This window comes from Tateyamaria sp. LSS28 (assembly GCF_059611725.1).
The window spans coordinates 55,321-109,947 of record NZ_JCAPFI010000001.1; the positions used below are offsets into that span (position 1 = coordinate 55,321).

The window sequence follows — 54,627 nt, forward strand, 5'->3', positions numbered from 1 at the left end:
GGGTAAAGAGCAACGAAAAGTTCGAATTCACCTGCTCAAAGGCGGTCAGCAACCGCTCGCGCCCCTCGCGGTTCAGGCTGGCAATGCCGCTGCGCAGGGTCTTGATGGCCTCTTCCAAATCGGCCTTTTCACTGACAAGCGTATCATGCTCTTCCTGCACCTCCTTGGCGTCTTCCTCGGCCCGCAGGTTCACCGCACCCAGCGCATCGCGCTGACGCTTCAGGCGCCCCACCTCGGTCTCCAACGCCTCCGCACCCGGCATCTGGTCCGGTGTCACATCCAGCGCGGTCAGCAACTGGTTCGGCGTCATCTGCTGCTCTTCGGCAATCCGCTCGGCAGCATAGGACACGGTCTCGCGCGCCGCCTCTGCCCGCGCCTCGGACCGCGCCCGCGCCTCGCGCGCCTCAGAGGCCAAACGCTCGGCTTCACGCTCTGCCAAGGTCGCATCGCGCAACACGCCCTCACCCTCGGACAACGCGTTGGCGGCCTCTGCCTTGCGGGCCTCGGCCCGCGCAATCTCTTCGCTCAGCGCCTCGCGCTTGGCGGCCAACTCGGCAGGCGCCGCCTGCGCCGTCTTCAGATCGGCCTCCGACGTGACCTTGCGGTCCACCAGCTCCGCCGTGCGCCGCTCCGCCGTCTCCAAGCGATGCTTCCAGCCGCTCACTTCCTTGGTGATCTCTTGCGCGCGCTTCACACGCGCCTCACCCGTGCGGCGCAGATCATCATGGGCCGACCGGCGCGACATCATGGTGATGCGGGCCGCCTCGACGGTCATACGCAGGTCCTCGACCTCGGCCCGCGCCACCTCCAGATCAGGCAAGTCGGCCAGCGCCGTCTCCGCCTCGGACACGCGGGCCCGGGCGGCCATCGCATCCTCTTCATGGCGGGTCACCGCAAGACCAAGAGACTCCAACCGCCCCTCCGCCAGATTGCGATCCGCCTCGGCCCGGCTCAACGCGCGGGCGGCATCCGCCACCATCCGGTCCGCCTCGCGCCGGGCATGGCGGGCCTGCTTGTCGGCCTCGGTCAGCTCTGCCATGCGGGCGGTCAGCGCCTCATGCGCCTGCCGCGCCCCATCCGCGCGGGACGTGGCACGCTCCAGCGACTGCTTCAACTCTTCCAGACGGTTCAACTGCTGCAAGCGCAGGGCCGCCGCACTCGGCGCATCCTCGGCCCAGGCACGGAACCCATCCCAACGCCACACATCGCCTTCCTGCGACACAAGCCGCTGACCGGGCTTCAATAAGGGTTGCAAACGGGCCGCATCGTCCGCCTCAACCAGCCCGATCTGCGACATCCGACGGACCAGCACATCCGGCACCGACACGTGCTGGGTCAGGGCCGTCACACCGTCGGGCAACGGCTGATCCGCATCATAGGGGGGCAACACGGCCCACCCCGACGGGCCATCCGCATCGACCTCGGGCGCACGCAGATCATCCGCCAAAGCCGCGCCAAGCGCCTTTTCGAACCCCTGCTGCACCTGCAAGCGGTCCAGAATCTGACCACCTTCGGCCGTGTCCCGCTCGACCAGCTTGGCCAAAGCACCCGCTTCGGCGCGCAAGGCATTCATCTCGCCCTCGGCCTCGGACCGCTCGGCCCGTGCATCCGCCTCGCGCGACTGTGTTTCGGCCCTTGCTTCCTCGGCTGAAATCAAAGCTGCATCGGCACGCTTGGCCGTGGCCTCGGCCTCGGTCGCAGCACCCTGCGCCGACTCGAAATCCACACCAGCCTTGTCCAGCGCCGCCCGGCTGGTCGCCACGGCGGCACGCGCCTTCTCGGCCTCAGCCTCTGACTTGGCCTCAACCTTACGGCTGTCCTCCAGCAAACGCTGGGCAGACCCGTGGCGGGCCGCCAAACGCGCCACATCCTCAGTCTTGTCAGACTGATCGCCCTCGCGGGCTTGCAGCACCTGCCCGGCCTCGCGCGCAGCCTCAGCAGCCGCCGCCAGCAAGCCGTCGTGACCCTCGCTCGCCTTGGCAATCTCGGCTGCTTCCCACTCAAGGCGTTCGATGGTCTCGCCTGCGTCCTTGTTCAACCCACCTTCGCGTTCGATGTCTCGGGCCAGTTGGGCAATGCGCCCCTCAAGGGTCTCAATCGCCTGCTCCGCCTGATGCTCCTGATCGGACAGCGTGTCGCGCTGGACGGCCAGACGCTGCAACACGGCAGCCGCAATCGCGTCTTCCTCGCGCAAGGGGGGCAAGGCATCCTCAGCAGTCTGCCGCGCCTTGGTCGACACCTGCACAGCCCCCTGGGCTTGCGCCGCCGCAGTTGTCCGGCCCTTCAACTCCTCATCCGCAGCCGCGCGCGCATCATCCGCTTCGCGCCAGCGACGATACAGCAACTGCCCCTCGGCCTTGCGCAGACTGTCACCAATCTCGCGATAGCGCGCCGCCTGACGTGCCTGCCGCGCCAGTTGGGACAACTGCGCCGCCAACTGTTCAATCACATCATCCACGCGGGCCAGGTTCTGTTCAGCGCCCTTCAGCTTCAACTCGGCCTCGTGCCGCCGTTGATAGAGGCCCGAAATGCCCGCTGCCTCTTCCAGAATCCGGCGCCGGTTCTTGGGCTTGGCGTTGATCAACTCGGCAATCTGCCCCTGCCGCACCAGCGCTGGCGAATGCGCGCCCGTAGAGGCATCGGCAAACAACATCTGCACATCGCGCGCCCGCACATCCTTGCCGTTGGTCTTGTAGGCGCTGCCCACGTCCCGCGTGATCCGGCGCACGATCTCAAGCACATCCTGATCGTTGAATCCCGCCGGGGCCAGACGCTCGGAGTTGTCGATATGAAGGCTGACCTCGGCAAAGTTGCGGGCAGGCCTCGTGGCCGCACCGGCAAAGATCACGTCTTCCATGCCGCCACCGCGCATCGCGGTGGGACGGTTTTCACCCATCACCCAGCGCAACGCCTCCAGCAGGTTCGACTTGCCGCACCCATTCGGACCCACAACACCGGTCAGCCCATCCGCGATGATCAGATCGGTGGGATCCACAAAGGACTTAAAGCCCGTCAGTCTGAGTTTCGAAAAGCGCAAGCGCGCACCTCTGGCCTGAGTCTCACTGGAGTGGCATCGTGGACGGTGTTCCGCAGCCCTGTCAACGCCAACACCCCAGAATGTGCGGGATGCCGCGGGTTATCCACAAGATATTGCGGTTTGTGACTTCAGATGACGGTGCAATCCACGTCCAAAACGAGTTCATGCGTCGCTGGGCTGACATAGCTGTCCAGCGTGTAACAGCTGTATTCGCCTTGTGGCTTCAGCCGATCAATCGGTGGGCCACCCTTGCCGCAATCCAGGATGCCAGTGGCCAGCGCCTGATCGCCCCGCACTTCCTTGACCTTACAGCCGCTCACCAACTCCATGGCCTTGGCCGCGCGGTGACGGATCGGGCCAAAGCGGGGGGCGTACTCCATATTCGTGCGCAACGCCTCGGCCAGACGCCCCCGGACACGCACATCAAAGGTTGATCCGTCAACAGTGACCGTCGTGGCGGGCAGGCCGCGAAAATGGGGACCGGGCGTGTTGCAGGCGGCCAACGCCATCAGAAAGGGCAGTATCCAACGCATTTGCGTACATGAGCAGGCCTACGGTTAAGAATAGATTAACGCATGCAGCGTGCGTTGCGTTAACCTTCGTTCCTCCGTCCGTTGGGGGTGTACAGGGGGTGTACGGATGCTGCACGGGGGGTGACACCCTGTTTTGGGCGGTAATCTCCATGAAAACAGGGTAAATGCGGGCACCGACTCAGGGCACATTCACGCAATTGCACCCCCGGGCCATTGGTCATATGATTTTACCAATTCGACCGGAGTCCTCATGCCCTTTCGCCCTGTCCAACCCGACAAACTCTCCGCCGCCGTAATCCGGCAGATCGAGCAATTGATCCTGCGCGGCATCCTGCGGCCCGGCGAACGCCTGCCCCCCGAACGCGAGCTGGCCGAGCGCATGGGCGTCTCTCGCCCCTCCCTGCGCGACGCCATCGGAACCTTGCAAGAGACGGGCCTGCTGGTGGCAAAACCGGGCGCAGGCGTCTATGTGGCCGACGTTCTGGGATCGGCCTTTGCCCCTGCCTTGACCGAACTTTTCGCCCGCCATGACGAGGCGGTCTTCGACTACCTCAGCTTCCGCAGGGACATGGAAGGGCTGGCGGCAGAACGCGCGGCGCGGCTTGCATCAGACACCGATCTGGCCGTTGTGCAGAAGGTGTTCGAAAAGATGGAAGCCGCCCATCCCAAGCGAAATGGCGAGGAAGAGGCGCAGCTTGATGCGCAGTTCCACATGGCGATCATCGAAGCCAGCCACAACGTCATCATGCTCCACATGATGCGGTCGATGTACCAGCTGCTTAGGGACGGTGTGTTCTACAACCGGCAGGTCATGTTCAAGCAACGCACGACACGGCAGGCGCTGCTGGACCAGCACCGCCAGATCAACGAGGCCCTACAGGGCCGCGACCCGGACGCCGCGCGGGCAACTGTGCACGCGCATCTGGACTATGTGGAGCGGGCGCTCCGCGATCAGCAAAAGGCGGAACACAACGAAGAGATCGCCAGACAAAGGTTGGATCACGAAACCGGAACGTAATCCAAAGGACGCGCTGCGCGCGACGATATTTTTTAGGGGCTCTGCCCCGCCGCTCACGCGCCTCCCCGCCGTATTTCCAGACAGAAGAAACAAAAAACCCCGGTGCATTTGCCCGGGGTTTTCAATTGGTTGCGGTGTCGACCCGTCAGTGCAGACGTGCGTCTACCTCGGCAATGGCGTCGTCGATCAGCTTGTTGCCGTCCGTTGCCGTCATCTGCTTGGCGATCACGTCACGTGCGGCTTGCACAGCCACCACAGCAGCGGTGTCACGCACCTCTTTGACGGCACCAGCTTCGGCAGAAGCAATCTGATCCGTCGCTGCAGCAAGGCGGCGCTCGATGGACACTTTCAGGTCCGCACGCGCTTGTTCGGCAGCGGCTTCCGCGTCCTTCTTTGCCTGCTCGACAATCTTGTCCGCCTGCCCCTGCACTTCCTTTTGCTTGCGCTCGTATGACGCCAGCAAAGTCTGTGCTTCTTCACGCAGGGCGCGGGCTTCATTGATCTCGGACTGGATGCCGCTTGCGCGGTCGTCCAGCATTTTCGAGATCATGCCGGGCACCTTGAAATAGAACAGGACAGCGATGAACAGGATGAAGGCAACCAGAACGATAAAGTCCGTGTTGCTCAGCTTCCAGAAATCCGCCGAGAACGGGTTTTTCGATGCGGCCATGGCTGGACCAGCAGCCAAAACAGCCAGCGATGTCAGGGTGAGATAACGCATGATCTTAACCTTTCATCCGGGCTGTCACAGCCGCCGTGATGGACTTGGCATCGGCCTTGCCACCCATGAGGGCCACGATGTCCTTGGCGGCGTCCTTGGCCACCACTTTGACAGCTTCCTGAGCTCCGGCGCGAATGTCGGCAATCGCCTTTTCGCTCTCGGCCGCCTTGGCAGCAATCTCTGCGTCCGCCTTTTCGATGGCGACGTCGAGATCGGCCTGGATGGCCGCCTTGGTCTCGCCCGCGATGCGTTGCGCTTCGGCACGTGCGTCGGCCAGTGCCTTGTCATAGGCCGCCTCGGCAGCCTCCGCCTTGGCCTTCAGATCTTCGGCCGCGGCGATGTCATTCGTAATGGTCCCCTGCCGTTCGGCAAGGATGGCCGCGATCCGCGGCAGGGCCACGCGCGACAGCACGAAATAGATAACGACGAGGGTCACAAGCAACCAGAACACCTGGTTGTCGAAGGTTCCCACGTTCAGCTGCGGCATACCTGGAGGTGCGCCAAGAGCCACCTCACCTGCAGCGTTTGTATTTTCTGCCATAACAGTCGTTCCCCTGAGGTAGCCCTGCGATCAGGGCCGAATTGCGAGCCATACATCGGGCAGCGTGACTGTATCACGCCGCCCGACCGTAAGGAATGTCGCCAGAGAAGCTTAGACGGCGAACATCAGCAGCAGAGCGACGAGGAACGAGAAGATCCCCAGGGCTTCTGCAAAGGCGATGCCGATGAACAGGGTCGCGGTCTGACCGGCGGCTGCCGATGGGTTGCGCAGGGCGCCAGCGAGGAAGTTGCCAGCGACGTGGCCCACACCGATAGCGGCTGCGCCGGAACCGATTGCTGCCAGGCCTGCGCCGATGTGTGCGAGTTCACCTTCCATGAGAATTCTCCTTACGATTGGAAGTTAGTAGATGTGTCCGGCGGGATCAGCCCCGCCATTCATTAGTGATGCGGGTGCAATGCGTCCTTGAGATACACGCATGTGAGGATTGTGAAGACGTAGGCCTGGATGGCCGACACCAGCACTTCGAGCCCGTAGATCGCCATAACGCCAATGATGGCGACAGGCGCGATAGCTGCGACTTGGGCAAAGCCAGCGAACACTTTCAGAACTGCGTGGCCCGCCATCATGTTGCCAGCAAGACGAATGGAGTGGCTGACGGGGCGCACGAAGTACGAAATGATCTCGATGATTGCGAGGACCGGGCGCAGCGGCAGCGGAGCGCTCGACACCCAGAACAAGCCCAGGAATGACGCGCCGTTCTTGACAAAGCCCAGAATGGTCACCGCAAAGAAGACGCCAAAGCCCAGAATGGCCGTTACGGCGATATGCGACGTGGTGGTGAACGACATCGGGATCAACCCGAGGAAGTTGGCGCATAGGATGAACATGAAGAGCGTCATGATGTAGGGAAAATACTTGATCCCGTCCTTGCCGGTCACATCCTCGACCATCTTGTAGACAAAGCCGTACATCAGCTCGGCAATGGATTGGCCACGGCCCGGTACGGTGGCGCGCTTGGACGTGGTCAGAACCATCAGGCCGATGATTGCAAGGATCGCAAGGGCCAGCCACAGTGTCACGTTGGTGATGGTGTACCAATGCACGTCATAGCCACCGCCGAACAACGGTTTGACTTCGAACTGATCCATCGGGTGGAATGAAAGGCCACCACCTTCACCGTGTGCTTCGTCTGCCATCCGGCTTTCTCCGTCTTAGCCCCGCGGGGCGTCATCCTCGTCGGCCTCTTCGGCCTCTCGCATGCTCTGAACCTCTTTCGCGCTGCGCATCATTGTTTTGACACCGGCCGCGAAGCCCAGAAAAATAAATATGATCATGAGAAACGGAGAGGTGCCAAACAGTGCGTCCAACCCGTATCCCATGCCAAACCCGATCCCCAGACCGGCCACCAGCTCAATCACCATGCGCCAGGCCAGCTGAGCCTGAGAGTGATGATCCGGTGTGCGAGGTTTCGGGGCGTGCTCTTCCTTAACAGCGTCGATTTTGGCGCTCAGGGCCTTCAGTCGGTCTGCGTCTTCGGGGTCGGTCACGCGCCTTTCATCCCGTCATTTGGTTCGAGGTTTGGATATGGCGCGGGGCGACGCGAGTCAACGCAGGGCGAACGCGCCGAAAATACTACATTACCCTTTGTTTTAATTGTATATTCTGCGAATCTCTTCGACGCAGGACAACCCGCCGCACCTTCCGAAACCAGCAAATTGAGCCGATTCCGTCATTCAACCATCTGGTTGATTTTCATCCGAACGCAGTGCCCGTGTATGATCCAGCAGCCATGTGCGCACGGATCGGACGGCCTTGCGCCGCCCCGCTTGTCCACTGGTCAGCAGATGGAACGCCCCCAGCCGAAATCCGACATCCGACAGGCGCACCAAACGCCCGGATACAACCTCCACAGCCGCACAATCCGCCGACCCCATATAAAGACCGGCACCGTGTATCGCCGCTTCGAACGCAAGCGGCATGCGCGCACGCCACTCCCCCTCGTTGACAAGGGCGGGATCAAACCCGGCAATCGCGCACCATTTCGTCCAGACAAGTTCGTGCCGATCTCTGAACAGTTGATACTGACCCAAATGTTCGACGCGGATGCGATTGTCGGGAACTAGCCCCGGGGCGGCGTAGGGAAACAGCTTTGCATCGCTGATCAAGTCCGATGGCACATCCAGGACGCCCTTGTGGGCAAAGCGGATGGCCATATCCGCCTCGAACCTATCCAAATCCGCCAATTGATCCGAAGCGATCAGACGCAACTCGATCTCCGGCAGATCGTTTTGAAGCTTTCGGAGCAGCGGCGCGATCACCTTGGTTGCGAAAAGCGGTTCACTGTTGACCACCACGCGCCCCGCTGGCGTGTCTGCCAAGCCCTCGGTCGCTTCCGCGATCACATCAAAGGCCGGGCGGATCCGCTGCATGTAATGGCCGCCCTCGGCGGTCAGCGCGACACCGCGGGACACATCCCGGAACAACTGGACCCCCAGCCGCGCCTCCAGACCCCGCACATGGCGGCTGATGGCCGAATGGCTCACGCCCAATTCTTCTGCCGCACGGCTGAAACTTTCGTGACGGGCGGCCGCTTCAAAGGCGCGCAGCGCGTTTAGCGGAGGCAATGTGCGGGCCATATCGCTCACCTGTGCAAAAACTGCACAAGTGATGTCAGGGAACTCTGTTTGTGGCAATGCCGAAGTTCGGGCAAACTGCAAGCATTCCTCAACAGACGAGGCTTCTCATGCTTACCATCCGTCAAAACGCGCTTTTGCGCGCCCTCTCCACTTGTGCGAATTTCATGCAGTCCAAGCGCAAGATCAAACCACCCAAGGGCACCGCGTTGCCCCCGATGACCGACCAAATCGCGCGTGACATCGGGCTCACACCGCATCAACGCGCGCTCATGTCACACCGCTGGCCGTCGCGTGAAAGCAGACACCCATACCTCTGATCGCTTTCCCTTGGCTCCGGTGCCCGGTATGACAGGCCATGGCCGATCCGCTCGACACCGTCTTTTCCGCACTCGCCGACCCCACGCGGCGGGCGATCCTGACGATGTTGCTCGAGGATGACATGGCCGTCACGGACGTGGCCGAACCGTTCGAGATGTCGCTTGCTGCGATCTCCAAGCACCTGACGATCCTGACACGCGCCGGGCTGATCCAACAGGAAAAGCGCGGGCGCGTGAAATGGTGCAAACTGGACCCCGACGCGATGCGCGGGGCCTCGGTCTGGATGCAGGGATTTGGCCAGTTCGAACCTGTGAACATGGATGCGTTCGAACGGTTTCTGGCCGCAGAGTTATCAGAGGGTGACCCGCTCTGATCGATGTCGCGACCCAGCTGCCGGATGCACTTCCACCCGCGCGCCTTCGCATGGTGCGGGGCGCGCTTGTCATGCCCAACATGATCGAAGGTGACGATACCCCGCACGGTGTGTTCGACAGACGCGGGTCATTCCTGCCCCTGTCACAGGCCCGCCTGTCCCGAGGACGGGTGAGCGCCGCCCCACATCCGGAGCCCGCGGAAGACCATTTGCCAGGCACATATCTTTACGCCGGGTTTGGACATACGCATTTTGGCCACTTCATGCTGGAAAGCCTCGTGCGCCTATGGGCGCTCGACCACCTTGAGACCCCACCGGATGGTTTGGTCGTTCCAACGCGTGCCCACATGCATATGGAACCCGTTCTGAGCGGTATTCTGGCCCCCGTTGTTGACCGGTTCTGCGATGGCATCCCGTTGCGCGTCATAAGAACACCGACCCGGGTCGGCAGGCTGGTCTTGCCGACACCAGGGTTCGGCCATGGCCCCTGGCTGACCGGTACGCCGGAATTCCGCGCATACACGCAGAAGCGATTTGCGCAGATCAAAGTGGACGGCCCCGAGAAACTCTATGTGTCACGCACAGGTTTGAAGCGCGACCACCAGCGTGTTGATCGCGAGGACGAGATCGAGGCAATGATGGAAAAGGCCGGGTATTTTGTCTTCCATCCGCAGAAGCACCCGCTCGAAACACAGCTTGGTGTTATCCGCGCCGCACGCAGCATCGTCGGATCGGACGGATCGGCATTCCACCTCGCGCCATTTGCAATGCGATCAGACGCACGTGCAGCGATCTTCATGCGCCGCAACCGGCGCGAGATGCTGTCTTATCTCTCCACCCAAATGCAAAGCTTTGCAGGCCCGAAACCGGTTGTCATCGACCCGCGTCAACGCCCCCTGACCGGTGAAACACCTGCACCACTCTGCGTGGATACGCTGCGGACCGCCTTGTCCGAGAACGGGTTTCTCTAGGCGGGCTCTTCATCCCTCAACAACAGGGACAAGGCGACGATGGTCAGCCCCACGCCAACCCAAACGACGCCCGGCGGCACGCCATTGCCCAGCGCAACCTCCCACAGGATCACCCAACTGGGCGTGAGGTACGTATAGGCCATGACCTTGGCCGACGGCAGACGCAGCGTCGCAAATTGCAGCAGCACGAAGGTCGCCGCTGACGCAAAGATCGACACATAGACAAGGGTCACCCACACAATGCCGGGCAAGTCCGCCCATGGCGTCGCCACCAGATCGCGCCACCCCCACAGCGTCAGCAAAACGGCCCCCGCAATCAGCATGCCAAAGGTGAACACGACCGCGGGCTCCCCCCGGTTCATCTTGCGCACCATCGGCGTATAGATCGCGTGACTGACGCAGCCGAAGAAATAGATGATCTCGCCGCGCCCAACCTCGAACGCCAACAACGCCAACAGGTCTGCCCGAAAAATCACCCAAAGCGCGCCCGCCGCCCCGACAGCAAGGGCAAACGCCATGCGGGGTGTCGTGATCTGGCGCAGCAAGACATAGCCAAAGACGCCTGACATGACCGGGGTAAGTGTAAAGACAGCCGCCGCACTGACGGGTGCTGCCGTTTTCAGCCCCTCGAACATCAGCACGAAGTATATGGCAAAAAGCCCGCCCAGCAGCGCGTAGCGCCAAGGTGCCTGCAAGGCCGAACGTGGCACGCCACCCCGCATCACCACGGCCACGCCAATCACCAGGGCCGCGATCCAGAAGCGCGCCGCATTCAGGGCGGCGGGCGCGATTTCATTGGCCGCCATGGCGCCCAGCGAAAAGGATCCGGCAACCAGCGCCGAAAACAGCAACATGGCCGCATGGCCGCGCAGTCCCGCGTTCACAGGACGTGCCAATCCTTGGATTTTTCCTTGAGGAAGGTCAGGAACGCCTGAACCTTGTTGGTGCGGTGGAGATCAACATGGGTCACCAGCCACAGCGGTGACGACCAATCCTCGCGCGGGGGAATGATCTCGACCAGATTGGGATTGGCCCGCGCCTCAAGCACGGACAGGAACCCGATGCCTGCCCCGGCCAGCACCGCCTGTTCAAGCGCACGCACATCGGTTGAGCGAAAGGTGATATCGTCCTCTGACACCTGGCTGCGCAACCACTTGTGGAACGGCGCGCGGTTGTCGGCAGAGTCGTGACTGACAAAACGGTGCCCCTTGGCCTTCCCAATATCTTCGGGATGCCCGTGTTCCGCGACATAGGCCTTGGTTGCATATATCCCCATCGATTGACGCACAAAGGGCTGAACGACATTGTCCGGCTGATCCGGCGCATTACCTGCACGGATCGCGACATGCGCCTCACCATATTCAAGGCGGAACAGGCGCTCTCCCGTCAGGTAACGCACAACAACGTCGGGATGCTTGTGCTGGAATTCTGTCAATACAGGCGCCATGCGGGGCGCCATGTTCACCAGCGACGTGACAACCAGCTCACCGGACACTTCGGTCCCGCGCCCCTTGATACGCCCGACAAGCTGACTGAACTGGTCATCGGTGGCCTGCGCCACGCGAAACAGATCATCGCCCGCCTCGGTCGGGGTGTAGCCGCGGGCATGGCGCTGAAACAGTTTGACGCCCAGCCGCCCCTCAAGCGCATCGATGTGACGGATGACGGTGGCATGGTGAACGCCCAGAACCTCGGCCGCCCCGCTGACCGTGCCCATGCGGGCCACTTGATAGGCGGTCTTGATCTCGTCCCAATTGTCCATCGGCCAAAAACTCTTTGTGCAAATCCTAACAGATGCTGTTGAGTTTCAGGAATTGCGTTCGAATTTGCAAGAGCCAATTCTACCGGCAGACGACATGCACTCCCATACAGAGGACCCGACCATGACCATTCTGCACATTGACAGCTCCGCCCGCACCAAAGGCTCCGTGACCCGTGAACTAACAGCCGGCATTGTCTCGAAACTGGGCGGCAAGGTGATCCGCCGCGACCTGAGCGAAGCCCTGCCGCAAATCAGCGAAAGCTGGGTGAACGCCAACTTCACCCCAGCCGATGACCGGGACGCAGCACAGCGCGATACCCTGGCCCTGTCGGATAGCCTGGTGGACGAATTGAAGGCTGCTGACACCATCGTCATCGGCGCCCCTGTCTACAACTTCGGTGTCCCCGCCGCGCTGAAGGCGTGGATCGATTTGATTGCCCGGGCCGGAGTGACCTTCAGGTACAGCGAAACCGGACCTGTCGGCCTGCTCGAGGGCAAACGCGCGATCATCGCCCTGGCGACTGGTGGCACGCCCGTCGGCAGCGAGGTCGACTTCGCCTCCGGTCATCTAAAGCAGGTCATGAGCTTTGTCGGCATCCATGATGTCGAAGTGATCGCCGCAGACCGAGTCGTGGCCAATGGCGACGCAGCAGTCAAAGACGCCAAGGCCGAGATCGAGAAACTCGCAGCCTGACAAACAGGCATCTGTTTGCAATCACCCCGCCCCCAAGCATCACTTGCGGGGCGGGCTTGCCATTGCGGGCCGCGCTACAGTGCGGATAGCGTCAAGACATGACTGTTCTACGCAACATGCCGACGCAATTGATCTTGGCACATGCGCCATGGCTGCTTGGCGGTGCGTTGATCATCTGCATCGTCGCCTGCGCGGCGGCAGGCCTTGTTCTGATGGCGGCCGGGGAAACCAGCGGCTTGCTGACTGTGCTGCTGGGCGCAGGTGTGCCGCTGGGGATCTTCGCAATGGCCATCAAGCGCGATCAGGTCATCTTTGACGCGCATGCGGGAACCGCGACCGTCCAGCGCCGCACACTCTTCAAATACAAAAACGCCGTCTACAGACTCGAGGCCGTGCGCCGCGCCGAGGTTGACGATTTCTCGGACACAGCCCGCCCGATCCTGACCTTCCACGATGCCAGCGCCCCCTATCCGCTGGTCGAGGCCTACATGTCCGGCAATGGCCCGCGCCGGTCGGCCACTGCAATCAACGACTGGCTGAAAGCTTATCGGCGCGCTGCTTAACGTCCGCCCCAAATGTCAGCGTCGCTGAGGCCCATATCGGTCAAATCCGGCGCGCGGCGCTGCGCGTCGTTGTCCCAAGCCATGTAAAACTCGTCCAGCTGCGGCGGTGGAACCGGGGTCATACTCAAAAGCGCATGGACCTGACCACGGTGATGAATCTGATGCTGGATCAAGTGTAGAAATGTGCGATCGAACCGCTCTTCCTGAACGCCGCGGTCGCGTGCCATCTGAACAAGGCGCGCAGGGTCCGACAAGGTCGCGTCCTCGGTGACCGCAATCAGGCGGCGATCCACATCACGCTGCGCCGCGCGCAAGATGGACATATCGGGATGCGGCACCTCCTCGACAAAGGCGGCCGGACCAACACAGGCACCTTCCAGCGCCGACACATAGAACAGGTCGACAATCAGGATGTGATTGAGCGTGGCAATGATTGACCCGAAGAAAGAAGGAAGGGGCGCCGTCAGCTCATCCGGGTCCAGTGCCGCGCATGCGCGATGCAGACGATAGTTCGACCACGCATTGTTGTAGGCTTGCGGTGCAAAGAGGGGTGTCATCGTGAAATACCCTTTCCAGTTTCGCCTAAGCAGAATCCGTCAAAAATTGATCAAGATCACAGCGCGCTGTCCGTCAGCCCTTATCTTGCGATGCGTACCAGACAGGAGACGGACCATGAAGCAGCTCATCGCCACCTTCGCCCTGATATGCACCGCACCGCTGACCGCACTGGCTCAGGACATAAGCACGGGTGCCACGCTCTACCAGCGCCATTGTGCGACCTGCCACGGAGTCGAAGCAGATGGCAAAGGGCCTATGCGTCCGGCCCTCCTGCTCCAACCGCCGAGCCTGCTTGACCTTGCGGCCCGCAACGATGGCACCTTCCCCATCATACGCGTGGTGTCGCGGATCGACGGGCGCGACCCGCTGGTCAGCCACGGCTCACCCATGCCGGTCTATGGCTGGTACTTCGAAGGCGAGGATACAGCCATCAAAGCCGAGACCGGCCAACCGATCCTGACCAGTCAACCGATCGTTGACCTGATGGCCTATTTGGAAAGCATCCAGGAGTAAGGCAGGTGGCTCGTATCAATGGGCGTGCGGTCTGGGTCCGGTGAGGGCCCAACCCTTATTAATGCGACTTCGAGTCCCAATGTCCGATTTGCGCTTTTGTCGGACCAACAGCAAAGCGTGTGTGGTCGGCTTGAAACCTCAGTGATCAAAGTCATTGCCTTGTAAACGCCGCGCGCCCCCGAGACTCCTCGGGTGATGCCTAAGTGCCGTCCAACAGCTTTTTCCGACACAACGCCCCAATCGCCGAAATTGTGTGCCGGCGCTCCGGGAACCGTGTGGCAATCGCGATATGGCGCGCCAGAGAAATCCAGCGAAACGAACCAATGCGGCGTGGATCCGGTAATAGCGCAGAGAGGCGATACCCGCTCAGAAAGGCATCCTCGAGCGCATCAAAATGTCCCGCGTCGTTGCCGCGCCGCAGGGCAAGCTCATCGAGGTGAGCCAGGAAATTCCCAAGGTCGATTGCGGCATCGCCCTGTGCATAAAGATCCAGATCCACCAACCAGACCGTGTCTGGTCCGACAAGGACCTGGTCGAAGTAGAAATCACGGTGCAACCCGACGTCCGGCGCCGGTGGAAGTCGGGCAAGTCGCGCTTTGGCAAGAGACAGAATATCTTTGTAACCTGTTTCTGACAGAGCCTTCTCCAAAACAGCCAATTCATCTGCGTGCGTCCATCGCCGTTCCGTTTGAGCCGGTGTGAGATGCAGCCGGGCGAGCGCACGCCCGGTCCCTCGCATCGCGTCCAAACAATCGCAGTTTGGGTCATCCAACATATCGCCAAGCGAGCGGCCGGGAACGACCTGCTGCAGCCACAGCGCCAGGCTGTCCGCTGTGCCTGCCACCGGCGGGACACCGACCCCGTCGCTTCCGTCCAGCCCTGCCGAGCGCAGTTTTGCCTGAATGCGGGGCGCGTAAAGATCGATGCCCTTGGCGCGCACCTTGCCCAACAAGACATTACCGTCCGGCATGTCATATCGGACCAAGGCGCGGCGCCCGGGTTTGAGCCTTGCCAGTGCAACCTCCACGGGCCTTGCGCCCAGAGCAGCGTGCACATGCTCAGGGTCAAGCGCGCTGGACAAACTGGGCAGTGCGCTTGGTGCTTTCGGCATCTGAGACGTCTGACAGAGCTGCTCAACGCGGTCGAGGACACCGCCAAGGTAGCGGTCCCAATCGGGCCTCCGGTCACGGAACGCTTCGACAGCAAGTGCGAACAGAGCATGCACGCGATGTGCAATTATACTCTCGCCCTTGGGAAGTGGTCGGACAGCGGCATAGCCTTCAATCAAAGCCCTACGCGCGTCCTCAGTCAGCGGGCCCTCGATCTCGTCGAAGTCAAGCCTTGCCAATGCACTTCCCAGATCGCGCGCCGCGGGACCATACGCGGCGCGGTCCCAATCAAGGATCACGGTGCCGAACGTCTCCCGCACCACCTGATCCGCGGAAAAATCGCCGTGAATCGCCACCATGTCGTCTGCCACCAACGCAGGCAGCCGTTCGGCAAGGTGCTGCGCCCGCGCCTTTAGATTCGGTTGAAGATTGCTTATGGCCCGGACCGTTCGGTGCGGCTTGGGGGCGCCCAACCCAGGCAGATTTTTTGGATCACCCGCCGCGTGATGTCTCGCCAGCATTGCCCCCGACAGGACGAAATCACGGGGTTCGGACAGTGGCGAAAGCACATGACCTTGTGTCCATGCAGTCGCGATTGCCAGGTCGGTCGGCGAGGTTGCGATCATCGCTGGTCCGCACATGGTCTCGGCATAAACAGCGCCGGCAACAGCGCGGTCGAAGTCTGCCTGCCTTGCGTGCAGCTTCAACACTGCGCGTGACCCCTTTGGTCCATCGGCGCGCAACACGATCCGGCGTCCGGGCTTGTACCTGAGGATCTTGAGCGTGTGGTGGGAAAGCCCAAGACTGTGCAGTAGTTCTGCACGGGACTTTTCGGCGGATAATTTGCGGGCGTTTGGCAGACGTCTTTCCAGGGCCAGCGGAACAAACACTGTAAATGCGTCATCGAAATAAATCACCTTCTGGGCTTTCTTGTTCCACTTTGGGCGGCTTCGGATATCCGGCCAGCGGACAGGCGGGTACGTCATCGCCGCCCAAGCCCCAAGACTGCCGTCCCTAGGGACAAGCCCTGCGACGCAATTCGTCCCCGGTTTGTACTTGAGGTAGCTATGGCGCAGCTCACCCAGTCCGAGTGTTTTGGCGAGGGGCGCGGCGTTCAGAACCGCACCAAGGCCGGGCAAATCTGGATCCTGCGCACACAGGGCTGCATCGGCGGGCGACAAGTCAACTGTCCACGGCATACTTTGTCACTCCGGACTAGCTAGCTTCGGCAGCGGCCAGCCAACCGCCCGCCGCGCGCAACGCGGATGCATCCCCGGTTTCCGCCACTCCACCGCCCGAGATCGTTGCGATACGGTCAAACCGCGATGCAAGTATGAGGTCGTGGGTGATCAACAGCGTCGTACGCTCTTCAGATACAGCATCAATCGCTGCGATCACCGACGCTGCGCTTTCACGGTCCAGCCCTGTGGTCGGTTCATCAAGGATCAGAACCGGTGTGCGGCGCAAGAAGGCCCGCGCGAGCGAAAGACGCTGGCGCTGGCCGCCCGAAAAGGTCGCTCCGCGTTCGGCCAGCATCGTGTCATAACCATCGGGCAACGACATGATGAAGTCATGCAGCACAGCGCGACGTGCGGCATCTTCAAGCTCTTGGTCACTTGGGTCGCAATCAAGGCCAAGGGCAAGGTTGTCCCGGACTGTCCCTGACATGATCAGGGGGTCCTGCGGCACAAACGCAACCTTGGATCGCAATGATTGCAGCGTGAGATCACGAATGTCTGTGTCATCAAGCGTGATACGCCCGTCCTGCACGTCGTGAAGACGCAAGGCGAGCGCTGCAAGCGTCGACTTGCCCGCGCCCGATGGCCCGATCACCGCGACGCGCTCTCCTTCGTTGACGGTCAGGTTAAGCCCATCAAAAACTTTTGCGCCGTCTTGGTGAGCAAAGTGCACGTTTTCGAAACCGAGTTTGCCGCCCAGATCGGACGGGGCGGGGCGCGCATCGGGCCTGTCGCGCACAGCGTCTTCGCGATCCAGCAGATCGACAACCCGCTCGGCGGCGGCCAGAGCTTTCGCCAGGCGCGCGGCGTATTTTGCGTAGCCGCGGACGGGCCGAAATGTGTGCTTGAGGTAACTGACAAAGATCAACAGATCCCCGGGCGTGATCCGCGCATCAAGAACCTGCAAAGTTCCGTAGTAAAGCACTGCGACAAGGCCCAACCCCGCCAGCACATCGACCGACCGCTCCAACCGAGCGGTCAGACGCGCGCCCTTGACGCCCTCGCGCATTTCCTTGTCGTTCGCGCCCGAAAACGCCTTGTTCATGTGCTCTTCCAATCCAAGCGTCTGCACAGAAGCGATTCCGGCCAGCGCCTCGGACGACGTGGCAGCCAGGGCCCCCTGCCGCTTGCGTTGCGTCCGGCTGACCTTGCGGATGCGGACCGTCAGCAGTCGCGACAAGAGCCACAGCAGAGGCAACGGAGCCAGTGCAACAAGGGCCAGTCGCCAGTCGAGCCAGAGCATGACGCCAACCATACCGCCAAAGATCAGGACATTGGCCAGAAGCGGCATAGCCGCTGTGACCAGAGCGTCCTTCAGCATGCCCACATCACTCACCAACCGGATGGTCAGATCGCCGGTGCGCGACTTGGCGTGAAATCCGATGGACAACGACTGAAGGTGCCGGAACAGGTCCGCACGCAGGCGCGTTAGCATTCGATTGCCCACGACCGCGAAGACAATCGTCGCGAGATAATGAAAGCCCGCACGCAGAAGAACAGCGAGCAACAGCCCTCCGGCGCACAGCGCAAGCAGCAGCATCGGATCGATCAATGTCGCCGCCGGTGCGTTCGCACCCGGCACGGGGACGACTGCATCAATAACAAATTTGAGCGGCCAAGGTTCGGCCAACCGCATCAAGGTCGACAGGACAAGCGCACAAACCGCGCCACACAAAGCCAACACATGACCGCGCATATACGGGCGAAACCGCCGCAATACGGCGCCAAGCCCGAGGCCCGCTTCTGAGGTTTCAGATGCTTCGCTCATGCCGCCCGCGCTTTGCCATCCAGCGCGCGGGTCAGGACATGATCCGCGGTGGCATCCCATGTGTGATGCGCCAGAACATGGGCACGCGCAGCCTTGCCCATGGCTTGCGCCCAGGGCAAATCAGCCGCCAGCTGGGCCAGAGCTTGGGTCAACCCATAGGCATCCCCGGGTGGCGTTATCAGACCGGTTTCATTGTCGGTCACAAGCAGTGCCAGATCGCCCGTGTGAGTGGTGACAACCGGCAACGCGGCAGCCATGTATTCGTAGATTTTGAGAGGCGAGAAATAGAAATCCTCCATCGCGTGATAGGGTGCAGTCCCGACGTCCATCCGCGCCAGCGCCGAGGGCACATCCGCGGCAGGCAACAGCCCCGTGATCTCTGTGGCACCTGACAGACCATACTCCCTGACTTGCACCTCGATCTGCGCCCTCTCCGGACCATCCCCGACAATCAGCAGCCTTGCATCCGGCACGACGTGCCGAAGCTGGGCAAAGGCCTGAACCAGAGTGTTCAAGCCGTGCCAAGGTTTCATCGACCCGAGGAAACCCACCGTAAACGGTCGTTCTGGCCGGGGCTTTGGTGCGGGAAAGCGTGCAGGGTTCACTGCGTTCGGCACCACGATTACGTCTGTACCGCCCATGTCCCGCACATATTGCGCGACAGGTTCCGTGACCGCACACGACAGTCGGGCCGCCTGTGTGGACCGCCGGGCAGCAGTTTCCGCTTGCTCTGGCAGGGCCAATTGCCGATGCATCGCTTGTTCAGCGATGAGAGGTGCGTTTACCTCCAACACCCCGGGCCGGTCATTTCGCGCGGACCACTCCATGGCCGCGCAGGACATCAACGCATGCCGTTCGTACACGAGGTCGGGCTGCAGCATGTCCAGCCCGTTGGCCAACGTGTCGTTTGTAGCCAGAAGAGCACGCGCCCGGCTTTCGGCATCGCCTTTTGGCGCGGGTGGCAGAGGATGCAGCTCAACGCCAGCCAGATCGGACGGCGGCGCGCCCTCGCCCCGTGGCGTCAAAAGCGTGACCTTGGCGTCCCGTTTCAAGAATGCGCGCAGCATTTCCTGAACGTGGATCGACGCGCCCTTGGCCCCCCAGACCGGAATGCCGGGATCGGTGCAGACATAGGCAATGTGCATCAGGCCACCTTCTTGCGGTTCCGCCGTGCGATCGACTTGGCAAAGATCGCGCGCAGGGCACCGGCGCTGTTGGCGATGTCGAAATCGCGTTCAATCAAAACGCGGGCTTGCTGCGACACGCTCTGGCGCAAGCTGACATCGTCGAGCATCCGCGCAAGCGCCGCTGCAAGTGCTTCGGGATCACCCTCGGCAACCAGCAATCCGGTTTCCCCATCGCGGACGAGTTCAGGGATGCCTACGACGTCGGTCGAGACAACGGGCAGACCGACGGCCATCGCCTCTAGCAGAACTGTCGGCAAGCCATCGCGATTGCCATCCGAGCCAACGACGCAGGGGCAGGCCAGAACGGCTGCGTTTCGCATCAGGCTGATCACCCCGGCTTGTGGACGCGGCCCCTCAAGCTGCACGCAATGGGCCAAATCGGACTCTGCGATCTGGGCACGCAAGTGGTCTTCTTCATCACCCGCGCCCACGATGCGGCAGGTTACGTTCCGACCCTCACTGCGCATCATGCGCAGTGCCTCGACCAGAACATGGAACCCCTTTTTCTCAACCAACCGGCCAACGGCAAGGATTTCCTGCGCCTGCGGTTCAGGCGCTGTCCAGGAAAACCGATCAAGATCCAAGCCGTTATAGACCCGCACGGCACGGGGCGCGGCAAAGGTGTCCCTCAGATATCTAAGGTTGTAGTCGGATACGGTGACAGCCATGTCCGCATCCCTGAACTTGAGGTCGAGATGCTGAGGAGCGTTGTAGTCGTGGTATATGTCCTTTGCATGGGCCGTGAAGGAATACCCGATCCCGGCCATCGCAGCGGCCAGCCGCGCAACCGAGGTGGCCACGGTTCCGAAATGGGCGTGCAGATGGGTGACGCCGCGCTGTTGAACCTCAACCGCCAGATCAAGCGCCTGCGCAACATCCTGACCCGATACAATCCCGTCGATCTCGGACAATACATTCAACGCGGCTGGCCGCTCCTCACATGCCGCAGACAGACGCTGCCAGAACGGCTCGGGTCCGGAAAACTTGTCACGCAAGCGGGTCACCGGCGCGCGCACCTGACCGAGTTGATCCTGAAAATGTGTTTCCTCAACAGGGCGTAAAGCGAAGATTTCGATTTCTTGCCCCACAGCTTCATGCGCCAGAATTTCATTCACGATGAATGTTTCAGAGTACCGCGGATAGCGTTTCAGCACATATCCGACGCGTGATGTGGGCGGATAGTTCGATGTCGATGACATGGCATTGATCCTTTCTCCGAGGTTGTGGCTTCAGGCAGCCGAGACAAACCGCTCTGGTCCGGGTTTGTGGTTGCGCTGGATGGCTGCATCCGTTGGTTCATCGGTCAATATCGCTCGGACCATTTCCTGGGCCCTGATCAGTCCGTTCATGTCTGGCGCTGCTCCGCGATGTGGCGCAGGATGAACGAGCCAATCGCCAAGGGATGTTGGAGACAGGTCCTCGGGCAAAAGCATCGAAACCAGACCGCGCGCTGCCAGCCGTGTGGTGCGCATCACCTGCTCTCGCCGTGGGGTGCAACGCGGGACGATCAGGGATGGCGCATCGAGTGTCAGAAATTCCATTGTGGTGTTGTAACCACCCATGCCGACCAGGCGGGCCGCTCCTGCCATCGCTGCGATGGGCTCGCGCACGAAGGGCAGCACGGTCATGTCATCGCGCGCCGCCGCATGTTGCAAAACGCCGTTCCGAAGTGTCTCTGGCATCTGTGTCCCGGTCACGAGGACACCGCGATGCCCGGGCGGCATCGGCGCTCGGACAAACGCTTCGCACAGATCCGCACCATCGCGACCACCACCCACCGCGCAGAACACGTAAGGACGCGGGTCGCTGCCGGCGATGGTGTCTCGATCAATTGCCGCCTGCTTGGTTTCGCGGCGCCCAGAAGGATCAAGAAGGCCCAGATAGCGCGCACGCCCCGCGAACCTCTCGCCCATGCCACAATCGTTCAGAATGTCGTAGAGTTGTGGATCGCCATAGATCCAGACCTGGTCATAGAACTTGCGCACAGTCTCGAAATTGCGCTGCCGCAACCACTGGCGCCGCACCACCCGACTATCGTCAATCACATCGCGCAGGCCCAGCACAATGCGGCAGCGCCCCTCACGCGACAAGGCCGCAAGGGTGCTGTCCAGTTCAAACTGCGCACCGCGCGGCACATTGTCGACAATCATCAGATCGGGGTCAAAACCCGCGGCAACGCTCTTGATGATACGACTGCGCATCCGGGCCAGCCGCCCAACATCATCTCCCAGCTCTCGTGGCCTGTAGCTGCCATCGCTCTGTTTGGCGTAGGCGGGAAGCGTCACGCAATCGGTGCGCGGCGGAAGGGCAAAGGCACCCGCCTCTCGCATGCCACCAATCAACAGGATCTCGGGTTCCAGATCCAGTTCCGACAGAGCACTTGCAATCAACAAGTTGCGGCGGAGATGTCCGTAGCCCAACGTATCATGCGAATAGAGCATGATCCGCGGCGCACGCTTGGCCGAAGATGTGATTGTTCGCGGCATGCCAAAATCCTTCCAAAAAACCATGGGGTTACGCCCCGTTTGCAGCCAAAGATAAAGGTGCGCAAATACCCTTCAAAGCGCGATCCTCGCTGCATCTCCTGTCACAAAACTTTCATAGAGATAGCTAGGCGCGCTCCGCCGCCTGGTAAAATTAGAATTCACTAAGAGAACCCGGAAGGCGGTGGTTTTGGCGGCTTTTGGCCGTATTTAGGGGTATGTTGACCAAAACCAGCACATCGCACGCCGCATCCGGTGAATTTCTGACCAACCGTGAACGCCCATTGAACATGAGGTTCGGGACAAAGATCGTTCTGAGCCTCGCATTGGTCGTTCTGTTGACCGGAATCGTGGCGCTCAGCCTTCTTGTCTTTTTGCGCATCAACGACGCAGCCTTGCGAGAGATGCGCGCGTCGTACGATCAGACCTTGGCGGTCAAAACAATGGAGAGTGCGGCAAACGATTATTCGGAGCAGATTGCCGAACTTCTGACCCTTGGCCCCGAACCGTCGGAGGTTGAAGCCGCGCACGATGTCCTGCTTGGAGCGATCCAGACCATGGAAGCCTCCATCCATGCAGAGATCGAAGCGCTTGTGCGCATTCGGGACTTTGAAGAGTTGGTCGACGAGGAGGCCGAACTGAAGGTCATGGCCGAGCTGCGCACAATTGTCGAAAAAATCGAAGAAAAGCGCATTCAGATCGGTACCGCTCTGGTCAATCGGGACGAGGAAACGGCCCGAAGGATCTATCGTGAAGATGTCGAGAAACGCCTGGATGACGCGCTCGATCACCTTTTGGCGACAATCGTCACGCGAGAAATCCGGGAGGTCGGCGGCGCGATAGCCTCCATGGACGTCCTGATCGAACGCATGCGCGCCGCCGCCTATGGCCTCGTTGCAGTGATGGCCCTACTTGTCATTATTCTCGGCGTTTTCTTCTTTCGAAGTGTTCTGCGGCCGGTTGATGCCCTGTCGAAGGGCACGGATGCGGTGGCAAATGGTGACCTCAGCTACCGCGTTGAAATCACGCAAAGGGACGAGCTTGGTCGCCTGGCCGATCAATTCAACGCCATGACGGACAAGATCGCGCAGCAGCGGAATGCCCTGCTGTCCGCAAAATCTGGTCTGGAGGCAGAGGTGGCGGCCCGTACAATCGAACTGGAAGACGCCGCGGCGCGGCAAAAAGACCTTGCGGAAGGGCGCGCGCGTGTCCTTGCAGATCTGAGCCACGAACTACGCACGCCTCTGACGGTCGTGCGTGGCAAGGCCGAGATAGCGCTGAGCGACCCGGACGCGACAGCCGCAGACATGCGTGCGGCATTGGAACGCGTCCGGGTCAAGGCCGAGCAGATGAGCCGCTTGGTCGAAGATATGTTGTTCGTGGCCCGCAGCGAAGCCGGAGCCATCCCCATAGAAAGGCAGCGCATCAATATGCAGGACGTTCTGGCCGACACTCTGCTGGACAGCCAGGAACTGTCCCGTCGTAAGGACATCGCCATACGACCACACCAACCAACCGAACCGGTCGTTGTTCAGGGCGATGCCGAGAGGTTGCGGCAAGCCATCCTTATTCCGTTGGACAACGCTGTTCGTATCGCACCTCCAGGAAGTGTGGTGCACGTGGATCTGACCTGCGAAAAAGATCGGGCCGTGGTCAGGGTATCTGATCGTGGACCTGGGTTTGTCGTTGAAGAAACCGAACACGCGTTCAGCCGTTTCTGGCGTGGGCCCGTGCGCAGCGGCAAGTCAGCGCGCGGCAGCGGGCTGGGTCTGGCCATCGCCCGTTGGATCATGGAACAGCATGACGGTACCATCAGCATCGAAAACCACAGCGAGGGTGGCGCGACGGTGCGATTGGACATGCCATTTGATGCGGAAGGTATGATTGCAGCAGGGACAACGCCGTGAGCACCGCGCGCATTCTGGTCGTCGAGGACGATCCCGAGATCAGCGAGATGATTGCCGACACTCTGCGTCGGCGCGGGCACGTTGTTGATGTAACACACTCCGGCGCGGAATTTGTGCAGCGACTAAAAGACGGGGATTACTCTCTTGTCATACTCGACCGGCTATTGCCCGACGCCGAGGGGGCTGAATTGTGTCGTTCATTGCGCCAGGCGGGCGATGATGTCCTGGTATTCATGATCACGGCGCAGGACGCGCTGGAGGACAAGCTCGAAGGCCTTGAAGCGGGTGCTGATGATTATCTGACCAAGCCCTTTGCATTCGCGGAAATGGCCATGCGTGTCGAAACCCTGTTGCGGCGGGCGGACCGCACTGCTGGCGCTCAAGACGAAGAACTCCGCATTGGGCCGCTGTGTCTTGACCGTGCGCGCAAAAAAGTGACGGTCGACGATGCGCCGATCGAGCTTACAGCGACAGAGTTTTCATTGCTGGCGCATCTGATGCAGCACACGGATCGTCCTGTCGACCGGATGGAACTCCTCAACGCGGTGTGGGGGTATGATTTTGATCCCCAAACCAACGTTGTCGAGGTCTATATTTTGTATCTGCGCCGCAAGTTGTTGCGTGCAACAAAAGATGTGGTTCTGCGGAACGTCCGCGGGTTCGGGTATGTCTTGGAGATTGAGAGCGACGCGCTGGAGCAAAGTTCGCAATAGGTGAACAGCCATCTCTCAAATCGACGCAACAACAGAAGCGGTCGTCCTGATGGGCAACTCCTATGGCGGCTGTGTACCGCGAAGCAGGCCTTCTACCCATATCCGGCCACAACTCTTGACTCACGTTCGACAGTGACATAGGCCCGCCAGCAACCCGGAAGCGTAGAACTTCCGGTCCCTTGGGATGTCCCGGGATCGCCCTCCGTCAGCGCGTTGCGCCCACGGGGGTGCTTTTCGTTTGGATCATTTCCTTGGGGTCTGCACCGCCTGCACTTACCTGTCAGGCAAATGTCAACGGTCGAAAGGATGAAGGCCCATGTTTGAAAATCTCTCCGAACGCCTCTCCGGTGTCTTCGACCGGCTGACCAAACAGGGTGCACTGTCCGAGGAAGACGTCAAAACCGCCCTGCGCGAGGTGCGCGTGGCCCTGCTGGAAGCCGACGTGTCGCTGCCCGTCGCCCGTGACTTCGTCAAGGCCGTGCAGGAACAGGCAACAGGCCAGGCCGTTACCAAATCCGTCACCCCCGGCCAACAGGTCGTCAAGATCGTGCATGACGCGCTGATCGACACCCTCAAGGGCGAAGGTGACCCCGGCGCGCTCAAGATCGACAGCCCCCCGGCCCCGATCCTGATGGTCGGCCTGCAAGGCGGCGGTAAGACCACGACGACCGCCAAGCTGGCAAAACGCTTGACCGAACGCGACGGCAAGCGCGTGCTCATGGCGTCGCTCGACGTGAACCGCCCCGCGGCCATGGAACAGCTGGCAATCCTCGGCGCGCAGATCGGCGTCGACACCCTGCCCATCGTGAAGGGTGAGAACCCCGTCCAGATCGCCAAACGGGCCAAGACCCAGGCCAGCATGGGCGGCTACGACGTCTATATGCTCGACACTGCCGGTCGCCTGTCAATCGACGAAGAGTTGATGACGCAAGTCGAACAGGTCCGAGACGTTGCCACCCCACGTGAAACGATCCTGGTGGTCGATGGTCTGACGGGCCAGGACGCCGTCAACACCGCCCAGAACTTTGATGACCGCATCGGCATCTCGGGCGTGGTCCTGACCCGGATGGACGGCGATGGCCGCGGCGGTGCTGCCCTGTCGATGCGTGCCGTCACCGGCAAACCGATCAAGTTCGTGGGCCTCGGCGAAAAGATGGACGCGCTCGAAACCTTCGAGCCGGAACGCATCGCGGGCCGCATCCTCGGCATGGGCGACATCGTGTCCCTCGTCGAAAAAGCGCAGGAAACCATCGAGGCTGAACAAGCCGAAAAGATGATGAAGCGCATGGCCAAGGGTCAGTTCAACATGAACGACCTGAAGATGCAGCTTGAACAGATGATCAAGATGGGCGGCATGGAAGGCATGATGGGCATGATGCCCGGCATGGGCAAAATGGCCAAACAGGTGCAGGACGCGGGCTTTGACGACAAGATACTCAAGCAGCAGATCGCCATGATCCAGTCCATGACCAAGAAAGAGCGCGCCGCGCCGCAGATCCTGCAAGCGTCCCGCAAGAAACGCATCGCTGCAGGCTCAGGCATGCAGGTCAGCGACCTCAACAAGCTGCTCAAGATGCACCGCCAGATGTCGGACATGATGAAAAAGCTCGGCAAGGGCAAAGGCGGCATGATGAAAAAAGCCATGCAGGCCATGATGGGCAAAGGCGGCGGCATGCCCGACATGGGCAACATGGATCAAGCCCAGCTTGAAGCAGCAGCCAAACAGCTTGGCGGCAAGATGCCCGGCGGTCTGCCGGGCCTTGGCGGCGGTATGCCCCTGCCCCCGGGTCTCAGCGGGTTCGGGAAGAAGAAATGATCTCCTGCACCGTCCGATACGAAATTGACCCCGACAAGCTCGACGCCTTCGAGATCTATGCGCGGTTCTGGCTGAAGAAGATCCCGGAAATGGGCGGCACCCATCACGGCTATCACATGCCCTATGAGGGCCCGAACGACATCGCCTATTGCCACTTTTCCTTTGCCTCGCTTGCCGACTACGAAGCCTACCGCGCGGCCATGTGGGACGATCCCGATTGTCTCAAGGCCTACAAGTTCGCGACAGAAGCCAAGTGCATCCGCCGCTACGACCGCTCCTTCACCAAGCCCCTGCTCAAAGGCGCAACGGTCGAGGAACTGGGCCTATGATCCCGACCGTCACCACAGACCGGCTGATCCTGCGCGGCGCGCGGCGCGACGATTTCGACGCGTTCGCTGACATGCTCGCCTCGGACCGCGCCGTGTTCATGGGTGGCCCCTTTGACCGCGCCGCCGCGTGGCGACTCTTTGCCATGAACCTTGCCGGCTGGCCGCTGGACGGCTTTGGCGTGTGGATGATCACCGACCGCACAACCGGCGCATTCATGGGCGACGTCGGCATCTCGCACCCTGACCGCTTCCCTGAACCGGAACTGGGCTGGACCCTGACGGCAGCAGCAGAAGGCAAAGGGTTCGCCACCGAAGCCGCCCGCGCCGCCCTGAACTGGTACTGGGCCAACACCGACGCGCAAAGCGTCGTCAGCTACATCACGCCCGGCAACACCCGGTCCGAGGCCCTCGCCGCCAAGCTCGGTGCAACGCACGACCCAGACGCCCCCCTACCCGACGGCGAAACGCCCGCAGAAACGGCGGTCTTCCGTCACCGGAGGGGCGCATGATCACCCTCACCGGCACCCCAACCCTTACAACTGAACGGCTGACCCTGCGCGCGCCACAACCGCAGGACGCGCAAACCTTCATCGACTTCTACAAAACCGACCGCGCCAAATACGTGGGTGGCCCGAAAGACGACCGCCGAGGGTGGGATTTCTTCTGCACCGAAATCGGCCATTGGGTGATGAACGGCTTTGGAATGTTCGTGGTGACATACCACAACGACGACACGCCCCTTGGCATCGTCGGCCATTGGTATCCGAACACGTGGCCCGAAAAAGAAGTCGGCTGGGTCCTGTTCGACGCCAAGCACGAAGGCAAAGGCATTGCATTAGAAGCGGCCACAGCCTGTATCGACCATGCATGGACCACCCTGAACTGGGACACGATCGTCAGCTACATCGCCCACGGCAACGACGCCTCCGTCGCCCTTGCAGAACGTTTGGGTGCTGTACGCGATGACACCGCCGAAGAGCCGGGCAAAGAGGCCTATGTCTACCGCCACCCGAGGCCCGCGGCATGACCGTTACGTTCTCCGCCCCCACGCTCGAGACCGAGCGCCTGATCCTGCGTGCGCCCGAGCTGTCGGACTTTGATGCGCTGGCCGCATTCTATGCCTCGCCTCGTTCCAGTTTCGTCGGCGGACCGCAAAGCCGCGAGCTTAGCTGGCGCGCACTGGCGCTGGAAGCAGGGCATTGGGTGCTGCGCGGCTTTGGCCGTTGGACCCTGATCGAAAAAACAACAAACACCCCCGTGGGCATCGTTGGTCTCTGGCACCCCGAAGGCTTCCCCGAGCGTGAACTGGGTTGGGACCTGTTTGATGGCGCAACGGGCAAAGGCTATGCGACCGAAGCCGCAATCGCAGCCCGCAGCTACGCCTACAACACGCTGGGATGGACGACACTCACAAGCCTGATCGCAATTGACAACGAAGGGTCGCGCCGCGTGGCTGAACGCCTGGGCGCCACGTATGACAGCGATTTCACCCACGAACGCCACGGCCCCATGCAGCTGTGGCGCCACCCGGGACCGGAGGGGCGGGTATGACCCTTCCCTGCGAAACACCGCGCAACGGGCCAGCAGCCCTGTTTGCCATCGCGCTGCAAGGCCATCTGCCCACGCTGTCGACCGACCGGCTGCTGCTGCGCGCGCCCCGCGTGACCGATTTCGACACATATGCGCAGATCGCCTGCTCGGGCCGTGGCGAGCACATCGGCGGCCCGATGAGCCGCGAAGACGCATGGACCGACTTCTCCCAGATGACCTCCACGTGGCTCTTGCACGGACACGGTCTCTGGACCATCGGCCATACCGGCGACATTTCCGGCTTTGTCTTGCTGGGGTTTGAAGCGGGCGATCAGGAACCCGAACTGGGCTTCATGCTGACCGAAAAAGCCGAAGGCATGGGCATCGGTTTTGAAGCTGCCCAAGCTGCCCTCACCCACGCCTTCGATACACTCGGTTGGTCCACACTGGTCAGCTACATCGACCCCGCCAACGCACGCTCGATCAAGCTGGCGCAACGCCTCGGCGGCCTGCCCGACGGGGAAATCACCGAAGACGGCGAAACAAGCCTGATCTACCGTTACGTGCGAGAGGTGATGTGATGCCCCACACCGCCATCCCCACCATCGAAACCCGGCGCCTTGTCCTGCGCGGCCCGCAGCCCGAGGACTACCCGAACTTCAAGGCGACCTTCGCCTCCTACCGCTCCCGTTTCATGGGCGGGCCGCTGAACCCCTACGAGGCATGGATGCTCTATGCCGCCGAAATCGGACACTGGGACATCCGCGGCTTCGGCATGTGGATGATCCACGACAAGGATACGGATGACACCTATGGCATGGCCGGAGGCTGGCAGCCCGCAGGCTGGCCCGAACGGGAAATCGCCTGGATCATCTGGCCCGACAAGGCGGGCAAGGGCTATGCGCTTGAAGCCACACATGCCGTACGCGCGCATTACTATGCGGGCGGCTGGGACGGCGCGGTCAGCTATATCGACCCGATGAACCTCGACAGCATCCGGTTGGCCGAACGGTTGGGCGCCGTCAAAGACCAGGACGCGCAAACCATCGACGGCTCTGACGCCGTCTACCGCCACCCCACACCCGCAGCGCTTGATGGCAGCCAACTGGCGCACGGGATCGAAATGGAAATCGGCCACTATGCCGACCCGATGTTCAAACCGAAAGGATGGGCGCTTGACTGATGCCATTTCCAAGGCCGCCGAGGTGCTGGCCGACCACCGCGCCAGTATCGACAGGCTCGATGCCATCCTCGTCTACACCCTGGGCGAGCGGTTCAAACACACGCAGGCCGTGGGGAAACTCAAGGCCACACACGACCTTCCGCCCTCCGATCCCACGCGCGAAGCCGCGCAGATCGCTCGGCTCGAAGATTTGGCAAACCGGGCCGATCTGGACCCCGAATTCGCCAAGAAGTTCCTGAACTTCATCATCGCTGAAGTCATTCAGCACCACAAGAAACACCAAGAATAACAGGCTGGTAGCCTGAAACGCCATTCAAAGGAGAAACAACAATGGCCATGAAAATCCGTCTTGCCCGTGGTGGCTCGAAAAAGCGTCCCTTCTACCGCATCGTGGCAGCCGACAGCCGCATGCCACGCGACGGGCGCTACATCGAAAAGCTGGGCACATATAACCCCCTGCTGCCCAAAGACAGCGAAGAGCGCGTGAAAATGAACATGGAACGCATTCAGTACTGGCTGGGTGAGGGCGCACAGCCCACCGACCGCATCAGCCGTATGCTGGAAGCCGCAGGCGTGCTCGAGAAAAAAGAGCGCAGCAACCCCAACAAGGGTGAGCCCGGCGCCAAGGCCAAAGAGCGCGCGGAAGAGAAAGCCGCCAAGGCTGCTGAAGCTGCCGCAGCACCTGCTGATGAAGCGCCTGCCGAAGAAGCACCGGCCGAAGAAACAGCAGAGTAATCAGGGGTTGGCGCTGTGGACACATTTCCAGATGAGTTTCGCAGCCAGCTTCTGAACTTGATGGCGTGGCGGCGCGATGTGCGCCGCTTCCGCACCGATCCCGTGGACGAGGCAGTGCTGATGCGCTGCCTCAACACATTTCGGCTGGCCCCTTCCGTGGGCCTGTCCGAACCCTGGCGCATCATCCGCGTGCAAAGCGAAACGGCCCGCGCCGCAGCGCTTGAGAACTACAAAGCCGCCAACGCGCAAGCGCTTGCCGGGTACGATGGCGAACAGGCCGCCAGCTACAGCCAACTCAAACTGTCCGGCATGGCCGAAGCGCCTGAACATCTTGCTATTTTCTGCGACGACAGCACGGAACAAGGCCACGGCCTTGGCGCAGGCACCATGCCCGAAATGCGACGCTATTCCGTGGTGGGGGCCGTCACACTCATGTGGCTCGCGGCCCGATCAGAAGGCTTGGGAATGGGCTGGGTGTCGATCCTTGATCCCGTCCAATTGTGCCACGACCTCAACGTACCCACGGACTGGTCTTTGGTCGCCTACATGTGCGTCGGCTGGCCCGAGGACCAATCCGACACGCCCGAACTCGAACGCGTCGGATGGGAACACCGGCACGACCTGATCATCGAAACACGTTAACCCGCCGAAATCTTCAGCCCCGCAACCCCGGCCACAATGGCAAGGGCAGAGATCACTTTGAGCGGCGTCAGCGCCTCGCCCAGAAACGTATACCCCAAGGCGACGGTTCCAAGCGTCCCAACAGCGGTCCAGATCGGATAGGCCACGCTGACGGGCAGATCGCGCAGGGCAAGCGTCAGAAATCCGATCCCCGCGATCACGGCCACCACAGTCACCACGGTGGCCCGGGCATTTGTGAACCCATCCGCGTATTTCATGCTCATCGCAAAGGTCACTTCGAAAATGGCCGCCAGACCAAGGTAGAACCACGCCATTCTGAAAATCCTGATTTTGGAACCGATTGGTCCCAAAATCTAAACCGTCACATTCGGGATGCAAGGGAAAAAGTGAATTGGCATGGGCAGACAGTGCCGCCCACGCCATGCCAACCGTCAGGCCAGCATCTTGGTAAATGTGACCTTGTCCTCATCCGGCCCAAAGAAGGCCGGAATGGTTGCCACATGATCGTATCCACGCGCACCGTAGAAGCGGCGCGCACGGTCCTGATCTGGCGTCTGGGTGGTGTCGATCACCAGCAAACGCGCATCGGCCAGGGCCGCTTCAACGGCGTGGATCAACACCGTTCCCGCACCCGCGCCATGCAGATCGGGGGATGTCGCAATCGCGCGCAGGTTCCACGTACGGTCCGTCAGTGCCTCGCTTTGCACAAAGGCAAAGCCGACCGGCACGCCATCCTGTTCGACCACAAGCCAAAGATCATCGCTGTCGCCGCTCAAGCCGGGGGCCATTATGTCGGGCAACATGTCACCCGGAAACAGCGTGGCCTCGGCAATAGGGGCAAGAAACGGGATGTCGGTGTCACGCGCAGCGCGCGTCTGAAAGAGGTCTGGCATAGCCATCCTTTCGTCAAGAATTGAATGATTTAAGAGGGTTCACATCACGTGAACGCAAAAAGCAGGGCACGCACCAACAGCGCCGCGACAGCGACGGATTTGTTTCTGCTTGCATCGTTTGCACGACGCCATGGGCATGTGCCCGTCTATACCGACATAAAATCTCCATTTCCGCACCACCGGGCGCGGATGTCCTGCACGTAGCCGCCCCAGCGCCGCCAAAGCAAGCACGGACTGGACAAAACACGGTAACGTGTCGCAAATGCCCCGGATGGCCCAGCGCCCTGCAGAGAGTGAGCCCTATGTTCGGATTGATCCGCACACCTATCCTGATCCTGATCGCCTTCGTGGCGGGCCTGATGTTCGAGCGCAGCAAGGCGGCAGAGGCGTGCACGGACCAAGGCGGTGTGATGCGTGACGGAGTGTGCTGGAATGAGTGATGATGTGATCTGTGTCGGCGTGATCAGCGGCGCCTACGGTGTGCATGGCGAGGTGCGGTTAAAGTCGTTCTGCGCCCTGCCCGAGGACATCGAAACCTATAGCCCGCTCACGACCGAAGACGGCAAGCGTTCGTTCTCCCTTGCGCTCATACGTCCCATGAAAAACGGCTTCGTCGCCCGCATCGCCGAGGTTGCGACCAAGGAAGAAGCTGACGCGCTCAAGGGAACGCAACTTTTTGCCCGCCGCGATCAGCTGCCTCACCTGCCGGATGACGAATTCTACTACACGGATCTTGTGGGGCTGGAGGTTTTCGACACCGGTGGCACGTCTTTGGGTCATGTGAAGTCCGTACAGAACCACGGCGCCAGCGACCTGCTTGAGGTGCACATGCCCGGGGCCACGGCGACGGTCCTCTTGCCCTTTACCAAGGCCGCCGTGCCGACCGTGGATCTGGCTGCGGGACGCATCGTGGCCGACCCACCCGAAGGGCTGTTCTGATACCGGGCATTTCCCTCGGCCTTCGGATCGCATAACAGACGCCTATGTCCACGCCCTCCAAATCCCATGGCCGCAAGGCCATCCGACCGACACTGAAACCATCCTCCCTGATGGACGAAGCCCCCGATCTTGTCGGTGTCTGGCAGGCCCGGATCGTCACCCTGTTTCCCGAAACCTTTCCCGGCGTGCTGGGCGCATCCCTGACGGGCAAGGCTCTGCAGGACGGCAAGTGGCAACTGCACACCCACGACCTGCGCGCGCATGGAGTTGGCAAGCACCGCAATGTCGATGACACCCCGGCGGGTGGCGGAGCCGGCATGGTGCTGCGCGCCGACGTGGTCAGCGCGGCACTGACCGAGGCACAGGCCCACGCCCGCGGGCGATGGCCCATCCTCTACTTGTCCCCGCGGGGACAACGCTTTGATCAGGCCATGGCCCGCGATCTGGCGCGCTGCGACGGCGTCACAATGCTCTGTGGCCGGTTCGAAGGCGTCGACGAACGGGTGCTTGAGCACTGGGGCATCACCGAGGTGTCTCTCGGCGATTTCGTCATGACCGGAGGCGAGATCGCCGCGCAGGCCATGCTCGACGCCACCGTGCGGCTCTTGCCGGGTGTTCTGGGCAACGCCGACAGCTCAGTCGAGGAAAGCCATTCAAACGGCCTTCTGGAACACCCGCAATACACCCGCCCCGCCACATGGGAAGGGCGCGACATTCCCGATATCCTAATGTCCGGTCATCACGGCAAGGTGGCAGAATGGCGACGGGAGATGTCAGAGAAGCTGACACGCGAACGGCGGCCCGACCTATGGGAAAAGCACCGCAACTCACGCTAAACTCAACCAGTGCGCAGAAAATTGATTTAAGTTCGGCTCAATTTCGCCGCAAAATCGCGAAAAAATAGAATATCGGCGCAACAGGGCAGACATATGCTGAAATTCTTAGCAAAACCGACCTTCGGGGCAAACGCAGAACCTGAAAAGCCATACACGCGGTTTGGTGGCGAGACCCGCAAGCGGGTCAACACCCTGCGCCTGACACGGTTTGAGCAACATGGCACGGTCCCGGACAACCGCGTTGGGGTGACACCTCAAAACCCCCTTGATCTCGCGACGGACATCCAGGGGGCCAGGGCGACACCCTCAGAGCTGATCAACGACGCAGCCCACCTGCATTCCACCGATCAGATTCCGCTTTGGGTCCTTAAAAAGGCGCTCCCTGCCCGCTTCGCCGGAACTCAACCGCCCCTCGAAGCAACAGATCCGTCATCATTCGACGAGTTCTCTGCCGCTGACCGCGCACCCTCTTGATCGCCGTCAAACCTGCGCCTATACACCGCTCAGCCTGACTCGGTTTTTCCGAATTGGGTTGCTTGTGCTGTGGCGCCTTCTTCGGCGCTTTCCAGCAGCACCAGCATCTGAACAAAAGGAATGATGACCTGACCTCTGGCGGGCGCAATGGCGGACCCGGTGAAGACACAGAGCTCTGAGGCGCGACAAACCTTCGTGGGCAAACCACGAGCATGATAGGAGTGATGGTCAATGGACCTGATCGCACAGCTAGAGGCGGAACAGATTGCCGCCCTGGGGAAAGACATCCCCGACTTCAAAGCCGGTGACACCATCCGCGTCGGCTACAAGGTGACCGAAGGCACGCGCACCCGTGTGCAGAACTACGAAGGCGTCTGCATCGCCCGCAACAACGGCTCGGGCATCGCCGGTTCGTTCACCGTTCGCAAGATTTCGTTTGGCGAAGGCGTGGAACGTGTGTTCCCGCTGTTTTCGACCAACATCGACAGCATCACCGTGGTCCGCCGCGGTCGTGTGCGTCGCGCCAAACTGTACTACCTCCGCACCCGCCGCGGCAAATCGGCCCGGATCGCGGAAGTCTCCAACTACAAACCCAAGAAGTCCGAAGGAGCCGAGGCATGAAGGCCGATACGCATCCCGACTACCACATCATCGACGTCAAGATGACGGACGGCACTGTGGTTCAAATGAAATCCACATGGGGCAAGGAAGGCGACCAACTGTCGCTCGACATCGACCCCTCCGTGCACCCCGCATGGACCGGCGGTTCGTCCCGCCTGATGGACACCGGTGGCCGCGTGTCGAAGTTCAAGAACAAATACGCCGGTCTGGGCTTCTAAAGCATCCACGCCACGTAAAAGACAAAGCCGCTCCAACGGGGGCGGCTTTTTTCGTTCAGGGCCAAAGCATCTTGCCGCGCGGCCCCGCCGTCGCGATAGTATCCCGATCCATCTGGGGGACGGCGATGCGCACCGCACTACTCATCTTGGCACTCTTGATCGCGGCCACACCAGCCGCGGCCCAGGCGGACATCCAAACTGCCACCAAACGCGCCAAGTCCGGTCAATTCGATGCACAAGGCCAAGTGCGCTGCGCACAAGAGGTCGGACAGGATCTTGGCACCTGTGACGCCTCGGTCGCCCGCGCGACAGGATCGGCAGCGGTGGTTGTGACCTTTCCCAACGGCTTTGCGCGCATGCTGACATTCTCGGACGGCGCATTCCTGCGCGGCAATGCGACAATGTCAGGGGTCGGAACGGATACCGACTGGCAGCTGACCAATGGCACCTACCATATCCGGGTGGATGACCAGCGCTTCGACATCCCCGAAACGCTGGTCACTGCAGATTAGCCGCCGGGCGTCAGCTTATAGATCGTACCTTCGTCGATGGACGTGTACAGGCTGCCATCCGGCCCCATGACCACAGACCGGAACCGGCCCGACTCCATCGGCAGGGTCATCTCGGTCACGTCCTCCACATCCGCAACATCTTCGTTGAATTGGATCACGTCGAGGCGTTGCCCAATGGGCGTGCCGCCAAATCCGATCCCCATGATGCCGACAACCATCGCGCCGTTCCACTCGCCCCAGGCATCACCCTCCAGGAACGCGGCCGAGGACATCCCCTGCGACCAGCCGTTGTTGTTCCAGACCGGTGGCATGGCATCAGGATAGGTGTCGAAATCGGTCATCGGCATGAACGCCGCACGCTCGTACCGGTTCATGCCCTCTTCCTGGTTGGGGCTGTAGCCACAGTAGTTGTCCGGGCAATCGCCACGCCCAGCCACGTTCGGGCGCGGGTCCCACCCGGCATTGCCACCGTTTTCCAGAATGGTGATTTCATCCGAATGCCATGGCCCGTGTTCTGCCGTGATGGCCTGCCCCGTCTCGGGGTGGAACGCGATACCCTGCACGTTGCGGTGCCCATAAGTGTACGTCCGCGCGTCAAAGCCTTCGGGCGGGCTGTTGTCGGCATGGGCATTGCCGTCAGTATCGATCCGGATCACTTTCGATCCCATCATCGTCGGGCTCTGCGGCACCTCGCCATTATGGGTGTCACCGGTTGTCAGCCACAACGCGCCATCCGCGCTGAACCGCACGCGACCGCCATTATGGGCACCGGGTCCCCCAAACGGGTGATCAGACGCCGCCATTTTGTAAGGCACATCGTCGATGATGTCCGTCCGATCCGACACGTTTGTGAAATCATCGCTGACCGTAAATCGCATCAGCCGGTTGGTGTGCGGGTCCGACATGTTCGATGTGGAATAGACATAGATGCGCCGGTTGTTGCCAAAGTCGGGGTCAAAGGCGACGCCCATCATGCCCGCCTGCCCTTCACAGAACAGGTCAGCGCCATTGGCCGCATATCCGGCCGTGTCGGCAACGCCGTAAAGCGCAGTCACAGTTCCATCCGGCATCCGCACGGACAGCCCCTTGCACTTTTCCGTAAACAGCATCGTGCCATCGTCGAGGAACGCCATGTCCCAAGGGTTTTCGAGGCCATCAAGCACGACCTCGTGCGTCAGACTGGTGGTGTTCATGCCGCTCTGGGCCAGCAGCGGCGATGATGAAATAGCCGTCGCCGCAAGCAGTGATGCAATGACCGATAGTTTGGAATGCGTGGTATAACCGGACATAGTTTCCTCCCTTAAATGGTGTCATTCGCCATCCGGAGGGTGCTCTTTGTTTTTATGTCCGGACAAGCCAGACTTTCACGGTATGGTGGTGCCATACGCTGGTCAATGTTTAGTTTACCCTAGGGCAACTTTACGCCGGTACGTCCATACGGATACGAATGCCTAGTCGAATGCCGTCGCCACGTAGACCGAAATATTGACAATATCCTCGTCCGACAGCCGCTTGGCATGAGAGATCATCAGGATCGAATTGGGCCCAATCTTTTCACCGGCACGATACCTTTCAAGCTGCGTGGCGATATAGGCAGGGTCCAGGTCAGCAAGTGCAGGATAGCTTGAGGCCCCTTGTGCCTTGTTGCCATGGCAAGCCCTGCACGATTTTCGAAAGATGTCCTGCGCCGCGTCCACGTCGATCACTTGGTCTTCGGATATCGCGGCGGCGCTAGCGCTGCTTTCGGTCGTGGTGTCCGCCCAAGTGGCGCACGCCCAAACGCTGATCGCGACGGTCAAAAGGCAGCGTATTAGCATCGACACGGGTCTCCTCTGCTTGCACAATCCCTCAGTAGTAGAAGGTCCAGCGCAATTCGTCCAATGCCCGTCCGCGTCGGGAACGCGATCGGATGGTCTGTATCCTGCTAGGACAGGCGGAGATTTAGCACCAAAGACACGTCACTGATCCCGCCTGTCTCCAGAACAGACGAGCCCACATCCAATGCCAGCTACTGCGGTGAAAACCCTAACAGTTCCTTAATTCGCCGCTGTAACCCATTGAAATTTCAAAGGCTGGAATATGTCCCACGCCGGGACACCCCTACCGCGACAGGGCCGCAGCCTCCTTCGCCAAGGCCTCGATCCCGGCCCAATCCCCGGCTGCAACCAAGTCCTTGGGGGCCACCCAGGACCCCCCGGCACAGACCACATTCGGCAGGCTCAGATAGCTATTCGCATTGCCCATGCTCACCCCACCCGTCGGGCAGAACGATATCTGCGGCAAGGGCGCACCAATCGCCTTCAAAGCAGGGGCACCACCCGAAGCCTCAGCCGGAAAAAACTTGAGCATGTCATATCCACGCTCGAACAAACACATCGCTTCAGACGCAGTGGCGGCACCCGGCAGTAGGGGCAATTCCTCGGCCTCGCAGGCGGCAATCAGCGCCTCGGTTGCACCCGGGGATACCCCGAACTGCGCGCCAGCCTCCTTGGCCGCCTTCACGTCATCCGGTGTCACCAAAGTCCCGGCACCAACAACCCCACCGGGCACCTTGGACATCGCAGCAATCACATCCAATGCGGCTGGCGTGCGCAGGGTCACCTCAAGCGCGGGCAGTCCACCTGCCACCAGCGCCTCGGCCAAAGGTTGGGCATGGGCGACATCGTCCACCACCAGCACCGGCACAATTGGCGCAAGGTCACAGATTTCACGGGCACGCACGGCAGCGGCTTTGGCAGTCAGCATTCAAAAGTCTCCAAATACGGTTGCGCCAGTATTGGCGGACCCGACGGTATTACGGAAGGCGTGGAACATGTCGCGCCCCGCCCCCCAGTGATTGCCCGAAAGATCGGCTGTGGCATGCGGACGGTCAAGCACACCTTCAGTCAGAACTTCAAGCTGCCCGGCCTCGGCATCGACACGGATCAGGTCGCCATCCCGCACTTGCGCGATCACGCCACCATCCAGCGCCTCGGGGCAGACATGGATGGCGGATGGGACTTTGCCGGATGCGCCGGACATGCGGCCATCCGTGACCAGCGCGACCTTCTGCCCACGGCCCTGCATGATACCCAGTATCGGTGTCAGGCTGTGCAATTCCGGCATCCCATTGGCCTTGGGTCCCTGGAACCGAACCACGATAACAAAATCACCCTCGCCGAATTCGCCGGCCTTGAACGCGGCCTTCACGTCGTCTTGTTCATGGAACACGCGCGCTGGGGCTTCGACGATCCGGTGTTCCGGTGCCACGGCCGAGATTTTCATGACCCCTGTTCCCAAGTTACCGGCAAGGCGGCTCAGCCCACCGGTTGCCTGAAACGGATCAGCCGCAGGGCGCACGATCTTGTCGTTCAGGCTTTTGCCCGCACCCGCTTGCCAAGTCAGTGCACCGTCGATCAGCTTGGGTTCCTGCGTGTAATTCTCCAACCCCTCACCCGCGACGGTTTGCGTGTCATCGTGCAGCAAGCCTGCGCCCAAAAGCTCGCCAATCATGAAGCCAAGACCGCCCGCCGCATGGAAGTGGTTCACGTCCGCCAGACCGTTGGGATAGACGCGCGCGATCAGCGGTGTCACCTCGGACAGGTCGCAGAAGTCTTCCCAATCCAGCACAATGCCCCCGGCCCGCGCCATGGCGATCAAGTGGATCAAAAGGTTGGTCGACCCGCCCGTCGCATTCAGGCCAACAATCCCGTTCACAAACGCCTTTTCGTCCAGGATATTGCAGACCGGCGTGTAGTTGTTGCCCAAGGCCGACAAGGACAGCGCGCGCTTGGCCCCTTCAACCGTCAGCGCATCGCGCAGCGGCGTATTCGGGTTGACGAAGGACGAGCCCGGCAAATGCAGGCCCATGAATTCCATCAGCATCTGGTTGGTGTTGGCCGTGCCATAGAAGGTACAGGTGCCCGGACCATGGTAGGCAGCCATTTCCGACGCGAGCAATTCCTCACGCGTCGCTTCGCCCGCCGCGAACCTCTGGCGGACCTTGGCCTTTTCATCATTGGACAAGCCGCTGGTCATCGGACCTGCAGGGAGGAAGACAGCTGGCATGTGACCAAAGGATTGGGCCGCGATGATCAAACCCGGCACGATCTTGTCGCAGACGCCCAGAAAGACGGCGGCATCGAAGACATTGTGGGACAGCGCCACACCGGTCGCCATGGCAATGACATCGCGCGAAAACAGGCTTAGTTCCATGCCCGCCTCGCCTTGGGTCACACCGTCGCACATGGCGGGCACACCGCCCGCCACTTGCGCAGTTCCGCCCTCCGCCCGGATCGCGTCGCGGATCAGGGTCGGGTAGGTCTCGAACGGCTGATGTGCCGACAGCATGTCATTGTAGGCCGTGACAATCCCAAGATTGCCAACGCTTGCTTCGGCCAGCCGGGACTGGTCAGGACCCGCAGCGGCAAACGCATGGGCCTGGCCGCTACAGGACAGGTGCGCGCGGGCCGGACCTTGGGACTTGGCCGTAGCCATCCGATCCAGATACCGACGTCGTGTCGGTGCGCTGCGTTCGATCACACGTTCAGTCACGCGCTCAAGTGTAGGGTGCAGGGGCATCGTGCTCTCCTATCTCCTCATCTCGGTTTGGCCACATCTTATCACAGAGCGCCTGATAGCGCTAACAGCTTCGTTGTGCAATCACCGCGCCACGGTGCCGCAGGAAAGTTTCCATGCCCGCTTTCAAAGGGTGTGAACACAACATATAGTGGCCCAAAATTCGCAAAGCGGATGTGCGGTAAGGGGACAATCATGGCGCATATCATTGTTGTCGGCAACGAAAAGGGCGGGGCTGGCAAGTCCACCGTGTCGATGCATGTGGCCACAGCACTGGCGCGCGCTGGCAAGAAAGTCAGCGCACTCGATCTTGACCTGAGGCAACGGACATTCGGACGCTATGTCGAAAACCGCCGCACGTTTCTGGCGTCGGCTGACCTCGACCTGCCGTCACCGGATGTGCACGACCTGCCCGAGATCGACGCGTCGCAACTCAAGCCCGGCGAGAATATCTATGATCATAGGCTCAGCGCGGCGGTGGCGACGCTCGAACCCGACAATGACTTTATCCTGATCGACTGCCCCGGCTCTCACACGCGGCTCAGTCAGGTCGCGCATTCGCTGGCCGACACGCTGATCACGCCCCTGAATGACAGCTTTGTCGATTTCGACCTGCTGGCGCGCATCGACTCGACGGGTGAGAAGATTCTTGGTCCCTCGGTCTATTCTGAGATGGTGTGGAACGCCCGTCAGTTGCGCGCGCAAGCGGGCCTGAAGCCCATCGACTGGATCGTTCTGCGCAACCGCATGGGCGCCCAGCGCATGGTCAACAAGGAAAAGATGGAACGCGCCATCAAGATGCTGGCCAAGCGTATCGGCTTCCGCATCGCACCCGGCTTTTCCGAACGGGTCATCTTCCGTGAACTGTTCCCGCGTGGGCTAACCCTACTCGATCTCAAGGACATCGGGGTGAAGCAACTGAACATCTCGAATGTGGCGGCGCGACAAGAGTTACGGGACCTGATCAAGGCACTGAACCTGCCCGAGATCGAGGTCGACTTCTGATCCTAGTCTCGCTGCGCCAGACGCAACAACAAGCCACGCAACATGTTCGCTTCTTCAGTTGAAATACCGTCTATCAGGGCAGCATCGTAGTCCTGCGCGATGCCCTTCAAGTCGCGATAGACCTGCTGCCCGGCCGGTGTCAGGGTCAAGTATTCGACGCGTCGATCCTTATCTGCGCGCGTGCGGGTCAGGTATCGGCGCTCCGCCAGCCTTTGCACTGCGCGGCTGATCTTGGTCTTGTGCATCTGCGCACGCGCACCAATGTCGCTGGCCGTCATGCGGCCGTAGATGCCCAGGTGAAACAGCACCCGCCACTCGTTCCGCAGCATCCCATACTTGTCCTTATAGACCTTCTGGAACTCAAGGCTCGACGCCTCGGCCGCCTGGTTCAGCAAATAGGGCAGGAACTGGCGGACATCGAAGTCTTTGGCTGATTTCATTGGGGCATCGCTTGTTAGTTACAAAAACAACTATTACATCGGCAACCAATTCCGCAAGAGGGATCGCCATGAACCGCCAATCCGCGCCGCATTCCATGATCCAGGCCCCATCCGGGGCAGGTATCACCGAAAGGTACATGCCGGGCTTCGGCAATGATTTCGAAACCGAAGCACTGCCGGGTGCCCTGCCCGAAGGGATGAACTCGCCCCAGAAATGCAATTACGGGCTATATGGTGAGCAATTGAGCGGCACCGCCTTTACTGATGTGCGGCCCGAACGCACGTGGTGTTACCGCATCCGCCCCTCCGTAAAACACTCCGGTCGGTACAACCGCATTGACCTGCCCTATTGGAAATCCGCACCACACATCCCGGAAGACGTGACCAGCTTGGGGCAGTATCGCTGGGATCCCGTGCCACACACCGATCAGGACCTGACATGGCTGACCGGTATGCACACCATGACGACAGCGGGTGACGTGAACACGCAGGTGGGCATGGCGAGCCATATCTATCTGGTGACTGCGTCGATGAAGGACGCTTACTTCTACTCCGCCGACAGCGAGCTTCTGGTGGTTCCACAAGAAGGGCGGCTGCGCTTTTGCACCGAACTGGGGATCATCGACGTTGCACCGCAGGACATTGTAATCCTGCCACGTGGCCTTGTGTACCGGGTCGAGGTGCTGGAAGGCCCCGCACGTGGCTTCGTCTGCGAAAACTACGGCGCAAAGTTCGAATTGCCCGGGCGCGGCCCGATCGGTGCCAACTGCATGGCGAACCCGCGTGATTTCAAAGCTCCGGTCGCCGCGTTCGAGGACCGCGAGGTTCCCTCGACCCTCACGATCAAATGGTGCGGCCAGTTCCACGAGACGGAGATTGGTCACTCACCGCTGGATGTGGTGGCATGGCACGGCAACTATGCGCCGCTGAAATACGACCTGAAAACCTATTGTCCGGTCGGTGCCATCCTGTTCGACCACCCCGACCCGTCGATCTTTACTGTGCTGACCGCGCCCTCCGGCCAACCGGGCGTGGCCAATATCGACTTTGTGCTGTTCCGCGAACGCTGGATGGTGGCCGAAGACACGTTCCGCCCGCCGTGGTATCACAAGAACATCATGTCCGAGTTGATGGGCAACATATATGGCCAGTACGACGCCAAACCGAAAGGGTTCGTGCCGGGAGGCATGTCCCTGCACAACATGATGCTGCCCCACGGACCGGACAAAAACGCGTTCGAAGGGGCCAGCAATGTCGAGCTTGAACCACACAAGCTCGACAACACGATGTCCTTCATGTTCGAAACCCGCTTCCCCCAGCACTTGACCCAGTTCGCTGCGCAAGAGGCACCGCTGCAGGACGATTACATCGATTGCTGGACGGATATTGAGAAGAAGTTCGACGGGACACCGGGCAAGAAATGATTGACCCCGGCCTTGTCGCGATTGTTGTCTTTGTCGGTCTTGTCGGTGGCGTCATCTGGTCCTGGCGATCCAAGAAAGATCACATCGCTCCACTGGATCACACGCGCGCGCAACCCGGTCGACGCCTTGAAGGATCGGATCACGTTGGCGGGGGCGGCTCGGACTGATGGCCTTTCTGTCTTCTCTTTCGCAGGCCAACTGGCTGCTGATCGGACTGACCGCCCCCGCCCCGACTTCAACTCTTTCAACACCTGATTTCATGTAGGACCTTAAGATGCCGCTGAATTCCTCATGGGTGGGCAGTGCGAACAGCGCTGACACCGACTTTCCTCTAAACAACCTGCCTTACGGTGTCTTCTCGACCGACACCCTTGATGCCCGCTGTGGCGTGGCCATCGGGGATATGATCTTCGATATGTATGCAGCTGAGGAACAGGGGATCATCGACCTTACGGACGAGCCGCTCTTCGGCGTGCCCTTCTGGAACGAACTGATGGAGCAAGGACCCGCCGTCTGGACGGCATTGCGCAACCGGCTCACCGACCTGCTCGCCGAAGGGTCCAAGGATCAGGCGCTTGTCGAACCGCTACTTGTGCCAATGACCGATGCGACGCTTCATATGCCACTGGTCGTGTCCGAGTTCACCGACTTCTACGCAGGCCGTCACCACGCCACAAATGTGGGCACCATGTTCCGTGGGCCAGAAAACGCACTGCCGCCGAACTGGCTGCATATCCCTATCGGCTACAATGGACGTGCCTCTTCCGTGGTTGTCTCAGGCACCGACATCCGCCGCCCTTGGGGGCAGTTGAAGTCGCCAGACCATGACTTACCTGCCTTCCTGCCCTCACGCCGTTTTGACCTCGAGCTGGAAATGGGTGCCATTGTCGGCATGGCCTCGGACGGTCCCATCTCGGTTGACGAGGCCGATGCCGCCATCTTTGGCTATGTGCTGCTGAACGACTGGTCCGCGCGCGACATCCAAGCGTGGGAATACCAGCCGCTCGGCCCGTTTCAGGCCAAGGCAACCGCCACCTCAATCAGCCCATGGATTGTAACCAAGGCGGCCTTGGAGCCCTTCCGCACGTCCACGCCCGACCGTGAATTCGAGTTGCTCGACCACCTCAAGGACACCGGCCCGATGCTTTATGACATCGACCTGAGCGTCACGCTTGCCCCGGAGGGCAAAGAGGCCACAACGATCGCCGAAACCAACTATCGCGAGATGTATTATTCCTCGGCCCAGCAACTGGCGCATCACAGCACATCGGGCTGCCCGATGAATGTGGGCGACCTTTTGGGGTCTGGGACCATCTCTGGCCCGACGAAACCAGAGCGCGGCAGCCTGCTGGAATTGAGCTGGGGTGGGAAGGAGCCACTGACGCTCGATACCGGAGAGACACGCACCTTTCTGGAAGACGGCGATACGCTGACACTTGCAGGACATGCGCGGGGCGACGGATACCGTATCGGCTTCGGCACATGTGCTGGAACGATCCTTGCAGCGCTGGACGATCCGTACAAACGCTGATGTGTGTCTTTTGGCTGGCAAAACGTCGCGTTCGTGGCGGCGTCACTGTCCATATCAGCGGAGGCACAAGACCATGACGAACAAACACGGTCCGACCCGGGGTGATCTGTTGTTCCGGTTCTGGTTCTCGCTTGCGGGCTTTTCCCTCCTGATCGGCGCCTTGGTCTTTCGTGGCATCCCGCAAGGCCCTGCCGGGTGGGAGGCCATTGGTCTGGCCACGCTGTTCTTTGGCGGCACCCTGGTCTGGACCTTGTGGAAGCTGATCCGGCGCGATCACAGCGAGCGCGCGGAATAGGAAACAAGGGTCTTTAGCTTCCAAACCTGCAATGGGCCGAAATACTTGGGCGCCATCCGAACGCTCCCACGACAAGACATGAAGAACTGCCAAGCCACACAGGCGATCAGGTGCGCAGCGCAGGCGGGATTTCAAACACACACTTGCGCGGCACATCGAAATTTGAAACCGTCATGGATATCTCTGGCACGGGTTGATTGCTCAAGCGCCGCTGACATCCACTTCCACGAAAGGGAAGGACATGAAGACGCGGTTCTTCGCCCGCGCCACGGCAACATCCTTAAGACCAAACAGATCAACGCATCAACGGGCACCCATCAGACGGTGCGCTGCAGGCGGGTTCAGCCTGCGGTCAGGGGCGGCATGTTTTTTGACGTTGATGAGCTTACATGACTGACATTCTGGTTCCCAAGTCCATGATTGCGGATCCAAATCGTTTTGGCGGGGTGGCACATGGTGACTGCGTGCACGGCGCGCCGGTTGTGAAAGACGGGCGGTTGATGGCACTTGATGCACCAACGGGCATAGCAACCCGCATAGTGCTGCCCAAACTGGTCGAACCGCATTGCCATCTCGACAAGTGCCACACCATCAGTCGGCTGGGTCAGGTGGGCGGCGACCTGCATCATGCCCTCGCCAGCCAGCGTGCGGACAAAGTGCATTGGGACGAAGACGACATTCGCGCGCGCGCGACCAAGGGGGTGAAGGAAGCGCATCAAAACGGCTGCGGGTTGATCAGAAGCCACGTGGATTGGGGTGATGAACCCGCACCCCCACTCTCTTGGTCCGTTCTGGTCGAACTGGCCGAGGATCACCCAGGCCTGCAGCTCTCGGCCCTGACCAGTATCGAACAATGGACGTATCCGGAATTTTCCAACACGGTCGGCAAGGTATTGTCCTTCACGGACGGTGTGTTGGGGGCATTTATCCACGGGCACGAAAAGACACGCGCCGGGTTGGAGGTCCTGTTTGCAACGGCATCCCAACATGGCCTGATGCTGGACTTCCACGTGGACGAAGGATCGGGCGGCCTCAACGGTCTGGAGCAGATCGCCGATGTTGCGCTTGAGGCCGGCTTTGACCGCCCCATCATGTGCGGCCATTGCGTAAGCCTGATGGACAGACCTTTACACGACGTACAACGCATCGCCGACAAACTCGCCCACGCAGGGATCACGGTGTGCACGCTGCCAATCACCAATCTGTACCTGCAAGGCCGCACCGACGGCACACCGGACCGGCGCGGGATCACCCGGCTGAGAGAACTGCGGGACGCGGGCGTGCCCATCGTCGTGGGTTCCGACAATGTTGCGGATGCCTTCTGTCCTGTTGGCGCGCATGATCCTTGTGCCGCATTGGCGCTTGCCTGCGTCGCGGCGCATTTGGACCCTCCCATGGGGGATTGGCTGCCCGCAATCACGACGGATGCGGCGCATGCTCTTGGAGGGGCGGCCGTTACAGTAGATGGTGCCCACTTGACCGACATGCTGACATGCGACGTCACGCACACCGCCGATCTGCTATCTGGTCGTGTGCCGCTGCGGCCAGCGCTTGACACGCTCATATGATCGCAATTGCGGGCCAGACCGGCTTCATTGGACAAGCGCAAACCTGCTCGTAACAACAAAAACAGATCCTGACAGCCATCCCCCGCACTCAACCGGCGAAACGACCAATGACGTGCCCATATCCAGTCAAAAGGCGGTTTTGGGCCCGAGAACGGCGTAGAATCACAAAAACATCGGAATCTTGTCGACTATTTCTATGTGCACGGCCCCCGACGATGGGGTTGACGCCATGCGCCCGATCGTTTGAACTCCGGGCGTCTCCCGGGAAGGGGTGGCGAAAAAACGCAGGATAACTGCAACACCAAAAGGTCGGGCACTCACCCTGACCACATAAGGACGCGAACATCTGTTCGTGACGCCAACAGAGAGGAAGAACATGACCTTTGTAACACGTACCGGCAAGCCGCTGCCGCAATCCATCTTGGATTCGGCTGGCAAAGTCGGCACCGATCCGATCAACCGCCGCGAGTTTCTGGCTACGGCCAGCAGCTTTGGCGCCACTGCCGCCGTTGCCTATGGCATGCTCGGCATGAGCGCCCCTGCCGCGCAGGCCGCGGGCCACAAGGAAGGCGGCACGCTCCGCTATCAGACCGAGGTTCGCGCGCTCAAGGACCCGCGCACCTATGACTGGTCACAGATTGCCAACTTCTCGCGTGGCTGGCTGGAATACCTGGTCACCTACGAAAACGACGGCACCTTCCAGCCGTCGCTGCTGGAAAGCTGGGAAATCAACGATGATGCCACCCTCTACACCCTGAACGTCCGCAAAGGCGTCAAGTGGAACAACGGTGAAGACTTCACCGCCGAGGACGTGGCCCGCAACATCGCAGGCTGGTGCGAGAAAGACCTCGAAGGCAACTCGATGGCCGGTCGCTTCAACACACTGATCGACCCTGACACGAACAAGGCCATCGAAGGCGCCATCGAAGTGGTTGATAGCCACACCGTCAAGCTGAACTTGCCCGCCTCCGACATCTCGCTTATCGCGGGCATGGCGGACTACCCGGCAGCCATCGTGCACAGCTCGTACACAGCCGACACCGCGCTCAGCAATCCCATCGGCACCGGCCCCTACCTGCCTGAGTCGCTCGAAGTGGGCGTCAAAGGCGTGCTGGTGAAGAACGTCGACCACACCTGGTGGGGCACTGAGGTCAACGGCGGCCCCTACATGGACCGCATCGAGTACATCGACTACGGCACCGATCCGGCAGCCTGGATGGCGGCATCGGAAGCCGATGAAGTTGACATGAACTACTCGGTTGATGGAGATTTCGTTGACCTGATCGCGTCCATCGACGGCATGGTGCAGAACGACATCGTGACCGCCGCCACCCTGGTGATCCGGCCCAACCAGCTGGCCGAAGTCGATGGCAAGCGCATCTACGAAGACGAACGCGTGCGCCGCGCCATCACCATGGCCGTCGACAACAACATCCTGCTCGAACTGGGCATCGGTGGCCGTGGCGAAGTGGCCGAAAACCACCACGTCGCACCGTTCCACCCGGAATATGCCGAACTGCCCGCGATGGAGGTGGACCCCGCAGGTGCCAAGGCCCTGATGGACGAGGCCGGCATGGGCGATTTCGAGCACGAGCTGATCTCGATCGACGATGGTTACCGGAAGGACACCACCGATGCAGTCGCAGCCCAGTTGCGCGACGCAGGTATCAACGTCAAACGGACGGTGCTGCCTGGCTCGACCTTCTGGAACGATTGGGCCAAGTACCCGTTCAGCTCCACCAACTGGAACCACCGCCCGCTGGGCGTCCAGATCTGGGCGCTGGCCTATCGCTCGGGCGAAGCGTGGAACGAGTTTGGCTGGTCCAACCCCGAGTTCGACGAGAACCTGAAAAAGGCGCTGGCAACAGCGGATGTGGAAGAACGCCGCAAGCTGATGGCCATCGGCCAGAAGATGATCCAGGACGCGGGCGTTACGATCCAGCCCTACTGGCGGTCGCTGACCAACCACACCAAGGAAGGTTTGGTGGGTGGCGAACACCACATCACATATGAATTCCGTCCGGCGCAGGTCGCCTGGACCTGATCCATGGGATCACGGAATTGGAAGGGGCCGCCATTGCGCGGCCCTTTTTGTTACTAAAAAGCCGAACAAAAGGGATGGTGGGCGGGGCGTATTTGGCGCAGCCAAACAGCGGCCGCCCAGCGCTCTCAGATCACCGCCAACCGATCCGCTGGGAAATGCAAAAGGCGCACGGCTGAATCCATATCCGCGCGCAATTCCTCCCGCATCTCTTCGTGTAGGCGGGTCACCAAAACCTCCCCGGCCAGTTCTGTGCGCGACACCTTTGCAAACCACGCCTCTTCACAGATCAGGTCCTCGATCAACGGGTCGATGACGGCACCACCGCCGCCGGGATACCGATAGTATCCCCAACCGAACCGTTTACCGATGCGCCCCTCGGCGACCATGCGCGGCAACACCGGCGTCACATCAACCCCATCGCGGACACGTAGAACCACATCCAAACCAATCAGATCTTGCGCTTCGCACGGGCCAAGTCCATACCCCCAGGCCACCAGCGCCTCGTCAAGTTCCCAAGGGGTTGTGTGCAGGTACATCAGCCGCTCGCAAACCCGCCAGAAGGCATCCTGTAGCGGAGCAACTGCTGCGCTCACGCCCCCAAGCCTTCCAGGAAACGGTGCTTGGCGATGATGGCCAGCAACTCGTTCACCGACATGGATACGGGCTTGGACGATGTATCGACCTGCGCCAAGGCCCGTTCATATGCCGGGGTCCGTGTGGTCAAGAGCGCCTTCAGTTGCTCCATGGCCGCCGGGTTCCCTTCCATGGGCCGCAGATCGCCCTGCGCGCGTACACGGGTCATATGTTCGCCCGCGCTGGTGCGCACCCAAATGGTGTGGAAGCGTTCCAGCACCATGTCATAGGTCGCCTTATCGCCAACAATGCCGCCAGCCACGGCAAGGATCAGCTTGTCATGACGGGCCACTACCTGGGATACCGCCTCGGTCTCCAATGCGCGGTATCCGTCTTGCCCATACAGGCTCATGACTTCGGACAAAGGCATACCTGCCTTGGCCTCGATCTCCTGATTCAGCTCGACGAAAGGTATCTTCAACTTGTCCGCAGCCAAGCGGCCCAAAGTCGACTTCCCCGCCCCGCGCAAACCAACCAGGCAAATACGCTGGGCGCGCAAGGCCATAGGGTTCTGTGGGGCCAGCAAGGCACGCACACGCCCTTGCACCTGCGCCGGGGCGGCCTGATACAAACGCGCCACCCGCGCCACGTCTCCATCCATCGGGGCGGTTTCGGACAGCAGATCCTCGATCCGAACATTCAGCGCAGTCGCGACGCGCTCCAACAGAATAACGGAAATATTGCCTTCCCCCGCCTCAAGCTGGGCAAGGTAGCGGGGGGATACGCCCGACCTCTCGGACAGTGCACGTCGCGGCAGCCCCAGCGCCTCGCGCGCCGCGCGAACGCGGGTGGCGAGGCGTGCAATCATCGGAACAGCTCCGTCGGGTATGGGTCTTGGTGAAGTCATGCGCACGTTTTTTTGGTCTTATCAGGATGTTGTAGGGCGCATTGCCGACTGATCAACTATTCAAACGTCGCATATGTGGGGGGCAATCACTGCGCGCAGCTCCGGTGGCGCGGAACAGCTCTTGAACTGGTCTGCGATGACAAAAACACAAGTGAACGTGCCTTCGAAGCACAGCACCCCGTTTTGATGCCCATCCACCCGAAAAGTCACGGATTTCTCCCCCAGGCGGCTGGGCCAGACAGAACAAATCAGACGGTGACGGGGTGTGACGGGCGATCGGAAATCCATGCTCATATGGACGAATGGCGTGCCAATATTGCGGTCCAGTTCAAGCTGATACCAGCCATCCCCGCCCAGATGCGCCTCCCACCACGCGTTGATCGCATCCAATGCAAACCACGGCAGGCGACCGGTATAGGCAATCTTGGCCGGGTCACAATCGCCCCATGTGACCCGAATTTCATGTTTGAAAGCTTCGCTCAAGCAGCCTTGTCCGCGGCCATAAGGCCCATGATCCCCTGCACCCAGGGCAGTGCCACATCTTCGGGCATGTCAAAACCCGACGCATCGTGCAGGCCGCGTTCGCCAACCTGAACAGCACCTTGCGCTTTCAGCATCTCGCTCAATTTCATGGACCCGTGATTGAACGTCTCGGCAAAGACCATGTCGCCCAAGCCGAAAATCGCAAAACGGACCCCGTTCAGGTCCGGCTTGCCTTCGGTCAACGCGTCTTCAAACGGCAGCGCGGTCGAAGGCAGGTCGCCATTGCCATAGGTCGAGGTCACGATGATATAGAACGCACCCTTCTCCATCGCGGCTGGGTTCACGTCAGCAAGGCTCTGGATATCGCAGTCGAACCCTTCGCCCAGTTCCGTCTCGATGTCTTCGCACAACATCTCGGAATTGCCCGTCTCGGACCCGTAGTAAATTCCAACTTTCATTCAACGCTCCCTAATGCACGCGTTGGGGTTCCGCGGCTTTGTATCGGCGGCACATTTCGTCTTGCTCGTCCCGCGTCAGCATCATGTAAAGCGCAAGGCACATTCCGGTGCATCCGTCGCATTCCAGCGCGCAAAATGGGCGCCGGACCGGTGCATTGTCTGTCAGGGCTGTTCTGTCGATCTGCATAACATCCTCCATCAGGCCATATGCAGCTTAACATATTCGAAATCCCCTGGCTTGTTGTCGATTCCCACACGGGGTGGCGAAATCCAGCTGGCATATTTTCCGGGCTCATAGCACGGCTTCATCAAGGACTGGATGAAGGCTCCGTCCTCCTTGGTCGGCAGCCACTCGGACGCACGTGCGTCCCATTCTTCCTGGCTGACAAAGGTGCCGTCCGGCGTGATCGGCTGGTTCGCAAAGATACCGATTTTCCGGTGGAACCCCTCATGGGGCAGCTTCAGTTCAAACTCGATGCCCGTGCGCGAAATCTGCTTGTTCCAACGGCGCAAGCCACCGGACGCATCGCGCACATAGTCGTCCCGCAGTCGCATGTTGATGGCCGTCAGTGCCGGCACATCCTCCGTTACGATCTTACCATCGACGATGCTCGCCACCTTGTAGGTGTCACCTGTCAGCTTGTGATCATCCTCGATCCGCTGCTCCATGTACCGGCCCTTGATACCGGCATTAAAGGCATTGGCGGCGTTCGTACTGACCTCTTGCCCGAACAGATCAAGAGACAGGGTATAGTGCAGGTTCAGCTTCTTCTGGATCGTGGGCAGGTCAATCACACCCAGATCACGGATCTTGTCGATGTCATAGGGATCATCGATGCCGTTGGCTTTCATCGCTTCAAGCGTCGCCTGAACAGTCCGGGTCACGCCCGTCTCGCCCACGAACATGTGGTGCGCTTCCTCGGTCAACATGAAGCGGCAGGTACGTGACAGCGGGTCAAACCCCGACTGCGCAAGGCTTTCCAACTGCATCTTGCCATCGCGGTCGGTGAAATAGGTGAACATGAAGAAGGACAGCCAGTCCGGTGTCTCTTCGTTGAAGGCGCCCAGCATCCGCGGCGCCTCGTCTGAACCGGACGAACGAACCAGCATGTCATCCGCTTCCTCACGCCCATCCTTGCCGAAATATTTTTGGAGCAGATAGACCATGGCCCACAGGTGCCGGCCTTCTTCCACATTCACCTGGAACAGGTTGCGCATGTCGTAAAGCGACGGCGCAGTCAGCCCGAGGAAACGCTGCTGTTCAACCGACCCCGGCTCGGTATCGCCCTGAATGACGATCAAACGCTTGAGCATGTTGCGATACTCGCCCGGCACTTCCTGCCACGCAGGTTCGCCATAATGTTCCCCCATGGGAATGCGACGGTCCTCAACCGCCGGGGCCAGCAGAACACCCCAGCGATATTCGGGCATCTTCACATAGTCGAACTTGGCCCACCCCTTGGGGTCCACGCTGACGGCTGTACGCAGATAGACCATGCTTTCCTGAAAATTCTGCGGGATCAGGTCATTCCACCAGTTGATGTAACCGGGATGCCATTTCTCAAGGGCTTTCAATACCTTACGATCCTGGCTCAGCCCCACATTGTTGGGGATTTGGGTGTCATAGCTGACATTCATCACAGTCATGTCTTCATCTCCTCCATCCGTGGTGGGCAATCTGCCCACCAACCGCGCGGGTTACACCCGCTCCATGTTGAAATCACCGCGCACACCGGTCCCGTACCGCTGCAACGCGCCATCTTCACCAACCGCATTGGGGCGGTTGAAAATCCAGTTCTGCCACGCAGTGAGGCGGCCAAAGATGCGCGTCTCCATCGTCTCGGGTCCGGCAAAGCGCAGGTTCGCCTCCATCCCCGTCATGGCATCGGGTGAGAAGCTCGCACGTTCCTCAAGGAAGATGCGAATTTCATCCTCCCAATCGATGTCATCCAGAATTTCCGTCACAAGCCCCGCGTCATCAGCCTCCTCAGCCTCAAGCGCTTCACCGATCTGCTCGCGCAGCCCCTCAGCATCGTCCGATCCGTAGAAGCGCGTCTGCAACCGGGTCAGATCATTGCCCATCGGGTAGGCTCCGAAATTCCCTTCGCTCAAGGTGACGGTGGCAAGGGGGCGATTGTCCCCCTCGAACTCGTCCTCCATCATGTAGGAGCGATCGACCGCCCAGATCAGCTCGGCCAGCACACCGGCAAAGCAACTCCCATGCTCAACCAGCGCGACCAATGACCGCGAGGTTACATCGACCCGCTTCAGCACACGCTTCCAGTAGTGCCGGGTTTCGTTGGCCAGCCAGTGGTCAGGGTTGTCCAGGATCAACGCCTCATGCGCCAGAACAGCCTCCGGATCACCTTGCGACCGGATCACCCACAGGCCAGCCTCCATCTCGTTCAAGCGCAGATGGAGAATGGCGTCCTCCAACTCCCGCGCCAAGCGCAGGATGTAGGACTGATCACCTTCCGCCACCAACGCATCAACATCCGCAGGGGCATCGCCCTCCGGCCCTTTGATCAAAACCTCCGCCCGCCGCGCTGCGCGATCCACGGTCACCTCAACCAGCCCATAGGTCACCGAGCCATCGTCAGACACCGTCCGCTCCAATGGCCCAAGCGTAATCCCCTGCGCCACATCCGGCTTGTCCGAGGCGGAGGCGAACTCAGCCGCCCGCGCCGCCACGACCTCGTCAAAGCGGGCATTGGGCACAGCCTCATCCACCAGCTTCCATTGCACGGCCCGCTTGCCCTTCACACCTTCCTCGGTCGAACAGAACACATCCGCCCGATCCCGCCGCACCATGCGCTTGTCCGTCACGCGGGTCAGCCCGCCAGTACCGGGCAAAACCGCCAACAGCGGCACCTCGGGCAGCGCAACCGAAGAGGTCGAATCATCTGTCAGCATGATGTGATTGCACGCCAGCGCCAGCTCATACCCCCCACCGGCACAAGCCCCTTTGACCGCTGCCACATATTTCTGCCCACTCTCGGCCTCAGCCGCTTCATAGGCATTGCGCGTCTCGTTCGTGAACTTGCAGAAATTGACCTTGTGGGAATGCGCCGCACCGCCAAGCATCCGGATGTTGGCACCTGCGCAAAACACACGGTCCTTGGCGGATTTCATCACAACCACCTTCACCTCCGGATGCTCGAACCGCATCCGCTGCACCACATCATTCAACTCGATGTCGACGCCCAGATCGTAGGAATTCAGCTTCAACTGATACCCATCGAACAATCCGCCATCTTCATCCACATCCATCCACAGGGTCGCCACCGGGCCCTCATACTCCACACGCCAATGGCGATAGCGGGACGGGTCAGTGCGAAAGTCGATGGTCTGGGTCATGAATCACATGCGCCTTGCAAGATCGAAAGTGGCACTATGCTACATCAAAGAACTGCGAGAATGCACAATATGCCACTTCATAGGGTATTTTAGTGCATTTTAATGCGCCTCCGAGAGGGCATCTTCTAACGCGATCAATGTCTCGCAGAACCCTGCCACCGCGGGCGTCACGATCTCGGGCGCATCCTGATGCGGCGCGTGCCCTGCACCATCCACGATCAGTGCTTCAACGGGGGAATAGGCCCGTTCCTCGACCTCACGCACCTGCGCTAGCGTGCCATAGGCATCCTCGGCCCCCTGCACGACCAGTGCCGGAATGCGCCAGTGATCAATCGCATCCGCCACATTCCAAGCGACAAAGCCGGGATCGGTCCACGCGTCATGCCAGCCATAGAAGGCCACATAAGGATCATCGTGATGGCGCGCCAACCGGTCTTTCAGGTCGCCGGTTTCATACGCCACCTTCGCAGCGCGAATGGCCTCCAACCCCTCAGGCTCCGTAAAGAAGTGCGGCGCGATCAGGATCAGTCCCCGCACACGCATATCCGACACCGTCCCGGCATAGATGCCCGCAATTGTCGCGCCGTCCGAATGGCCCAGCAACACGGCATGTTCAACTTCGGCCGCATCCATGAGCGGGCCCAGAACATCCA

At 60.7% G+C, this 54,627-nt stretch carries 65 protein-coding genes (2 of these 65 cut by a window edge); 33 read left to right on the top strand and 32 right to left on the bottom strand.

Translation table 11 applies throughout. The annotated features are described in order from the left end of the window. Both smc and AC53L6_RS00350 read right to left on the bottom strand, forming a co-directional pair. A protein-coding gene (gene smc / locus AC53L6_RS00345; RefSeq protein ID WP_496906397.1) for a chromosome segregation protein SMC crosses the window boundary here: on the bottom strand, positions 1–3,037 show its 5' portion. Its footprint begins 419 nt before the window's first position; the window shows 3,037 of its 3,456 coding nt (coding positions 1–3,037); it begins with the start codon at positions 3,035–3,037; the stop codon falls past the left edge of the window. 128 nt (positions 3,038–3,165) lie between these two features. After that, entirely contained in the window at positions 3,166–3,570 is a 405-nt protein-coding gene (locus tag AC53L6_RS00350; protein WP_472728943.1) for a hypothetical protein, read from the bottom strand. Between the two features lie 250 nt (positions 3,571–3,820). Between AC53L6_RS00350 and AC53L6_RS00355 the strand changes: the two genes are divergently transcribed. Then, positions 3,821–4,588 (top strand): FadR/GntR family transcriptional regulator, encoded by a 768-nt coding sequence (locus AC53L6_RS00355; protein ID WP_496906398.1) that lies wholly within the window; start codon positions 3,821–3,823, stop codon positions 4,586–4,588. Between the two features lie 145 nt (positions 4,589–4,733). Here AC53L6_RS00355 and AC53L6_RS00360 read toward each other — a convergent pair whose 3' ends face one another. The 6 genes from AC53L6_RS00360 to AC53L6_RS00385 all read right to left on the bottom strand — a co-directional run bounded on the left by AC53L6_RS00360 (position 4,734) and on the right by AC53L6_RS00385 (position 8,447). Next, positions 4,734–5,309: a F0F1 ATP synthase subunit B gene (locus AC53L6_RS00360; RefSeq protein ID WP_299208166.1), complete on the bottom strand. Its 576-nt coding sequence runs from the start codon at positions 5,307–5,309 to the stop codon at positions 4,734–4,736. A gap of 4 nt (positions 5,310–5,313) precedes the next feature. After that, positions 5,314–5,850 (bottom strand): F0F1 ATP synthase subunit B', encoded by a 537-nt coding sequence (locus AC53L6_RS00365; protein ID WP_299208164.1) that lies wholly within the window; start codon positions 5,848–5,850, stop codon positions 5,314–5,316. A 111-nt stretch (positions 5,851–5,961) separates the two neighbouring features. After that, entirely contained in the window at positions 5,962–6,186 is a 225-nt protein-coding gene (locus AC53L6_RS00370) for a F0F1 ATP synthase subunit C (protein ID WP_015496525.1), read from the bottom strand. A 62-nt stretch (positions 6,187–6,248) separates the two neighbouring features. Continuing rightward, positions 6,249–7,007, bottom strand: a complete 759-nt coding sequence (locus AC53L6_RS00375; protein WP_496906399.1) for a F0F1 ATP synthase subunit A — start codon at positions 7,005–7,007, stop codon at positions 6,249–6,251. Positions 7,008–7,022: 15 nt separating this feature from the next. Continuing rightward, positions 7,023–7,358 carry an AtpZ/AtpI family protein gene (locus AC53L6_RS00380; RefSeq protein WP_496906400.1) on the bottom strand — a complete coding sequence of 112 codons (336 nt, stop codon included), beginning with the start codon at positions 7,356–7,358 and terminating at the stop codon, positions 7,023–7,025. A 186-nt stretch (positions 7,359–7,544) separates the two neighbouring features. Then, on the bottom strand, positions 7,545–8,447 hold the full coding sequence (locus AC53L6_RS00385; RefSeq protein WP_299599766.1) for a LysR family transcriptional regulator: 903 nt from the start codon (positions 8,445–8,447) through the stop codon (positions 7,545–7,547). 107 nt (positions 8,448–8,554) lie between these two features. Between AC53L6_RS00385 and AC53L6_RS00390 the strand changes: the two genes are divergently transcribed. The 3 genes from AC53L6_RS00390 (at position 8,555) to AC53L6_RS00400 (ending at position 10,109) form a co-directional block, all read left to right on the top strand. Next, positions 8,555–8,764 carry a hypothetical protein gene (locus AC53L6_RS00390; RefSeq protein WP_299208158.1) on the top strand — a complete coding sequence of 70 codons (210 nt, stop codon included), beginning with the start codon at positions 8,555–8,557 and terminating at the stop codon, positions 8,762–8,764. Positions 8,765–8,802: 38 nt separating this feature from the next. Further along, positions 8,803–9,138, top strand: a complete 336-nt coding sequence (locus tag AC53L6_RS00395; protein ID WP_189368186.1) for an ArsR/SmtB family transcription factor — start codon at positions 8,803–8,805, stop codon at positions 9,136–9,138. A 71-nt stretch (positions 9,139–9,209) separates the two neighbouring features. Beyond that, positions 9,210–10,109: a glycosyltransferase family 61 protein gene (locus AC53L6_RS00400; RefSeq protein ID WP_496906401.1), complete on the top strand. Its 900-nt coding sequence runs from the start codon at positions 9,210–9,212 to the stop codon at positions 10,107–10,109. Here AC53L6_RS00400 and AC53L6_RS00405 read toward each other — a convergent pair. Both AC53L6_RS00405 and AC53L6_RS00410 read right to left on the bottom strand, forming a co-directional pair. Then, complete coding sequence (locus AC53L6_RS00405) at positions 10,106–11,005, bottom strand: DMT family transporter (protein WP_472728950.1); 900 nt, start codon at positions 11,003–11,005, stop codon at positions 10,106–10,108. The genes AC53L6_RS00400 and AC53L6_RS00405 overlap by 4 nt on opposite strands. Beyond that, positions 10,990–11,871 (bottom strand): LysR family transcriptional regulator, encoded by an 882-nt coding sequence (locus AC53L6_RS00410; RefSeq protein ID WP_299599769.1) that lies wholly within the window; start codon positions 11,869–11,871, stop codon positions 10,990–10,992. Before AC53L6_RS00410 ends, AC53L6_RS00405 begins: the two co-directional genes overlap by 16 nt. A 94-nt stretch (positions 11,872–11,965) precedes the next feature. On the opposite strand from AC53L6_RS00410, the gene AC53L6_RS00415 reads away from it, so the two are divergent. Next, positions 11,966–12,565, top strand: a complete 600-nt coding sequence (locus tag AC53L6_RS00415) for an FMN-dependent NADH-azoreductase (RefSeq protein WP_496906402.1) — start codon at positions 11,966–11,968, stop codon at positions 12,563–12,565. A gap of 98 nt (positions 12,566–12,663) precedes the next feature. Continuing rightward, a complete protein-coding gene (locus AC53L6_RS00420; RefSeq protein WP_496906403.1) occupies positions 12,664–13,128 on the top strand; it encodes a hypothetical protein in 465 nt (154 codons plus the stop codon). Here AC53L6_RS00420 and AC53L6_RS00425 read toward each other — a convergent pair. Next, positions 13,125–13,685: a DinB family protein gene (locus AC53L6_RS00425; protein ID WP_299773471.1), complete on the bottom strand. Its 561-nt coding sequence runs from the start codon at positions 13,683–13,685 to the stop codon at positions 13,125–13,127. The two genes, AC53L6_RS00420 and AC53L6_RS00425, sit on opposite strands and share 4 nt — an antisense overlap. A gap of 115 nt (positions 13,686–13,800) precedes the next feature. Here AC53L6_RS00425 and AC53L6_RS00430 point away from each other — a divergent pair, with 115 nt between their 5' ends. After that, positions 13,801–14,199 (top strand): c-type cytochrome, encoded by a 399-nt coding sequence (locus AC53L6_RS00430; RefSeq protein ID WP_299208144.1) that lies wholly within the window; start codon positions 13,801–13,803, stop codon positions 14,197–14,199. A gap of 199 nt (positions 14,200–14,398) precedes the next feature. On the opposite strand, the gene AC53L6_RS00435 is transcribed toward AC53L6_RS00430, so the two are convergent. From AC53L6_RS00435 to AC53L6_RS00455, 5 genes are read right to left on the bottom strand one after another with little or no spacing between them, the layout of a single operon-like run. Beyond that, positions 14,399–16,507, bottom strand: a complete 2,109-nt coding sequence (locus AC53L6_RS00435; RefSeq protein WP_496906404.1) for a phosphotransferase — start codon at positions 16,505–16,507, stop codon at positions 14,399–14,401. A gap of 16 nt (positions 16,508–16,523) precedes the next feature. After that, a complete protein-coding gene (locus AC53L6_RS00440) occupies positions 16,524–18,314 on the bottom strand; it encodes an ABC transporter ATP-binding protein (RefSeq protein WP_496906405.1) in 1,791 nt (596 codons plus the stop codon). Next, positions 18,311–19,459, bottom strand: coding sequence for a glycosyltransferase family 4 protein (locus tag AC53L6_RS00445; RefSeq protein ID WP_496906406.1), 1,149 nt, complete (start codon positions 19,457–19,459; stop codon positions 18,311–18,313). The genes AC53L6_RS00440 and AC53L6_RS00445 overlap by 4 nt, the downstream gene beginning before the upstream one ends. Continuing rightward, a complete protein-coding gene (locus AC53L6_RS00450) occupies positions 19,459–20,700 on the bottom strand; it encodes a glycosyltransferase (protein WP_496906407.1) in 1,242 nt (413 codons plus the stop codon). Before AC53L6_RS00450 ends, AC53L6_RS00445 begins: the two co-directional genes overlap by 1 nt. A gap of 30 nt (positions 20,701–20,730) precedes the next feature. Next, the gene (locus tag AC53L6_RS00455; RefSeq protein WP_496906408.1) at positions 20,731–21,987 is read right to left on the bottom strand and encodes a glycosyltransferase family protein; all 1,257 of its coding nucleotides are present in this window, start codon (positions 21,985–21,987) and stop codon (positions 20,731–20,733) included. 287 nt (positions 21,988–22,274) lie between these two features. Here AC53L6_RS00455 and AC53L6_RS00460 point away from each other — a divergent pair, with 287 nt between their 5' ends. The 12 genes from AC53L6_RS00460 (at position 22,275) to bluB (ending at position 30,839) form a co-directional block, all read left to right on the top strand. Beyond that, the gene (locus tag AC53L6_RS00460; RefSeq protein ID WP_299773462.1) at positions 22,275–23,891 is read left to right on the top strand and encodes a sensor histidine kinase; all 1,617 of its coding nucleotides are present in this window, start codon (positions 22,275–22,277) and stop codon (positions 23,889–23,891) included. Next, on the top strand, positions 23,888–24,604 hold the full coding sequence (locus AC53L6_RS00465) for a response regulator transcription factor (protein WP_299599779.1): 717 nt from the start codon (positions 23,888–23,890) through the stop codon (positions 24,602–24,604). Before AC53L6_RS00460 ends, AC53L6_RS00465 begins: the two co-directional genes overlap by 4 nt. Positions 24,605–24,920: 316 nt before the next feature. Next, positions 24,921–26,420, top strand: a complete 1,500-nt coding sequence (gene ffh, locus AC53L6_RS00470) for a signal recognition particle protein (protein ID WP_299548735.1) — start codon at positions 24,921–24,923, stop codon at positions 26,418–26,420. Continuing rightward, positions 26,417–26,749, top strand: coding sequence for an NIPSNAP family protein (locus AC53L6_RS00475; RefSeq protein WP_299208125.1), 333 nt, complete (start codon positions 26,417–26,419; stop codon positions 26,747–26,749). The genes ffh and AC53L6_RS00475 overlap by 4 nt, the downstream gene beginning before the upstream one ends. Beyond that, a complete protein-coding gene (locus AC53L6_RS00480; RefSeq protein WP_496906409.1) occupies positions 26,746–27,258 on the top strand; it encodes a GNAT family N-acetyltransferase in 513 nt (170 codons plus the stop codon). Before AC53L6_RS00475 ends, AC53L6_RS00480 begins: the two co-directional genes overlap by 4 nt. Next, a complete protein-coding gene (locus AC53L6_RS00485) occupies positions 27,255–27,776 on the top strand; it encodes a GNAT family N-acetyltransferase (RefSeq protein ID WP_496906410.1) in 522 nt (173 codons plus the stop codon). The genes AC53L6_RS00480 and AC53L6_RS00485 overlap by 4 nt, the downstream gene beginning before the upstream one ends. Continuing rightward, positions 27,773–28,300, top strand: a complete 528-nt coding sequence (locus AC53L6_RS00490; protein ID WP_496906411.1) for a GNAT family N-acetyltransferase — start codon at positions 27,773–27,775, stop codon at positions 28,298–28,300. The genes AC53L6_RS00485 and AC53L6_RS00490 overlap by 4 nt, the downstream gene beginning before the upstream one ends. Further along, a complete protein-coding gene (locus tag AC53L6_RS00495; RefSeq protein ID WP_496906412.1) occupies positions 28,297–28,860 on the top strand; it encodes a GNAT family N-acetyltransferase in 564 nt (187 codons plus the stop codon). The genes AC53L6_RS00490 and AC53L6_RS00495 overlap by 4 nt, the downstream gene beginning before the upstream one ends. After that, complete coding sequence (locus AC53L6_RS00500) at positions 28,860–29,462, top strand: GNAT family N-acetyltransferase (protein ID WP_299702057.1); 603 nt, start codon at positions 28,860–28,862, stop codon at positions 29,460–29,462. Before AC53L6_RS00495 ends, AC53L6_RS00500 begins: the two co-directional genes overlap by 1 nt. Continuing rightward, positions 29,455–29,751: a chorismate mutase gene (locus AC53L6_RS00505; protein ID WP_299702054.1), complete on the top strand. Its 297-nt coding sequence runs from the start codon at positions 29,455–29,457 to the stop codon at positions 29,749–29,751. The genes AC53L6_RS00500 and AC53L6_RS00505 overlap by 8 nt, the downstream gene beginning before the upstream one ends. A 41-nt stretch (positions 29,752–29,792) precedes the next feature. Then, complete coding sequence (gene rpsP / locus AC53L6_RS00510) at positions 29,793–30,197, top strand: 30S ribosomal protein S16 (protein ID WP_496906413.1); 405 nt, start codon at positions 29,793–29,795, stop codon at positions 30,195–30,197. A gap of 15 nt (positions 30,198–30,212) precedes the next feature. After that, positions 30,213–30,839 (top strand): 5,6-dimethylbenzimidazole synthase, encoded by a 627-nt coding sequence (bluB, locus tag AC53L6_RS00515; protein ID WP_496906414.1) that lies wholly within the window; start codon positions 30,213–30,215, stop codon positions 30,837–30,839. On the opposite strand, the gene AC53L6_RS00520 is transcribed toward bluB, so the two are convergent. Further along, complete coding sequence (locus AC53L6_RS00520; protein WP_299208108.1) at positions 30,836–31,153, bottom strand: DMT family transporter; 318 nt, start codon at positions 31,151–31,153, stop codon at positions 30,836–30,838. The genes bluB and AC53L6_RS00520 overlap by 4 nt on opposite strands. 117 nt (positions 31,154–31,270) lie before the next feature. After that, positions 31,271–31,732 (bottom strand): GNAT family N-acetyltransferase, encoded by a 462-nt coding sequence (locus AC53L6_RS00525; RefSeq protein WP_496906415.1) that lies wholly within the window; start codon positions 31,730–31,732, stop codon positions 31,271–31,273. 302 nt (positions 31,733–32,034) lie between these two features. Here AC53L6_RS00525 and AC53L6_RS00530 point away from each other — a divergent pair, with 302 nt between their 5' ends. From AC53L6_RS00530 to AC53L6_RS00545, 4 genes are all read left to right on the top strand, one after another. Next, the gene (locus AC53L6_RS00530; RefSeq protein ID WP_299702042.1) at positions 32,035–32,172 is read left to right on the top strand and encodes a hypothetical protein; all 138 of its coding nucleotides are present in this window, start codon (positions 32,035–32,037) and stop codon (positions 32,170–32,172) included. Continuing rightward, positions 32,165–32,671, top strand: coding sequence for a ribosome maturation factor RimM (rimM, locus tag AC53L6_RS00535; RefSeq protein WP_299599787.1), 507 nt, complete (start codon positions 32,165–32,167; stop codon positions 32,669–32,671). The genes AC53L6_RS00530 and rimM overlap by 8 nt, the downstream gene beginning before the upstream one ends. Positions 32,672–32,715: 44 nt before the next feature. After that, entirely contained in the window at positions 32,716–33,507 is a 792-nt protein-coding gene (gene trmD, locus AC53L6_RS00540; RefSeq protein WP_299702038.1) for a tRNA (guanosine(37)-N1)-methyltransferase TrmD, read from the top strand. A gap of 93 nt (positions 33,508–33,600) precedes the next feature. Next, a complete protein-coding gene (locus tag AC53L6_RS00545) occupies positions 33,601–33,981 on the top strand; it encodes a hypothetical protein (RefSeq protein ID WP_496906416.1) in 381 nt (126 codons plus the stop codon). 29 nt (positions 33,982–34,010) lie between these two features. On the opposite strand, the gene AC53L6_RS00550 is transcribed toward AC53L6_RS00545, so the two are convergent. Continuing rightward, positions 34,011–34,184, bottom strand: a complete 174-nt coding sequence (locus AC53L6_RS00550) for a hypothetical protein (RefSeq protein WP_496906417.1) — start codon at positions 34,182–34,184, stop codon at positions 34,011–34,013. Positions 34,185–34,212: 28 nt separating this feature from the next. On the opposite strand from AC53L6_RS00550, the gene rplS reads away from it, so the two are divergent. The 3 genes from rplS to AC53L6_RS00565 all read left to right on the top strand — a co-directional run bounded on the left by rplS (position 34,213) and on the right by AC53L6_RS00565 (position 35,332). Then, on the top strand, positions 34,213–34,602 hold the full coding sequence (rplS, locus tag AC53L6_RS00555) for a 50S ribosomal protein L19 (protein ID WP_189368162.1): 390 nt from the start codon (positions 34,213–34,215) through the stop codon (positions 34,600–34,602). Beyond that, the gene (gene rpmE, locus AC53L6_RS00560; protein WP_189368161.1) at positions 34,599–34,820 is read left to right on the top strand and encodes a 50S ribosomal protein L31; all 222 of its coding nucleotides are present in this window, start codon (positions 34,599–34,601) and stop codon (positions 34,818–34,820) included. Before rplS ends, rpmE begins: the two co-directional genes overlap by 4 nt. 125 nt (positions 34,821–34,945) lie before the next feature. Then, positions 34,946–35,332: a hypothetical protein gene (locus AC53L6_RS00565; protein ID WP_496906418.1), complete on the top strand. Its 387-nt coding sequence runs from the start codon at positions 34,946–34,948 to the stop codon at positions 35,330–35,332. Here AC53L6_RS00565 and AC53L6_RS00570 read toward each other — a convergent pair. The 4 genes from AC53L6_RS00570 to edd all read right to left on the bottom strand — a co-directional run bounded on the left by AC53L6_RS00570 (position 35,329) and on the right by edd (position 39,892). Continuing rightward, complete coding sequence (locus AC53L6_RS00570) at positions 35,329–36,621, bottom strand: PQQ-dependent sugar dehydrogenase (RefSeq protein WP_496906419.1); 1,293 nt, start codon at positions 36,619–36,621, stop codon at positions 35,329–35,331. The two genes, AC53L6_RS00565 and AC53L6_RS00570, sit on opposite strands and share 4 nt — an antisense overlap. Positions 36,622–36,783: 162 nt before the next feature. Beyond that, positions 36,784–37,149 carry a c-type cytochrome gene (locus AC53L6_RS00575; protein ID WP_299208087.1) on the bottom strand — a complete coding sequence of 122 codons (366 nt, stop codon included), beginning with the start codon at positions 37,147–37,149 and terminating at the stop codon, positions 36,784–36,786. A gap of 283 nt (positions 37,150–37,432) precedes the next feature. After that, the gene (gene eda, locus AC53L6_RS00580; protein WP_496906420.1) at positions 37,433–38,077 is read right to left on the bottom strand and encodes a bifunctional 4-hydroxy-2-oxoglutarate aldolase/2-dehydro-3-deoxy-phosphogluconate aldolase; all 645 of its coding nucleotides are present in this window, start codon (positions 38,075–38,077) and stop codon (positions 37,433–37,435) included. Then, entirely contained in the window at positions 38,078–39,892 is a 1,815-nt protein-coding gene (edd, locus tag AC53L6_RS00585; RefSeq protein ID WP_496906421.1) for a phosphogluconate dehydratase, read from the bottom strand. Between the two features lie 192 nt (positions 39,893–40,084). Between edd and AC53L6_RS00590 the strand changes: the two genes are divergently transcribed. Continuing rightward, positions 40,085–40,894 (top strand): division plane positioning ATPase MipZ, encoded by an 810-nt coding sequence (locus tag AC53L6_RS00590; RefSeq protein ID WP_299599794.1) that lies wholly within the window; start codon positions 40,085–40,087, stop codon positions 40,892–40,894. 2 nt (positions 40,895–40,896) lie between these two features. On the opposite strand, the gene AC53L6_RS00595 is transcribed toward AC53L6_RS00590, so the two are convergent. Further along, a complete protein-coding gene (locus tag AC53L6_RS00595) occupies positions 40,897–41,334 on the bottom strand; it encodes a MarR family winged helix-turn-helix transcriptional regulator (RefSeq protein WP_496906422.1) in 438 nt (145 codons plus the stop codon). A gap of 68 nt (positions 41,335–41,402) precedes the next feature. Here AC53L6_RS00595 and hmgA point away from each other — a divergent pair, with 68 nt between their 5' ends. The 6 genes from hmgA (at position 41,403) to AC53L6_RS00625 (ending at position 48,196) form a co-directional block, all read left to right on the top strand. Beyond that, the gene (hmgA, locus tag AC53L6_RS00600) at positions 41,403–42,758 is read left to right on the top strand and encodes a homogentisate 1,2-dioxygenase (RefSeq protein WP_496906423.1); all 1,356 of its coding nucleotides are present in this window, start codon (positions 41,403–41,405) and stop codon (positions 42,756–42,758) included. Then, complete coding sequence (locus AC53L6_RS00605; protein WP_496906424.1) at positions 42,755–42,925, top strand: hypothetical protein; 171 nt, start codon at positions 42,755–42,757, stop codon at positions 42,923–42,925. The genes hmgA and AC53L6_RS00605 overlap by 4 nt, the downstream gene beginning before the upstream one ends. A gap of 107 nt (positions 42,926–43,032) precedes the next feature. Further along, positions 43,033–44,289, top strand: coding sequence for a fumarylacetoacetase (gene fahA, locus AC53L6_RS00610; RefSeq protein ID WP_496906425.1), 1,257 nt, complete (start codon positions 43,033–43,035; stop codon positions 44,287–44,289). A 73-nt stretch (positions 44,290–44,362) separates the two neighbouring features. Beyond that, a complete protein-coding gene (locus tag AC53L6_RS00615) occupies positions 44,363–44,584 on the top strand; it encodes a hypothetical protein (protein ID WP_496906426.1) in 222 nt (73 codons plus the stop codon). A gap of 389 nt (positions 44,585–44,973) precedes the next feature. Next, positions 44,974–46,152 carry an amidohydrolase family protein gene (locus AC53L6_RS00620; protein ID WP_496906427.1) on the top strand — a complete coding sequence of 393 codons (1,179 nt, stop codon included), beginning with the start codon at positions 44,974–44,976 and terminating at the stop codon, positions 46,150–46,152. A gap of 376 nt (positions 46,153–46,528) precedes the next feature. After that, complete coding sequence (locus AC53L6_RS00625; protein ID WP_299750232.1) at positions 46,529–48,196, top strand: ABC transporter substrate-binding protein; 1,668 nt, start codon at positions 46,529–46,531, stop codon at positions 48,194–48,196. A 125-nt stretch (positions 48,197–48,321) separates the two neighbouring features. Here the strand turns inward: AC53L6_RS00625 and AC53L6_RS00630 are convergent, their stop codons facing one another. From AC53L6_RS00630 to AC53L6_RS00665, 8 genes are all read right to left on the bottom strand, one after another. Then, positions 48,322–48,789 carry a 3-hydroxyacyl-CoA dehydrogenase family protein gene (locus tag AC53L6_RS00630; RefSeq protein WP_496906428.1) on the bottom strand — a complete coding sequence of 156 codons (468 nt, stop codon included), beginning with the start codon at positions 48,787–48,789 and terminating at the stop codon, positions 48,322–48,324. Continuing rightward, positions 48,786–49,637 (bottom strand): helix-turn-helix transcriptional regulator, encoded by an 852-nt coding sequence (locus tag AC53L6_RS00635; protein WP_299599802.1) that lies wholly within the window; start codon positions 49,635–49,637, stop codon positions 48,786–48,788. Before AC53L6_RS00635 ends, AC53L6_RS00630 begins: the two co-directional genes overlap by 4 nt. Positions 49,638–49,736: 99 nt before the next feature. Then, positions 49,737–50,159 (bottom strand): acyl-CoA thioesterase, encoded by a 423-nt coding sequence (locus tag AC53L6_RS00640; protein WP_472728976.1) that lies wholly within the window; start codon positions 50,157–50,159, stop codon positions 49,737–49,739. Further along, positions 50,156–50,617, bottom strand: coding sequence for a flavodoxin domain-containing protein (locus AC53L6_RS00645; protein WP_299599804.1), 462 nt, complete (start codon positions 50,615–50,617; stop codon positions 50,156–50,158). Before AC53L6_RS00645 ends, AC53L6_RS00640 begins: the two co-directional genes overlap by 4 nt. A 10-nt stretch (positions 50,618–50,627) precedes the next feature. Further along, complete coding sequence (locus tag AC53L6_RS00650; RefSeq protein WP_299208059.1) at positions 50,628–50,804, bottom strand: hypothetical protein; 177 nt, start codon at positions 50,802–50,804, stop codon at positions 50,628–50,630. A gap of 11 nt (positions 50,805–50,815) precedes the next feature. Beyond that, complete coding sequence (boxB, locus tag AC53L6_RS00655) at positions 50,816–52,264, bottom strand: benzoyl-CoA 2,3-epoxidase subunit BoxB (protein WP_496906429.1); 1,449 nt, start codon at positions 52,262–52,264, stop codon at positions 50,816–50,818. Positions 52,265–52,315: 51 nt separating this feature from the next. Continuing rightward, a complete protein-coding gene (boxC, locus tag AC53L6_RS00660) occupies positions 52,316–53,974 on the bottom strand; it encodes a 2,3-epoxybenzoyl-CoA dihydrolase (protein WP_496906430.1) in 1,659 nt (552 codons plus the stop codon). Between the two features lie 99 nt (positions 53,975–54,073). Then, on the bottom strand, positions 54,074–54,627 hold the 3' portion of the coding sequence (locus AC53L6_RS00665) for an alpha/beta fold hydrolase (RefSeq protein WP_496906431.1). Its footprint extends 256 nt past the window's final position; 554 of the gene's 810 nt are visible here — the last part of the coding sequence; the start codon falls outside the window, past its right edge — the gene reads right to left on this strand; it ends in the stop codon at positions 54,074–54,076.

Bases quoted from the DNA above. Each gene is read 5' to 3' on its own strand.
- rimM (WP_299599787.1), top strand. From the start codon at position 32,165: ATGAGTGATGATGTGATCTGTGTCGGCGTGATCAGCGGCGCCTACGGT.
- AC53L6_RS00530 (WP_299702042.1), top strand. From the start codon at position 32,035: ATGTTCGGATTGATCCGCACACCTATCCTGATCCTGATCGCCTTCGTG.
- AC53L6_RS00520 (WP_299208108.1), bottom strand. From the start codon at position 31,153: ATGGCGTGGTTCTACCTTGGTCTGGCGGCCATTTTCGAAGTGACCTTT.
- AC53L6_RS00445 (WP_496906406.1), bottom strand. From the start codon at position 19,459: ATGCACATTGCCTATGTCTGCACCGATCCCGGCATTCCGGTCTGGGGG.
- AC53L6_RS00625 (WP_299750232.1), top strand. From the start codon at position 46,529: ATGACCTTTGTAACACGTACCGGCAAGCCGCTGCCGCAATCCATCTTG.
- AC53L6_RS00385 (WP_299599766.1), bottom strand. From the start codon at position 8,447: ATGGCCCGCACATTGCCTCCGCTAAACGCGCTGCGCGCCTTTGAAGCG.
- AC53L6_RS00450 (WP_496906407.1), bottom strand. From the start codon at position 20,700: ATGTCATCGACATCGAACTATCCGCCCACATCACGCGTCGGATATGTG.
- AC53L6_RS00595 (WP_496906422.1), bottom strand. From the start codon at position 41,334: ATGAAATCAGCCAAAGACTTCGATGTCCGCCAGTTCCTGCCCTATTTG.
- AC53L6_RS00390 (WP_299208158.1), top strand. From the start codon at position 8,555: ATGCTTACCATCCGTCAAAACGCGCTTTTGCGCGCCCTCTCCACTTGT.
- AC53L6_RS00620 (WP_496906427.1), top strand. From the start codon at position 44,974: ATGACTGACATTCTGGTTCCCAAGTCCATGATTGCGGATCCAAATCGT.
- AC53L6_RS00425 (WP_299773471.1), bottom strand. From the start codon at position 13,685: ATGACACCCCTCTTTGCACCGCAAGCCTACAACAATGCGTGGTCGAAC.
- AC53L6_RS00440 (WP_496906405.1), bottom strand. From the start codon at position 18,314: ATGAGCGAAGCATCTGAAACCTCAGAAGCGGGCCTCGGGCTTGGCGCC.
- hmgA (WP_496906423.1), top strand. From the start codon at position 41,403: ATGAACCGCCAATCCGCGCCGCATTCCATGATCCAGGCCCCATCCGGG.
- rpsP (WP_496906413.1), top strand. From the start codon at position 29,793: ATGGCCATGAAAATCCGTCTTGCCCGTGGTGGCTCGAAAAAGCGTCCC.
- AC53L6_RS00590 (WP_299599794.1), top strand. From the start codon at position 40,085: ATGGCGCATATCATTGTTGTCGGCAACGAAAAGGGCGGGGCTGGCAAG.
- AC53L6_RS00570 (WP_496906419.1), bottom strand. From the start codon at position 36,621: ATGTCCGGTTATACCACGCATTCCAAACTATCGGTCATTGCATCACTG.
- AC53L6_RS00435 (WP_496906404.1), bottom strand. From the start codon at position 16,507: ATGCCGTGGACAGTTGACTTGTCGCCCGCCGATGCAGCCCTGTGTGCG.
- AC53L6_RS00475 (WP_299208125.1), top strand. From the start codon at position 26,417: ATGATCTCCTGCACCGTCCGATACGAAATTGACCCCGACAAGCTCGAC.
- AC53L6_RS00400 (WP_496906401.1), top strand. From the start codon at position 9,210: ATGCCCAACATGATCGAAGGTGACGATACCCCGCACGGTGTGTTCGAC.
- AC53L6_RS00650 (WP_299208059.1), bottom strand. From the start codon at position 50,804: ATGCAGATCGACAGAACAGCCCTGACAGACAATGCACCGGTCCGGCGC.
- AC53L6_RS00575 (WP_299208087.1), bottom strand. From the start codon at position 37,149: ATGCTAATACGCTGCCTTTTGACCGTCGCGATCAGCGTTTGGGCGTGC.
- rplS (WP_189368162.1), top strand. From the start codon at position 34,213: ATGGACCTGATCGCACAGCTAGAGGCGGAACAGATTGCCGCCCTGGGG.
- AC53L6_RS00355 (WP_496906398.1), top strand. From the start codon at position 3,821: ATGCCCTTTCGCCCTGTCCAACCCGACAAACTCTCCGCCGCCGTAATC.
- AC53L6_RS00460 (WP_299773462.1), top strand. From the start codon at position 22,275: ATGAGGTTCGGGACAAAGATCGTTCTGAGCCTCGCATTGGTCGTTCTG.
- AC53L6_RS00545 (WP_496906416.1), top strand. From the start codon at position 33,601: ATGCTGAAATTCTTAGCAAAACCGACCTTCGGGGCAAACGCAGAACCT.
- boxB (WP_496906429.1), bottom strand. From the start codon at position 52,264: ATGACTGTGATGAATGTCAGCTATGACACCCAAATCCCCAACAATGTG.
- fahA (WP_496906425.1), top strand. From the start codon at position 43,033: ATGCCGCTGAATTCCTCATGGGTGGGCAGTGCGAACAGCGCTGACACC.
- AC53L6_RS00375 (WP_496906399.1), bottom strand. From the start codon at position 7,007: ATGGCAGACGAAGCACACGGTGAAGGTGGTGGCCTTTCATTCCACCCG.
- AC53L6_RS00525 (WP_496906415.1), bottom strand. From the start codon at position 31,732: ATGCCAGACCTCTTTCAGACGCGCGCTGCGCGTGACACCGACATCCCG.
- AC53L6_RS00430 (WP_299208144.1), top strand. From the start codon at position 13,801: ATGAAGCAGCTCATCGCCACCTTCGCCCTGATATGCACCGCACCGCTG.
- trmD (WP_299702038.1), top strand. From the start codon at position 32,716: ATGTCCACGCCCTCCAAATCCCATGGCCGCAAGGCCATCCGACCGACA.
- AC53L6_RS00500 (WP_299702057.1), top strand. From the start codon at position 28,860: ATGCCCCACACCGCCATCCCCACCATCGAAACCCGGCGCCTTGTCCTG.
- AC53L6_RS00480 (WP_496906409.1), top strand. From the start codon at position 26,746: ATGATCCCGACCGTCACCACAGACCGGCTGATCCTGCGCGGCGCGCGG.
- rpmE (WP_189368161.1), top strand. From the start codon at position 34,599: ATGAAGGCCGATACGCATCCCGACTACCACATCATCGACGTCAAGATG.
- AC53L6_RS00365 (WP_299208164.1), bottom strand. From the start codon at position 5,850: ATGGCAGAAAATACAAACGCTGCAGGTGAGGTGGCTCTTGGCGCACCT.
- AC53L6_RS00455 (WP_496906408.1), bottom strand. From the start codon at position 21,987: ATGCCGCGAACAATCACATCTTCGGCCAAGCGTGCGCCGCGGATCATG.
- AC53L6_RS00605 (WP_496906424.1), top strand. From the start codon at position 42,755: ATGATTGACCCCGGCCTTGTCGCGATTGTTGTCTTTGTCGGTCTTGTC.
- AC53L6_RS00490 (WP_496906411.1), top strand. From the start codon at position 27,773: ATGACCGTTACGTTCTCCGCCCCCACGCTCGAGACCGAGCGCCTGATC.
- edd (WP_496906421.1), bottom strand. From the start codon at position 39,892: ATGCCCCTGCACCCTACACTTGAGCGCGTGACTGAACGTGTGATCGAA.
- AC53L6_RS00370 (WP_015496525.1), bottom strand. From the start codon at position 6,186: ATGGAAGGTGAACTCGCACACATCGGCGCAGGCCTGGCAGCAATCGGT.
- AC53L6_RS00485 (WP_496906410.1), top strand. From the start codon at position 27,255: ATGATCACCCTCACCGGCACCCCAACCCTTACAACTGAACGGCTGACC.
- AC53L6_RS00415 (WP_496906402.1), top strand. From the start codon at position 11,966: ATGCACTCCCATACAGAGGACCCGACCATGACCATTCTGCACATTGAC.
- AC53L6_RS00495 (WP_496906412.1), top strand. From the start codon at position 28,297: ATGACCCTTCCCTGCGAAACACCGCGCAACGGGCCAGCAGCCCTGTTT.
- AC53L6_RS00565 (WP_496906418.1), top strand. From the start codon at position 34,946: ATGCGCACCGCACTACTCATCTTGGCACTCTTGATCGCGGCCACACCA.
- boxC (WP_496906430.1), bottom strand. From the start codon at position 53,974: ATGACCCAGACCATCGACTTTCGCACTGACCCGTCCCGCTATCGCCAT.
- AC53L6_RS00645 (WP_299599804.1), bottom strand. From the start codon at position 50,617: ATGAAAGTTGGAATTTACTACGGGTCCGAGACGGGCAATTCCGAGATG.
- AC53L6_RS00635 (WP_299599802.1), bottom strand. From the start codon at position 49,637: ATGATTGCACGCCTCGCCACCCGCGTTCGCGCGGCGCGCGAGGCGCTG.
- AC53L6_RS00410 (WP_299599769.1), bottom strand. From the start codon at position 11,871: ATGGACAATTGGGACGAGATCAAGACCGCCTATCAAGTGGCCCGCATG.
- eda (WP_496906420.1), bottom strand. From the start codon at position 38,077: ATGCTGACTGCCAAAGCCGCTGCCGTGCGTGCCCGTGAAATCTGTGAC.
- AC53L6_RS00420 (WP_496906403.1), top strand. From the start codon at position 12,664: ATGACTGTTCTACGCAACATGCCGACGCAATTGATCTTGGCACATGCG.
- AC53L6_RS00395 (WP_189368186.1), top strand. From the start codon at position 8,803: ATGGCCGATCCGCTCGACACCGTCTTTTCCGCACTCGCCGACCCCACG.
- AC53L6_RS00360 (WP_299208166.1), bottom strand. From the start codon at position 5,309: ATGCGTTATCTCACCCTGACATCGCTGGCTGTTTTGGCTGCTGGTCCA.
- ffh (WP_299548735.1), top strand. From the start codon at position 24,921: ATGTTTGAAAATCTCTCCGAACGCCTCTCCGGTGTCTTCGACCGGCTG.
- AC53L6_RS00350 (WP_472728943.1), bottom strand. From the start codon at position 3,570: ATGCGTTGGATACTGCCCTTTCTGATGGCGTTGGCCGCCTGCAACACG.
- AC53L6_RS00615 (WP_496906426.1), top strand. From the start codon at position 44,363: ATGACGAACAAACACGGTCCGACCCGGGGTGATCTGTTGTTCCGGTTC.